At 71.8% G+C, this 56,988-nt stretch carries 51 protein-coding genes (2 of these 51 running past the window's edge); 18 read left to right on the top strand and 33 right to left on the bottom strand.

Annotated features, from left to right (window positions below; genetic code table 11):
- The 9 genes from ACFZA2_RS16070 to ACFZA2_RS16110 all read right to left on the bottom strand — a co-directional run.
- Positions 1–1,159: the 5' portion of an FGGY family carbohydrate kinase gene (locus ACFZA2_RS16070; protein ID WP_391406793.1), read on the bottom strand. Its footprint begins 218 nt before the window's first position; the window shows 1,159 of its 1,377 coding nt (coding positions 1–1,159); its start codon is at positions 1,157–1,159; the stop codon falls past the left edge of the window.
- Between the two features lie 26 nt (positions 1,160–1,185).
- On the bottom strand, positions 1,186–2,631 hold the full coding sequence (locus ACFZA2_RS16075) for an FGGY-family carbohydrate kinase (RefSeq protein ID WP_391406795.1): 1,446 nt from the start codon (positions 2,629–2,631) through the stop codon (positions 1,186–1,188).
- 34 nt (positions 2,632–2,665) lie between these two features.
- The gene (locus tag ACFZA2_RS16080; protein WP_391406797.1) at positions 2,666–4,102 is read right to left on the bottom strand and encodes an L-fuculokinase; all 1,437 of its coding nucleotides are present in this window, start codon (positions 4,100–4,102) and stop codon (positions 2,666–2,668) included.
- Between the two features lie 5 nt (positions 4,103–4,107).
- Positions 4,108–4,944 (bottom strand): class II fructose-bisphosphate aldolase, encoded by an 837-nt coding sequence (locus ACFZA2_RS16085; protein ID WP_391406798.1) that lies wholly within the window; start codon positions 4,942–4,944, stop codon positions 4,108–4,110.
- A 240-nt stretch (positions 4,945–5,184) separates the two neighbouring features.
- The gene (locus tag ACFZA2_RS16090; protein ID WP_391406799.1) at positions 5,185–5,334 is read right to left on the bottom strand and encodes a hypothetical protein; all 150 of its coding nucleotides are present in this window, start codon (positions 5,332–5,334) and stop codon (positions 5,185–5,187) included.
- A gap of 164 nt (positions 5,335–5,498) precedes the next feature.
- Entirely contained in the window at positions 5,499–6,893 is a 1,395-nt protein-coding gene (gene xylB / locus ACFZA2_RS16095) for a xylulokinase (RefSeq protein ID WP_391406801.1), read from the bottom strand.
- A gap of 143 nt (positions 6,894–7,036) precedes the next feature.
- Entirely contained in the window at positions 7,037–8,224 is a 1,188-nt protein-coding gene (gene xylA / locus ACFZA2_RS16100; protein ID WP_391406803.1) for a xylose isomerase, read from the bottom strand.
- A 102-nt stretch (positions 8,225–8,326) separates the two neighbouring features.
- Positions 8,327–9,223 (bottom strand): esterase/lipase family protein, encoded by an 897-nt coding sequence (locus ACFZA2_RS16105; RefSeq protein WP_391406805.1) that lies wholly within the window; start codon positions 9,221–9,223, stop codon positions 8,327–8,329.
- A 183-nt stretch (positions 9,224–9,406) separates the two neighbouring features.
- On the bottom strand, positions 9,407–9,892 hold the full coding sequence (locus ACFZA2_RS16110; RefSeq protein WP_363391037.1) for a glutathione peroxidase: 486 nt from the start codon (positions 9,890–9,892) through the stop codon (positions 9,407–9,409).
- Between the two features lie 208 nt (positions 9,893–10,100).
- Between ACFZA2_RS16110 and ACFZA2_RS16115 the strand changes: the two genes are divergently transcribed.
- Both ACFZA2_RS16115 and ACFZA2_RS16120 read left to right on the top strand, forming a co-directional pair.
- On the top strand, positions 10,101–11,261 hold the full coding sequence (locus ACFZA2_RS16115) for an ROK family protein (protein WP_391406810.1): 1,161 nt from the start codon (positions 10,101–10,103) through the stop codon (positions 11,259–11,261).
- A gap of 100 nt (positions 11,262–11,361) precedes the next feature.
- Positions 11,362–12,609, top strand: coding sequence for a D-arabinono-1,4-lactone oxidase (locus ACFZA2_RS16120; RefSeq protein WP_391406812.1), 1,248 nt, complete (start codon positions 11,362–11,364; stop codon positions 12,607–12,609).
- A 149-nt stretch (positions 12,610–12,758) separates the two neighbouring features.
- Here the strand turns inward: ACFZA2_RS16120 and ACFZA2_RS16125 are convergent, their stop codons facing one another.
- Positions 12,759–13,487 carry an SDR family oxidoreductase gene (locus ACFZA2_RS16125; protein ID WP_315995205.1) on the bottom strand — a complete coding sequence of 243 codons (729 nt, stop codon included), beginning with the start codon at positions 13,485–13,487 and terminating at the stop codon, positions 12,759–12,761.
- A 235-nt stretch (positions 13,488–13,722) separates the two neighbouring features.
- On the opposite strand from ACFZA2_RS16125, the gene ACFZA2_RS16130 reads away from it, so the two are divergent.
- The 5 genes from ACFZA2_RS16130 (at position 13,723) to ACFZA2_RS16150 (ending at position 19,010) form a co-directional block, all read left to right on the top strand.
- Complete coding sequence (locus ACFZA2_RS16130; RefSeq protein WP_391406815.1) at positions 13,723–14,421, top strand: nucleoside/nucleotide kinase family protein; 699 nt, start codon at positions 13,723–13,725, stop codon at positions 14,419–14,421.
- Positions 14,418–15,194 carry an ATP-binding cassette domain-containing protein gene (locus ACFZA2_RS16135; RefSeq protein ID WP_363578221.1) on the top strand — a complete coding sequence of 259 codons (777 nt, stop codon included), beginning with the start codon at positions 14,418–14,420 and terminating at the stop codon, positions 15,192–15,194. Before ACFZA2_RS16130 ends, ACFZA2_RS16135 begins: the two co-directional genes overlap by 4 nt.
- Entirely contained in the window at positions 15,191–16,276 is a 1,086-nt protein-coding gene (locus ACFZA2_RS16140) for an ABC transporter permease (protein WP_315995208.1), read from the top strand. The genes ACFZA2_RS16135 and ACFZA2_RS16140 overlap by 4 nt, the downstream gene beginning before the upstream one ends.
- Before the next feature lie 76 nt (positions 16,277–16,352).
- A complete protein-coding gene (locus ACFZA2_RS16145; RefSeq protein WP_391406818.1) occupies positions 16,353–17,342 on the top strand; it encodes an ABC transporter substrate-binding protein in 990 nt (329 codons plus the stop codon).
- Between the two features lie 204 nt (positions 17,343–17,546).
- A complete protein-coding gene (locus ACFZA2_RS16150; protein WP_391406820.1) occupies positions 17,547–19,010 on the top strand; it encodes a mannitol dehydrogenase family protein in 1,464 nt (487 codons plus the stop codon).
- A gap of 167 nt (positions 19,011–19,177) precedes the next feature.
- On the opposite strand, the gene ACFZA2_RS16155 is transcribed toward ACFZA2_RS16150, so the two are convergent.
- From ACFZA2_RS16155 to ACFZA2_RS16190, 8 genes are all read right to left on the bottom strand, one after another.
- A complete protein-coding gene (locus ACFZA2_RS16155; protein WP_391406821.1) occupies positions 19,178–20,305 on the bottom strand; it encodes an alpha/beta hydrolase family protein in 1,128 nt (375 codons plus the stop codon).
- Positions 20,302–21,225: a hypothetical protein gene (locus tag ACFZA2_RS16160; protein WP_391406823.1), complete on the bottom strand. Its 924-nt coding sequence runs from the start codon at positions 21,223–21,225 to the stop codon at positions 20,302–20,304. Before ACFZA2_RS16160 ends, ACFZA2_RS16155 begins: the two co-directional genes overlap by 4 nt.
- Positions 21,222–21,695: a hypothetical protein gene (locus tag ACFZA2_RS16165; RefSeq protein ID WP_391406824.1), complete on the bottom strand. Its 474-nt coding sequence runs from the start codon at positions 21,693–21,695 to the stop codon at positions 21,222–21,224. The genes ACFZA2_RS16160 and ACFZA2_RS16165 overlap by 4 nt, the downstream gene beginning before the upstream one ends.
- Before the next feature lie 23 nt (positions 21,696–21,718).
- Positions 21,719–22,315: a helix-turn-helix domain-containing protein gene (locus ACFZA2_RS16170; RefSeq protein WP_391406826.1), complete on the bottom strand. Its 597-nt coding sequence runs from the start codon at positions 22,313–22,315 to the stop codon at positions 21,719–21,721.
- Positions 22,316–22,591: 276 nt separating this feature from the next.
- Positions 22,592–24,244: an alpha-amylase family protein gene (locus ACFZA2_RS16175; RefSeq protein ID WP_391406828.1), complete on the bottom strand. Its 1,653-nt coding sequence runs from the start codon at positions 24,242–24,244 to the stop codon at positions 22,592–22,594.
- Between the two features lie 279 nt (positions 24,245–24,523).
- The gene (locus tag ACFZA2_RS16180; RefSeq protein ID WP_391406948.1) at positions 24,524–25,495 is read right to left on the bottom strand and encodes a LacI family DNA-binding transcriptional regulator; all 972 of its coding nucleotides are present in this window, start codon (positions 25,493–25,495) and stop codon (positions 24,524–24,526) included.
- Positions 25,496–25,774: 279 nt separating this feature from the next.
- The gene (locus ACFZA2_RS16185) at positions 25,775–26,662 is read right to left on the bottom strand and encodes a hypothetical protein (RefSeq protein WP_391406830.1); all 888 of its coding nucleotides are present in this window, start codon (positions 26,660–26,662) and stop codon (positions 25,775–25,777) included.
- A gap of 50 nt (positions 26,663–26,712) precedes the next feature.
- Positions 26,713–28,083: an FGGY family carbohydrate kinase gene (locus tag ACFZA2_RS16190; protein ID WP_391406832.1), complete on the bottom strand. Its 1,371-nt coding sequence runs from the start codon at positions 28,081–28,083 to the stop codon at positions 26,713–26,715.
- Between the two features lie 38 nt (positions 28,084–28,121).
- Here ACFZA2_RS16190 and ACFZA2_RS16195 point away from each other — a divergent pair, with 38 nt between their 5' ends.
- Positions 28,122–29,387, top strand: coding sequence for an HAD-IA family hydrolase (locus ACFZA2_RS16195; RefSeq protein WP_391406834.1), 1,266 nt, complete (start codon positions 28,122–28,124; stop codon positions 29,385–29,387).
- 72 nt (positions 29,388–29,459) lie between these two features.
- Positions 29,460–29,939: a GNAT family N-acetyltransferase gene (locus tag ACFZA2_RS16200; protein WP_391406835.1), complete on the top strand. Its 480-nt coding sequence runs from the start codon at positions 29,460–29,462 to the stop codon at positions 29,937–29,939.
- Positions 29,940–30,040: 101 nt separating this feature from the next.
- Here the strand turns inward: ACFZA2_RS16200 and ACFZA2_RS16205 are convergent, their stop codons facing one another.
- Complete coding sequence (locus tag ACFZA2_RS16205) at positions 30,041–30,730, bottom strand: DUF2848 domain-containing protein (protein WP_391406837.1); 690 nt, start codon at positions 30,728–30,730, stop codon at positions 30,041–30,043.
- Between the two features lie 129 nt (positions 30,731–30,859).
- Here ACFZA2_RS16205 and ACFZA2_RS16210 point away from each other — a divergent pair, with 129 nt between their 5' ends.
- Entirely contained in the window at positions 30,860–32,206 is a 1,347-nt protein-coding gene (locus ACFZA2_RS16210) for an MFS transporter (protein ID WP_315995221.1), read from the top strand.
- A gap of 63 nt (positions 32,207–32,269) precedes the next feature.
- Here ACFZA2_RS16210 and ACFZA2_RS16215 read toward each other — a convergent pair whose 3' ends face one another.
- A complete protein-coding gene (locus tag ACFZA2_RS16215) occupies positions 32,270–32,929 on the bottom strand; it encodes a GntR family transcriptional regulator (RefSeq protein WP_391406840.1) in 660 nt (219 codons plus the stop codon).
- Between the two features lie 45 nt (positions 32,930–32,974).
- On the opposite strand from ACFZA2_RS16215, the gene ACFZA2_RS16220 reads away from it, so the two are divergent.
- Positions 32,975–33,778, top strand: a complete 804-nt coding sequence (locus tag ACFZA2_RS16220; protein WP_391406842.1) for a carbon-nitrogen hydrolase family protein — start codon at positions 32,975–32,977, stop codon at positions 33,776–33,778.
- Between the two features lie 110 nt (positions 33,779–33,888).
- On the opposite strand, the gene ACFZA2_RS16225 is transcribed toward ACFZA2_RS16220, so the two are convergent.
- A complete protein-coding gene (locus ACFZA2_RS16225) occupies positions 33,889–34,779 on the bottom strand; it encodes an SDR family oxidoreductase (protein ID WP_391406844.1) in 891 nt (296 codons plus the stop codon).
- Positions 34,780–34,937: 158 nt separating this feature from the next.
- Positions 34,938–35,801, bottom strand: coding sequence for a bacteriorhodopsin (locus tag ACFZA2_RS16230; RefSeq protein ID WP_391406846.1), 864 nt, complete (start codon positions 35,799–35,801; stop codon positions 34,938–34,940).
- Positions 35,802–35,900: 99 nt separating this feature from the next.
- On the opposite strand from ACFZA2_RS16230, the gene ACFZA2_RS16235 reads away from it, so the two are divergent.
- Together ACFZA2_RS16235 and ACFZA2_RS16240 are read left to right on the top strand one after the other, a co-directional pair.
- Positions 35,901–36,353: a MarR family winged helix-turn-helix transcriptional regulator gene (locus tag ACFZA2_RS16235; protein ID WP_391406848.1), complete on the top strand. Its 453-nt coding sequence runs from the start codon at positions 35,901–35,903 to the stop codon at positions 36,351–36,353.
- A gap of 137 nt (positions 36,354–36,490) precedes the next feature.
- Complete coding sequence (locus ACFZA2_RS16240) at positions 36,491–37,156, top strand: LuxR C-terminal-related transcriptional regulator (RefSeq protein ID WP_391406850.1); 666 nt, start codon at positions 36,491–36,493, stop codon at positions 37,154–37,156.
- A 49-nt stretch (positions 37,157–37,205) separates the two neighbouring features.
- Here the strand turns inward: ACFZA2_RS16240 and ACFZA2_RS16245 are convergent, their stop codons facing one another.
- The 10 genes from ACFZA2_RS16245 to ACFZA2_RS16290 all read right to left on the bottom strand — a co-directional run bounded on the left by ACFZA2_RS16245 (position 37,206) and on the right by ACFZA2_RS16290 (position 49,928).
- Positions 37,206–40,004 carry an FAD-binding and (Fe-S)-binding domain-containing protein gene (locus ACFZA2_RS16245; protein ID WP_391406852.1) on the bottom strand — a complete coding sequence of 933 codons (2,799 nt, stop codon included), beginning with the start codon at positions 40,002–40,004 and terminating at the stop codon, positions 37,206–37,208.
- Positions 40,001–40,999, bottom strand: coding sequence for a 1-phosphofructokinase family hexose kinase (locus ACFZA2_RS16250; protein ID WP_391406854.1), 999 nt, complete (start codon positions 40,997–40,999; stop codon positions 40,001–40,003). Before ACFZA2_RS16250 ends, ACFZA2_RS16245 begins: the two co-directional genes overlap by 4 nt.
- Positions 40,996–41,838, bottom strand: a complete 843-nt coding sequence (locus ACFZA2_RS16255; RefSeq protein ID WP_391406856.1) for a class II fructose-bisphosphate aldolase — start codon at positions 41,836–41,838, stop codon at positions 40,996–40,998. Before ACFZA2_RS16255 ends, ACFZA2_RS16250 begins: the two co-directional genes overlap by 4 nt.
- Before the next feature lie 321 nt (positions 41,839–42,159).
- Complete coding sequence (locus tag ACFZA2_RS16260) at positions 42,160–43,149, bottom strand: ABC transporter substrate-binding protein (protein ID WP_391406858.1); 990 nt, start codon at positions 43,147–43,149, stop codon at positions 42,160–42,162.
- Between the two features lie 41 nt (positions 43,150–43,190).
- On the bottom strand, positions 43,191–44,273 hold the full coding sequence (locus ACFZA2_RS16265; protein ID WP_315995228.1) for an ABC transporter permease: 1,083 nt from the start codon (positions 44,271–44,273) through the stop codon (positions 43,191–43,193).
- Positions 44,270–45,049, bottom strand: coding sequence for an ATP-binding cassette domain-containing protein (locus ACFZA2_RS16270; RefSeq protein WP_391406861.1), 780 nt, complete (start codon positions 45,047–45,049; stop codon positions 44,270–44,272). Before ACFZA2_RS16270 ends, ACFZA2_RS16265 begins: the two co-directional genes overlap by 4 nt.
- Before the next feature lie 2 nt (positions 45,050–45,051).
- The gene (locus ACFZA2_RS16275) at positions 45,052–46,443 is read right to left on the bottom strand and encodes an L-fuculokinase (RefSeq protein WP_391406863.1); all 1,392 of its coding nucleotides are present in this window, start codon (positions 46,441–46,443) and stop codon (positions 45,052–45,054) included.
- A complete protein-coding gene (locus ACFZA2_RS16280; RefSeq protein WP_391406865.1) occupies positions 46,440–47,477 on the bottom strand; it encodes a hypothetical protein in 1,038 nt (345 codons plus the stop codon). Before ACFZA2_RS16280 ends, ACFZA2_RS16275 begins: the two co-directional genes overlap by 4 nt.
- The gene (locus ACFZA2_RS16285; protein ID WP_391406867.1) at positions 47,477–48,844 is read right to left on the bottom strand and encodes a substrate-binding domain-containing protein; all 1,368 of its coding nucleotides are present in this window, start codon (positions 48,842–48,844) and stop codon (positions 47,477–47,479) included. Before ACFZA2_RS16285 ends, ACFZA2_RS16280 begins: the two co-directional genes overlap by 1 nt.
- An 85-nt stretch (positions 48,845–48,929) precedes the next feature.
- Complete coding sequence (locus tag ACFZA2_RS16290; protein ID WP_391406869.1) at positions 48,930–49,928, bottom strand: aldose 1-epimerase family protein; 999 nt, start codon at positions 49,926–49,928, stop codon at positions 48,930–48,932.
- A 127-nt stretch (positions 49,929–50,055) separates the two neighbouring features.
- Between ACFZA2_RS16290 and ACFZA2_RS16295 the strand changes: the two genes are divergently transcribed.
- From ACFZA2_RS16295 to ACFZA2_RS16305, 3 genes are all read left to right on the top strand, one after another.
- A complete protein-coding gene (locus tag ACFZA2_RS16295; protein ID WP_363391112.1) occupies positions 50,056–50,895 on the top strand; it encodes an aldolase in 840 nt (279 codons plus the stop codon).
- Entirely contained in the window at positions 50,892–52,046 is a 1,155-nt protein-coding gene (locus tag ACFZA2_RS16300; protein ID WP_391406872.1) for a Gfo/Idh/MocA family protein, read from the top strand. Before ACFZA2_RS16295 ends, ACFZA2_RS16300 begins: the two co-directional genes overlap by 4 nt.
- A gap of 144 nt (positions 52,047–52,190) precedes the next feature.
- A complete protein-coding gene (locus ACFZA2_RS16305) occupies positions 52,191–53,186 on the top strand; it encodes a LacI family DNA-binding transcriptional regulator (RefSeq protein WP_391406874.1) in 996 nt (331 codons plus the stop codon).
- Between the two features lie 21 nt (positions 53,187–53,207).
- Here ACFZA2_RS16305 and ACFZA2_RS16310 read toward each other — a convergent pair whose 3' ends face one another.
- On the bottom strand, positions 53,208–54,548 hold the full coding sequence (locus ACFZA2_RS16310; RefSeq protein WP_391406876.1) for an O-antigen ligase family protein: 1,341 nt from the start codon (positions 54,546–54,548) through the stop codon (positions 53,208–53,210).
- A gap of 31 nt (positions 54,549–54,579) precedes the next feature.
- Here ACFZA2_RS16310 and ACFZA2_RS16315 point away from each other — a divergent pair, with 31 nt between their 5' ends.
- Positions 54,580–56,022 (top strand): oligosaccharide flippase family protein, encoded by a 1,443-nt coding sequence (locus ACFZA2_RS16315; RefSeq protein WP_391406878.1) that lies wholly within the window; start codon positions 54,580–54,582, stop codon positions 56,020–56,022.
- Between the two features lie 161 nt (positions 56,023–56,183).
- On the top strand, positions 56,184–56,988 hold the 5' portion of the coding sequence (locus ACFZA2_RS16320; protein ID WP_391406880.1) for a nucleotidyltransferase family protein. 383 nt of this gene lie beyond the right edge of the window; only the first 805 of its 1,188 coding nucleotides appear in the window; the start codon lies at positions 56,184–56,186; its stop codon lies beyond the right edge, outside the window.

Consider the following 56,988-nt stretch of genomic DNA (forward strand, 5'->3'; position numbering starts at 1 on the left):
CACGACGCACCGCGTCGACCGCGTCACGGCCGGCCACCGCGAGCGCCCCCAGGACGGCGGACGCGCGGAGCAGCGGATCCGCCGGCGCATCAGCCGCGTACGACGGCTGTCCCCCGCCCCTCTGCCCCGGCACGAACCAGCCCGACTCCCACAGCGGAAGGGGCTCGGCCCGTCCGATCAGCAGATGCCGGATCGAGCGGGCCACCTCGCCGTCGCGAGAGGCCCACTGCACATTGCGCGCCAGTTCCTCCACACGCAGCAGAGTGCTGCCGGCGGCCCGGATGCCGGGGGCGACATCCACATGGTCGTCACCCCGCACCCGCGACGAGGCCGACTGTGCGACAACCACCTCGGCCGTGCCCATCGAGTCGAGCACGGCGCCCGGGACCATCAGCTGCACGCCCCACCCCCCGATCGGGTGGTCGTGACCGCCTGCCACGGCGATCGCATCCGAGGCCACGACCCCCGCCGCGCGGAGCGCCGGTGACACGATCTCCCCGACCACGTCCCCGGTCGGGACGACGGGCGGAAGAAGACGCTCATCGCCGAGGGCCAGAGTCACACGGTCGCGGGCCCAGGCGCGCTCACCGCTGCGCCACGCGGCCGTGCGCGGCGCGAGAGTGTCGCTGAGGAAGGCGCGGCCCGTCCAGGCGACCGACGGGAGGTCGGTGAGGGCGATCCACGCGGCGGCGCGATCGGCACCCGCCTGAGCCCGCGCCCACCTCCACCCGACGAGCGAGCGCACCGGGTCGGTGTCGACGTCGAACGTCTCGTCGTCCACCAGCCCGGGGCGCAGCGCGTCGAACACGGCGTGGCGCCGCGGGTCGAACCACGCCAGCGCGGGCGTGAGCGGATGCAACCCGGCGTCGACGAGGACACCGTCCTCCCCGATGCCGGCGACGCACAGGGCGTGGATCACGCGGGTGTCGCCGCAGACCTCGACGACCATGTCCTCGATCGCGAGCACCAGGGCGGTCGCGTCGACGGCGAGGTCGGTTCCGGCGCGGCGGGTGGGACGGCTCGCGCGAGCGACGACCGCCCCGTCGGCGGTCACCGCCACGACCTTGGTGTTGGTGCTGCCGACGTCGATGCCCACCGCGACGGGAAGGCGTGCGCGCAGGGTCACCGTCGATTCCTCCCAGGGGTCGAGGGCGAGCACCCTCCCCTCGACCTTATTCGCGCGGCTCAGACGTGGGCGGGTGCGGGCGCCGACGCGACGTAGCCGAGGGAGACCTGCGCATCGCGGTGCTGTCGGAGGATCTGCGGCGCGGGGGGCGCCGCGGCGACCGCCGACATCTCGATCGGCCACGTCGGGAACGATCCGGTGAGCGCCGCCGCCGCCTGCATCGCGGCCCCCTTCGCGACGTACTCGTCCGCCGTGGGAACCGCGAGCGGGATGTCGACGAGCTCGGCCAGCACGCGCTGGACTCCGCGGTTCTTCGCCGCGCCGCCGATCACCAGCAGCCGCCGGGACCGCACGCCGCATGCTTCGAGCGCATCCAGCATCGCCACCTGACTCGCCACGGTCCCCTCGACGAACGCGCGCGCCATGTTCGCGCGCGTGAAGTTCGACAGACTGGCTCCCAGTACGGCCGCCCGCGCGTGCGGAAGGTCGGGCGTACGCTCACCCTCGAAGTACGGCAGCAGCGTCAGACCGCCCGCCCCCGGGGACGAGGCCAAGGCCAGGTCGGCGAGCTCATCGTGCGTGCAGCCCAGCAGCTCCGCGCCGACCTGCAGGTTCCGCGCCGCGTTGAGGGTCGCGACGATGGGGAGATGATCACCGGTGGCGTCGGCGTAGCTGCAGACGTAGCCCGCGTAGTCGTGGACCGGGGCGGACGTCCGCGCATAGACGACACCCGACGTGCCCAGACTGAGCACGGCGTCGCCCTCTTCGAGTCCGAGCGCGAGGGCTGCGGCGGCGTTGTCTCCACTGCCGACCCCGATCGGAAGGCCCGCGGGGATGCCGGGAAGTCCTGCGGCCGTGACCCCGGCCCGATCCAGGGGGCCGAGGATGACGGGCAGCACGACCGGGCGGCCGAACGCGTGCGCGAGGAGATCGAGGGTGTACTCCCCCGTCTCGCCCGACCAGTATCCGGTCCCCGACGCCTCCGATCTGTCCGTGACGAGGTTGTCGACCCCGCCCGTCCCCGGACCGAAACCGCGCAGTCGCCACGTGAGCCAGTCGTGCACGACGGCGATGGCTGCCGTTCGAGCCGCGGCATCCGGGAACTCGTCACGCAGCCAGCGCGCCTTGACCACCGTGTCCGAGAGCGTGAGGGGCAGACCCGTCCGCCGGATCCAGGTGTCGCGGCCGAGCTCGGCGTTCAGCGCCACCATGTGCGGGTGCGAGCCCACGTCGTTCCAGAGCGGGGAGGCGGCGACGGGCGTCCCGGTCTCGTCGAGGAAGATCGGCGTGTGCTGCTGACCGCTCACCGACACCGCGAGCACGTCGTCGAGCCCGCCGGCCGCGCGCACGGCCTCGAGGAGCGCGTCCCACCACACCTCCGGGTCGACGATCGTCTCGACCGGATGGGGAGCGGATCCCTCGCGGATGCAGACGCCCGTGTCGAGATCGCGCACGGTGACCTTGCAACTCTGCGTGGACGAGTCGATACCTGCGACGAGCCTCATCGCTGCGCCTTTCGTTCGGAGGACGCTGCCGCGATCACGCCGGCATCGCCTTGAGGTGTTCCCACCGGGCCGCGGTGGCCGCAGCCCACTGCCGCAGCCGCCGGTGGCGTTCCGCGTCGGGAGAGACGTCATGCGGGAGGGAGCTCTCCCACGGCCGTCGGATCCCGTGCGCCAGCGCCTGCGCTCCGCGGGAGACGACCTCGTCGACCCCGGCAGCGCTGACGGGGACCCCGAGCAGGTCGGCCTTGAGCTGCATCCAGAGGGGATTGGATGCCGCCGGCCCGATGACCTTCACGCGGTTCAGCTCGCGGTCGAACAGCGCCCACACGTCGGCGAACTGGCGGACGAGTCCGAGGAAGCAGCCGAACACCAGTTCGACCGCGGTCGTGTCGGTGCTCACTCCCGCGATGGCGCCCCGCGCCGCCGCGTCCTTGTCGGGTGGCGGACTGCCACGGAAGCGCGGCAGCACCAGGGGGATCCGATCGAGATCGAGCAGCCCGGAGAGGTACGCGACATGCGCCTGGTCGATGAGCGCCCGCGCATCCGACTCCTCGAGCGCGAGGAGCGTGCGCAGCGTCGCGAAGGCCGACCCGCCCGTCGGGATCGACGCGAACAGGGTGTAGAGGTCCCCGTCGCAGGCCAGACCGCCCGCGATCTTGGTCGCCGCGGTCGCGGCATCCGTTCGGGGTTCGTTCAGGAGCGTGAGGATCCCCTCCGTGGTCCCGGTGGAGTCCAGCATCTCGCCCGGCTGGAGATCGGCGCCGACACCCCCGACCATGTGGTCGTGACCGGCGACGTGGACCGTCACCTCGTCGAGGCCCCACGTGCGGGCGACGGCGGGGTCCATCGCGACGCCGTGAGACGCCGGTCGCAGGGGCGGGAAGACCGCCGGATCGACGCCGAAGAGGGCGCACACCTCGCGCGAGGGGCGCCGCTCGCGCAAGTCCAGCGCCATCGTGCGACTCGCGAGCGAGGGCTCGGACCAGCGGCGCCCGGTCAACAGCGCGGCGACGAACTCCGACACGTTGAGCCAGAGGGCGTCGGCGGTGTCGGAGTGGGCCAGCGCCCAGGCCACCTTCGACAGCGCGTAGTTCGCGTTGACGGGCAGGCCGGTGACGGCGTAGACGCGTTCCCGCTGGGTGGGGGTGATGTCACGCAACAGGGCGGCGCCGCGCTGGTCGTGCCAGAGGATCATGGGCGATCGCAGCGCCAGGTCGGGGCCGACGAGGCCCCCCGACTCTCCCACGCCCGTGAACGCGATGCGCTGCACCGAGCGACGCAGCGCCGGATCGAGGTCCGCCACGAAATCGCGCACGGCATCCCGCAGCGCCTCGACGTCGTAGACCTCGCCGATCCCGTCGCCGACGGTGGGGGTCGCGACGCGGCGAGAGACGAGCAGGGCGCCGTCGCCGTCGAACACGCAGAGCTTGACGCTCGTGGTGCCGATGTCGACCGTGATCGTGGGGGTCATGCGCGTCAGATCGAGGGGTTCAACGTGCGGATGCGCCGCTCGACGACGTCGGAGATCGCCGCGACGGCATCGAGCGAGACGCGGATCAGGGAGTTCTCGTTGGGGTTCGCGGCGTAGGCCTCGCCGAAGCTGCGGATCATGGCGTTACGCAGATCGCTCGCGACGTTCACCTTGACCACGCCGAAGTCCGCCAAGCGGCCGAGCTGCTCCTCGGGCAGACCCGAGCCGCCGTGGATCACGAGGGGAACGGAGCTCGCCGCGCGCACCCGCTCGAGCAGGTCGAAGTCGATACGGGCGTTCGGCGCATACCCGTGCACGTTGCCCACCGACACCGCGAGCATGTCGCAGCCGACGGCGGCGACGAAGTCGGGGACCTGCGCCGGATCCGTCGTGCTCGCGAACTCGGGTGCGACGTCGTCCTCCTTGCCGCCGATGCTGCCGAGTTCCGCTTCGAGCGCGATCGACGCGCCGCACATGCGGCGCGCCGTCGCCGAGGTGGCGGTGTTCTCGGCCAGCGGTTCCTCGGAGGCGTCGATCATGATCGACGTGAAATCGGCGGCCAGCGCCGCCTCGACGGCGTCGAGGGACTTGCCGTGGTCGAGGTGCAGGGCGACGGGGACCGTCGTGTCGGCCAGACGTCGCGCGACCATGTCGTACACGTACTCGTAGCCGGAGAGCTTCACGTTCGTGGGGGCCACCTGGATGAAGGTCGGCACCCCCACCCTCTCGACGGCGTCGATGATCCCCATCGTCGTCTCGATGTTGGTGGTGTTGAACGCCCCCGCCACGAGCCCGCGGGCCGTGCATTCGTGGATGACGTCGTGTCCGCTGACCAAAGGCATGGGCAGTCCCTCCGTAGTCGTGACGGAGGCGGGGCGATCGTGCGCACCGGGTGGATCCGTCCGCGAACTCTCTCGCGTGATCGTCAGCGTAGTGCGTAACGTACGGATCGTCCAGTCTGTACGTACAACTTCGACTACGCGTCTCCGGTAGGCGCGCGGCACAGCCGCGCCGACCGGACGGGCGCCTTCAGCCCGCGCGCTTCATCAGGGGCTCGAACCGTCGTCGGACGCCGCGCCCCCTCAGCCCGCCGCCGCCGGGACGTACCGCGGAACGCCGCCGATCTCGCCCGCGCGGGCCCAGGTCATCCCCTCGACTTCGACGAGGGGCTCCGCATCGTCGACGTCGATGTCGCGCTGGAAGGCCGGGGACTCGAGTCGGATGCGCACCATGCGGCGACGCTAGGGCGCCTCAGGCCGAGGCGGTGAGGGTCTTGACGCACGACACCGGGAGCGCTCCCGTGAAGAACCCGCCGACGCCCCCCTTACAAGGCGTCGACGGGTCCGGTCCTACTCTGACGTATTTCGGTCGCCCGAATCCACTGCGAATCACGCGATCAGCTCTCCTGCGCACGCAGGGCCGCCACCGCGTCGTAGCGCGCGCGGATCTGCGGGCGGTGGTCGGGCTCGACCGCCCGGGTCGTGGCCACCGTCCACTCGACCGGTCCACCCGCCCGCACGCCCGCGGCCTGGCGCGCCGCACCGAGCGCGACGTACTCCCCCGCCGCCGGCACGACGATCTCGGCGTCGAACACCTGCGCGGCGATGCGCGCCACCCCGTCGTTGGCCGCCGCCCCGCCGATCAGCAGCACGCGGCGCACCTCGACGCCCTGCGCCTGGATCGCCTCGAGACCCACGGCCAGGCCGCTGAGCATCCCCTCGACCGCCGCGCGCGCGAGCGTCGGACGGTTCGTGGATGCCAGGGTCAGGCCGGTCAGCGAGGCCTGCGCGTTCGGCAGGTTCGGGGTGCGCTCGCCCTCGAACCACGGCACGAGCACCACGCCGTCGGCCCCCGGCTCGGCCTGCAGCGCCAGAGCGCCGAGCTCGTCGTGCGTGACGCCGAGCAGGCCCGCGAACGCGTCGAGCACGCGCGCGGCATTGAGGGTCGCGACCAAGGGGAGGAACTTCCCGGTCGCGTCGGCGAAGCCGGCGACCGTCCCGGTGGTGTCGTGACTCGGGGCGTCGGATACGGCGAACACCGTGCCCGACGTGCCGAGCGACACGACGACGTCGCCCACCCCCGCGCCGAGGCCGAGGGCCGCGCCGGCATTGTCCCCCGCGCCGGGGCCCACGAGAGCCCCGCCCGGCAGCGTCCCGGCACTCTCCCACGGTCCCAGTACGCGCGGGCGCACCGCGTTGTGACCGAGGGCGCGCACGAAGAGGTCGTCGTCGTATCCGCCGGCGCCCCAGTACGCCGTGCCGGACGCGTCGGAGCGATCGGTGACCAGTTCTTCGAGCACCGCGTTGCCCGGACCGAACCCGCGAAGGCGCCAGGTGAGCCAGTCGTGCGGCAACGCGACCGCGGCCACGCGCGCAGCGTTGTCGGGCTCGGCATCCCGCAGCCAGCGCAGCTTCGTGCCGGTGAACGAGGCGACCGGCACCGCGCCCGCGCGCTCGGCGAACTCGGCCGCGCCGACCTCGTCGATGAGGTCGCGTGCGGCCGGGGCCGACCGCGTGTCGTTCCAGAGCAGGGCGTCGCGGATGACGGCCCCCTCGGCATCCAGCACGACCATGCCGTGCTGCTGCCCGGCGATCGAGACCGCGGCGATGTCGTCGAGCCCGCCCGCTCGGGCGATGGCGTCCTGCAGCGCGATCCACCACGCCTCGGGGTCGACCGAGGTTCCGGCGGGGTGCGATGCGCGCCCCTCACGCACCACACGCCCGGTCTCGGCGTCGACGACGACGACCTTGCACGACTGCGTCGACGAATCGACTCCCATGACGAGCGCCATGCTCACTCCCTCTGTTCGCGCCGCAGCGGTGCGGCATCCCGTTCAGTGTCCACGACACGCCGTGCCGCTCGGGGCGATGCGGCGTGTCGTGGACACTCGACGGAAAGGGGCCCGGATGCCGTGGCATCCGGGCCCCGCGGAGCTCAGCGCGCGCCGAGCAGGTGCTCGGTCGCGAGCTGCTGCAGGCGGACGAAGCCGAAGCCCTTGCCGCCGAGGTACGCGTCGGTGTCGAAGTCCTCGTAGGCCGAGCGGTCGGCGAGGAAATCGTCGTAGGTCTCGCCCTCGTTGAGAGTCGGCTGCGCGAGCTCGGCGACCTTCGCGGCCTCCAGGGCCTCCTGCACCTCGGGGTCGGCGCGGAAGGCCGCGGCGCGCTCCTTGAGCAGCAGGTAGGTGTTCATGTTGGCCGACACGGAGTCCCAGACACCGGTCTCATCCTCGGTGCGCGAGGGCTTGTAGTCGAAGTGACGCGGGCCGTCGTACGCCGGAACCCCGCCGGGGCCGCCGTTCTCGAGCAGGTCCACGAGGGCGAAGGCGTTGTGCAGGTCGCCGTGGCCGAACACGAGGTCCTGGTCGTACTTGATGCCGCGCTGACCGTTGAGGTCGATGTGGAAGAGCTTGCCGTGGTACAGCGCCTGGGCGATGCCGGCGGCGAAGTTCAGTCCCGCCATCTGCTCGTGGCCGACCTCGGGGTTCAGGCCCACGAGTTCGGGGCGCTCGAGCGAGTCGATGAACGCGATCGCGTGCCCGAGGGTCGGCAGCAGGATGTCGCCGCGGGGCTCGTTGGGCTTGGGCTCGATGGCGAAACGGATGTCGTAGCCCTTGTCGGTGACGTAGTCGCCGAGGAGATTCACGGCCTCGCGGTAGCGCTCGAGCGCCTGACGGATGTCCTTCGCGGAGTCGTACTCGGCACCCTCGCGGCCACCCCACATGACGAACGTCTTCGCCCCGAGCTCGGCGGCGAGGTCGAGGTTGCGCAGCACCTTTCGCAGCGCGAAACGACGCACCTGGCGGTCGTTCGAGGTGAAGCCGCCGTCCTTGAAGACGGGGGCCGAGAAGAGGTTGGTGGTGACCATGGGGGTAACGATGCCGGTGTCGCGCATCGCGCCCTTGAGGCGGTCGATCTGCTTCTGACGCTCGGCGTCGGTCGAGCCGAAGGCGAAGAGGTCGTCGTCGTGGAACGTCAGGCCGTAGGCGCCGAGCTCGGCGAGCTTCTCGACGACGTGCACGACGTCGAGGGGCTCACGCGTGGGGCCGCCGAACGGGTCGGTGCCGTTGTAGCCGACGGTCCAGAGTCCGAACGAGAACTTGTCATCGCGGGTGGGGGTGGGCATTCCTGCTCCTTCGCATGGAGACGCACGAGTGCGCGGTGACGCGCGCCGGGTTTGTTGGTGCTCACAACATATACCCCGGATGCCACGGCGTCCAGCCCCGCGTCAGTCGCCGAGCGCGGCATCCACCACCGCGAACACCGCGGGATCCCAGGTCAGGGCGCGCTCCCACGGCAGGCCGAAGGCCTCGGCGAAGAAGATGCTGTGCACGTGGTCGCCGAACGAATGGCGTTCGACCCTCGGCAGCACCGTCGCGGGCACCTCGTCGGCACGGCCGCTCGTGAGCGACACGAGGCCGTCGTGCGGCCACAGCTGCGCCGGCTCAGTCGCCGCCGAGAAGTAGCCCGCGCCGACCGCGGTGACCGGGATGCCGTCGAGCACCCCCGCCTGCGCGTCGTTCCAGCCGCGCAGGAACCGGCGCGACACCTCGGCCGCCGCCCCCTCGGAGTTGGCATCGGCGTACGGACGCGCCTCGGCGAAGATCTGTCGCGCGGCGGGGTCGCCGTGCGCATCGGCCTCCGAGAGCTCGCCGTCGAGCAGGTCGCCCAGCACCGAGCCGTCCCACGGGGTGCCGAGGGTCACCAGATGCTCGATGCGCGGGCCGCCGCCCCCGAGCTCGCGGATCGCGGCGCGCGAGAACAGCCCGCCCATCGAGTGACCGACGAGGTCGACGCTCCCGACCTCCCGCTCGTCCGCGAGCCACCGCAGGAAGGCGGCGAGCGCCGCCCCCGCGTCGTCGACACGACCGACCGCGTTGATCGTCACCCCGGCCGGCAGCACGACGGGTACGTCGTCGAAGCCCTGCCACCCGGCATCCTCCCGCACCTCCCCCGCACCGATGCGGGCGGGAGCGGTGAAGACCCGGATGCCGCGTGCCACGAAGTGCGCGCGCAGTGCGGTCATCGTGTTGCCCGCCGCGAGCCCCGCGGACGCGGCGCGCTCGGGGTCGGTGTACGGGGTGACGGCGGCTCCGCCGGAAACGAGGACGACGGCATCGGCCATGACGGCTCCTTCGAAGGTCGGGTTCCCGGTCAGGATAGGGGAGCCGTCGGGCGCCGTTTCCCCCGTCGAGTGTCCAGGACACGCCGTGTCGGCCGAGGCGCGACGGCGTGTTCCGGACACTCGACGAGGTGCGAGCGCGGGAGGGCGCGCCCGGCCCGGGCGGGCGCCGGCGCAGGGCGCGGGTCAGCGCGGGAGGGCGTCCTCGATCGCGGCGACGACCTCCGGCGCGTCGGGCAGGGTGCGCGGGCTGAACCGCGTCACCCGCCCGTCGGGGGCCACGACGAACTTCTCGAAGTTCCACGAGATGCGGCCGGTCTTGCCCTCGGCATCCGGGGTCGAGGTCAGCTCCTTGTACAGCGGGTGGGCGTTCCGGCCGTTGATCTTGACCTTCTCCGACATCGGGAAGGTGACGCCCCACGTGGCGGAGCAGTATTCGGCGATCTTGTCCTCATCGCCGAGCTCCTGAAGGAACTGGTTGCTGGGGAAGCCGATGACCGTGAACCCGCGGTCGGCGTACTTCTTGTGCAGCGCCTCGAGCGCCTCGTACTGCGGCGCGAGCCCGCACCGCGAGGCGACGTTGACCACGAGCGCCGCCTTGCCGTCGGTCAGGTCGCCGAAGGTCGTCTCGTCGCCGCGGATGGTCGTGATGGGGATGCCGGAGAGGTCCATGCGTCGATCCTGGCACCGCCCGCTTTGCCCGGGGTGGGAATGCGCGAGTCGCGACGTCGGGAGGTGGACGCTCTCGCCGGGGAGGCGCCGCGCTCCGCCGCTCGCCCCTCGGGAGGGCGTGCACACGGCGAGGTCGCGGCTCGCGGGCTCCCGGGACGGACGGGAAGAGTGCCACGGTCGGACGCCGACCGCATGGCACAGTGGTCGGATGGTCACCGAGGGCACCCGCGGCGACGGCATGCGCCGCGCCAACCTGTCGCTGGTGCTGCGCACGGTGCACCGCCAGGGTCCGCGTTCCCGGGCCGCCCTCACGGAGGCAACGGGCCTGAATCGCTCCACTATCGCCGACCTCGTGGGCGACCTGCAGCGATCGGGACTCGTCGTCGAGCGCGCATCCGACGCGCAGGGACGCGTCGGTCGTCCCTCCCCCATCGTCGCGCCCGACCCGCGGGTGGTCGCGATCGCCGTCAACCCCGAGGTCGACGCCCTCGACCTCGGCGCGGTCGCCCTCGACGGTACGATCGTGGCGCGCGAGCGACTCGAGCAGACCCAACTGCTCACCCCCGAACGCACCGCCGAGCTGGTCGGCGCGCACCTCGCACGGTGGCGGGGCGACGTCCTCACCGACGCCCGCATCGTCGGGGTCGGCGTCGCGGTCCCGGGTCCCGTGCGCGCCGCCGACGGCGTCGTGCGCGAGGCTCCGCACCTCGGCTGGATCGACGCCCCGCTGCCTTCTCTCATGACGGATGCCACGGGCCTGCCCGCCCACGTCGGCAACGACGCCGCCCTCGGCGCCCTCGCCGAGCACCTCTTCGGCGCCGCGCGCGGGGCGCACGACGTGGTCTACCTGAACGGCGGCGCGAGCGGGATCGGCGGCGCGGTGATCGTGGGCGGGGTGCCGCTGGGAGGCGCGGGAGGGTACGCCGGCGAGTTCGGGCAGAACCGTCCTGGCATCGTCGATCCCCGCGACCGCCGGGCGGTCGACGGCGTGCTCGAGGACGAGGTCAGTCGCGCGCTCCTGCTCGCGGCGGTCGGGCTCGACAGCGCCGACGAGGCGATGCTCTCCGCGGCTCTGGGCTCCGCCGACGATCCGGCCGTTCGCGCGGAGATCGCGCGGCAGCGACGGATCCTCGCGACCGCTCTCGCGAACGCGGCGAACGTGATGAACCCGGCGGTGATCGTGCTCGGCGGCTTCCTCGCGACCCTGGCCGAGCTCGATCTGGCGGGACTCGACGACGCCGTGCGCGCGCAGACCCTGCCCGCGTGCGCGGAGGGTCTGCGCCTGGCGGCCGCGGAACTCGGCGAGGACCGCCTGCTCGTGGGCGCGGCCGAGGCCGTCTTCGAGGCCGCCCTGTTCCCCGCCCGCTGAGGGCTCTGCACGGATCGAAACCCTTCCCGAAACCGTCCGCGCGGGCATCGATGTCGCGCGTCCGGGTCATGATGGGTGGGCGACGACGCGAGGAGACACGATGACCGAGACACGAGCCGCCGGAGCAACCTGGTCGGGCAATCACCACTATCGCGCCGCCGAGGTGCTGCTGCCCGCCGACGCGGGCGAGCTCGCCGAGGTCGTGGCATCCCGTCCGGCTCTGCGCGTGCAGGCGACGCGCCACACCTTCAACGACATCGCCGACGCCGACGGCGCCCTCGTGTCGCTCGAGCGGATGCCGACGCGCATCGACGTCACCGACGACCGCGTGCGCGTCGAGGGTCTCGTCACGTTCGCGCAGCTCGCCCCCGTGCTCGAGGCCGAGGGGCGCGCCCTGCACAACCTCGGATCGCTCCCCCACATCTCGGTCGCCGGGGCCGCCGCCACCGGAACGCACGGGTCGGGCATGGGCAACGGCAACCTCTCGAGCGCCGTCACGGCCCTCGAGATCGTGGATGCCGACGGCCGCCCGCACCACATCGACCGGGGCCACCCGTGGTTCGGGGCCGCGGCCCTGGGGCTCGGCGCCTTCGGCGTCGTCACGGCCGTCGAGCTGCGCACCGTCCCGTCGTACACGGTCGTGCAGCAGGCGTTCACGGGCGTCGCTTGGGACGACCTCGCGTCGGATCCCACGACGGTGTTCGGCGGTTCGCGCAGCGTGAGCGTGTTCACGACGTGGGGAGACCCGGCCGACGACCTCGTGTGGGCCAAGAGCGACACCGGGGCGCCGACGTGGGTCGGGGAACTCGGGGGCCGCGCGGTCGGGGACGACCTGCACCTCGGGCGCATCCGCACGCTCGACAACACCACCGAGCGCGGAACCCCGGGGCCGTGGCACACCCGTCTGCCGCACTTCCGCGCCGACGCACTGCCCAGCGACGGCGACGAGATCCAGTCCGAGTACTTCGTGCCGATCACGGCGGCCGCCGAGGCACTGGCGGCCGTGCGCGCGATCGCCCCCTCCTTCGACGCCCACCTGCTGGTGACCGAGCTGCGCACGGTGGCCGCCGACGGTCTCTGGCTCAGCCCGGCATTCGAGCGCGACGTGCTCGCGATCCACTTCACCTGGCGCAACGACACCGACGGCGTACTCGGGGTGCTGCCGCACATCGAGCGGGCCCTGGCGCCCTTCGACGTGCGTCCGCACTGGGGGAAGGCGTTCACCATGCCCGGCGAAGCGGTGCTGGCGACGCTGCCCCGAGCCGAGGACTTCCTCGCCGCGGCGCGCGAGGCGGACCCGCGCGGGGTCTTCCGCAACGCCTACCTGGAGCGCACGCTCGGCCTGTGACCACGGGCGCGGGCGAAGGTCCCTGAGCCCCGCGAAGGGACCGCAACCCCCGGAGGCTTCGACAGGCTCAGCCTCGCGCGACGCGACCTCCGCGCGCCGAGACCGCGAAGCGGCGCCGCCCACCGCGGCGCCGCTCCGTGGCATCCGGATCAGCGGCTGGAGTAGCCGCCGTCGATCGGGAGCGAGACGCCGGAGATCATGCCGGCCCCGTCGCTGAGCAGGAAGACGATCGGGGCGGCGATGTCGTCCTCGGTCGCCCACTTGTGCAGCGGCATGGCCTCGAGGAAGGGGCCCTCGATGTCGGGACGACCCCAGTACCAGGCCGACATCGGCGTCATGACGACCGTGGGATTCACGCTGTTGACCCGGATGCCGTAGCCGCCGAGTTCGAGGGCGGACACGCGCGTGATGTTGTCGAGGGCCGCCTTCGACGAACCGTACGAGATGTGTCCGGTGAGGGCGACGAGGCTGGCCTGGCTCGAGACGTTGACGATCGCGCCACCCTTGCCGACGCGGATCATCTCGCGCGAGGCGTACTTGGTCACCAGCAGCGAGCCGCGGGCGTTGATGCTCATGACCTTGTCGAACACGTCGATGTCGGTCTCCATGGGTGTCGCGATCTCGCCGCCCCACCCGCCGCAGTTCACGACGCCATAGAGGTCTCGGCCCTCGATCGCGGAGCGGATCTCGTCCTCGGATTCGAGGTCGAACACGACGGGCTCGGCTCCGGTCTCGGCGGCGATCGCCTCGACGCTGTCAGCCGTGCGGCCGGCGGCGAGCACGGTGGCGCCGGCGGCGACGAGGTGTCGCACGGTCGCCCCGCCGATACCGCCACCGGCTCCGGTGACGAGGATGGTGCGGTCGGTGAATTCGGTCATGGGAGGGCTCTTTCGCGGGTCCTGAGGGCGGGGACGACGGCGGTGTCGTCGCGGCCCATGATAACCACAGAATCCCGCGGATGACTTCGGTGTCATGACGAATTGATCACGGGTGTTGACACCGGTGTCACGGTGGGCTTACCGTAACCAACGTTCGACCGGTGGACAGCTCCACCGGACCGCTCCACCGGCGCAGCACTCCGACGTGCGGCGTCCCCGGAAGGACCACACCGCCGTGACCCGCACCTCGCAGAACGCCGCACCGATCGCCACCGCGACCGTGCACCTCGACGACCTCGTCGAGCGTGCCCGGCTGCTCGCGGCATCGGGCGAGCGCCGCGTGCTGGGACTCGCGGGAACCCCCGGCGCCGGCAAGTCCACCGTGAGCGACGCGCTGCTCGCCGCGCTCGGCTCCAACGCGGTGCTGGTCGGGATGGACGGATTCCATCTCGCGAACGAGGAGCTCATCCGCCTCGGTCGCCGCGATCGCAAGGGCGCCCCCGACACGTTCGACGTCGACGGCTACGTGGCCCTGCTCGACCGCATCCGCGCCGGGCACGAGGTCTACGCGCCGCGCTTCGATCGGGACCTCGAGGAGTCCATCGGCTCCGCGGTTCTGGTGCCCGCCGACGTTCCGCTCGTCATCACCGAGGGCAACTACCTGCTGCACGAGGGATTCGGGTGGGATGCCGTGGCATCCCGTCTCGACGAGGTCTGGTTCCTCGACATCGAACCCACCGCGCGCCGCGAGCGGCTCGTCGCCCGCCGCCTGTCCCACGGCCACCCCCATGACGATGCCGTCGCCTGGGTCCGCGACGTCGACGAGGCGAACGCCCTCGTCGTCGAGCGCGGCCGCCACCGCGCCGACCTCGTCGTCACCGTCTCCGACACCCCTGCCGGGGGCGCCGGCCACCACGAAGGAGCTTCCTCATGAGCACCACCACGGCTGTACCCGTGCTGCAGGCGCGCGGTCTGTCGCGCCAGTTCGGATCCGTCCGCGCCCTCAACAACGTCGACTTCGAGGTCTACCCCGGCGAGGTCACCGCCCTCATCGGCGACAACGGCGCCGGGAAGTCGACGCTCGTGAAGGCCCTGTCGGGCAACCTCGCCGTCGACGAGGGAGAGATCCGGTTCGACGGATCGCCGATCGACATGTCCAACCCCCAGGTCGCCTCGTCGCTCGGCATCGAGACGGTCTATCAGGACCTCGCGCTCGCGCCCCACCTCGACCCCGTGCAGAACATGTACCTCGGTCGCGAGATCCGTCGCCCGGGGCTGGCCGGTGCCCTCGGCTTCATGAAGACGAAGGACATGGCGAAGGCATCGCGCGCGGCGTTCGACGAGCTCGGCGCCACGGTGCGCAGCCTGACCTCGCCCGTCGGCGAGATGTCGGGCGGCCAGCGTCAGGCGATCGCGATCGCCCGCGCCGTCCACTGGGCCTCGCGCGTCGTGTTCCTCGACGAACCGACCGCGGCCCTCGGCGTGCGCCAGACGAAGAACGTGCTCGAGACGATCCGCCGCGTGCGCGACAAGGGCATCGCCGTGGTCTTCATCTCGCACTCGATGCCGCACGTCATCGACGTCTCCGACCGCATCCAGGTGCTGCGACTCGGGACCCGCGTCGCGAACATCCAGGCCGCGGACACCTCCATGGAAGAACTCGTCGGGCTCATGACCGGCGCCGTCACGAAGGACGACCAGAAGTGAGCGTCAAGACCCCTCCCACCGAGACCGTCGCGATCGGCACATTCGACGACAACCAGAAGGTGAACCCGGTGCGCCGGATCCTGCGTACGCAGGCCTTCCAGATCCTCCTCGTGCTGCTGGCGATCATCATCGTCTTCAGCATCATCGCGCCCGACTCGTTCGCGCAGTGGACCAACTTCCGTCTCATCATCCAGAACGCCTCGATCCTCGCGGTGCTCGCCGTCGGCATGACCTACGTCATCATCACCGCCGGCATCGACCTCTCGGTCGGGTCGGTCCTGGTCTTCTCCGGCGTCGTCGCGGCCATCGTCATGCGGGCGATGGGCGGCGAGGGCTGGGGCGTCGCGATCGTCGGCATCCTCGTCGCGATCCTCAGCGGCGTGTGCTGGGGGCTGCTGAATGGCTTCCTCATCGCGAAAGCGAAGATCCCGCCGCTCATCGTCACCCTGGGTTCCCTCGGCATGGCCCTCGGTCTCGCGCAGATCCTGACCGGCGGTGTCGACATCCGCGATGTGCCGACCGTGCTCACGGTCTCGATCGGCTACGGCAACGTCTTCGGCAGCGTCCCGATCATCAGCGTCATCGCCCTCGTGGTCGTCGCGATCGGTGCGATCGTGCTGCACTACACGCGCTTCGGCCTCTACACGCTGGCGGTCGGGTCGAGCGAGATCGCCGCCCGTCGCGTCGGCGTCAAGGTCGACGCGCAGCTGATCAAGATCTACACGATCTCCGGCGCCCTGGCCGGGCTCGGCGGCATCCTGTCGCTCTCCCAGTTCTCCACCACCGCGATCGCCGGGCAGTCGCAGACCAACCTCAACGTCATCGCGGCCGTCGTGATCGGTGGCACGTCGCTCTTCGGCGGCGTCGGCACCATCATGGGCACCGTCGTGGGTCTATTCATCCCAGCGGTGCTGCAGAACGGCTTCGTCATCACCGGTGTCCAGCCGTTCTGGCAGCAGGTCGCCGTCGGCGCGGTGCTGATCACGGCGGTGTACGTCGACCAGGTGCGCCGCACCGCCGCCACGCGCGGCAACTCGCAGGGCCTCTGGCGCAAGTTCCTCAGCGGAGGTCGGCGCGGCTGAGCCGCGGCGGCATCCATTCCCTCTCCACCCCTTACCCAACCCGACAGCAAGAACTCACAACAGAACGGTGATCACGATGAAGTGGAACAAGAAGGCGACCGCCCTGACGGTCTTCGGCATGGCCGCGACCCTGACTCTCGCGGGCTGCTCCGGTGGCACGGCCTCGGGCGGCGCGTCCGGCGGCTCCGACGGCGGCTACAAGATCGCGTTCGTGCAGGGCGTCGCCGGAGATGAGTTCTACATCTCCATGCAGTGCGGCATCGAAGCCGAAGCCAAGACCGAGGGCGCCACCGTCACCACTCAGGGGCCGGAGAAGTTCGACCCGACCCTGCAGAAGCCGATCGTCGACGCCGTCGTGGCGTCGAAGCCCGACGCGCTGCTGATCGCGCCGACCGACGTGTCGGCCATGCAGGCACCCATCGCGGCCGCCGAGGCCGCGGGCATCAAGGTCGTCCTCGTCGACACGACGCTCGAGGACCCCTCGGGAGCCGTGTCGCAGATCTCGAGCGACAACGAAGGCGGCGGAGCTGCCGCGTTCGAGGCGATCCAGAAGGCGAACCCCAACGGCGGCAAGGTGCTCGTCGTCTCCACCGACCCCGGCGTGTCCACGACCGACGCCCGCGCCCAGGGCTTCGAGGACGCCGTCGCGAAGGACAGCAAGTTCGAGTCGGTGGGTGTGCAGTACTCCCACAACGAGCCCTCGACCGCGGCCGAGATCGTCACCGCCGCGCTGCAGAAGGACCCCGACATCGTCGGCATCTTCGCCGCCAACCTGTTCGCCGCCGAAGGCTCCGCGACCGGTGTGCAGCAGGCCGGCAAGCAGGGCCAGGTCACCATCGTCGGCTTCGACGCCGGTCCCGCCCAGGTCAAGGCCCTCGAAGCCGGAACCGTCCAGGCGCTCGTCGCGCAGGAGCCCGCCACCATCGGCTCGGACGGCGTCAAGCAGGCCATCGCCGCGCTGAAGGGCGAGTCCACCGAGGAGAAGATCCAGACCGGCTTCACCATCCTCACCAAGGACAACATCAACGGCGACGGCAAGGACGCGGTCTACAAGTCCTCCTGCTGACCCACTCCCTCCTCGCGTGAGGGGTCAGAAATCGTCGCCGCGGCGCGCTCCAGGCGACAAAAATTGACCCCTCACGCGAGACGGACCGCCCCCGCCCGGAGGTTCGGCACGCTCAGCCACCGGACTCGCGCAACCCAGGTCCCTGAGCCCGTCGAAGGGACCGGGACCACCCGCCCCTCCCTCCCCAAACCACGGAAGCCCCGCATGACCGAACTCACCGCCGCCGCCCTCCCCTCCCTCGCGGCGGACGTCTCCGTTCCGACCTACGACAGGTCGGCCGTGCGCTCGCGCATCGTGCACGTCGGCGTCGGCGGGTTCCACCGCGCCCACGAGGCGATGTACCTCGACCGGCTCCTGGAGGCCGGACACGGCGACTGGGGATTGTGCGGGGTCGGGGTGCTGCCGTTCGACGCCGCGATGCGCGACGCCCTCGCCGCCCAGGATCGGCTCTACACGCTCGTCACCACCGCTCCCGACGGGTCGTCCGCGGCCCGCGTCGTCGGCTCGATCGTCGACTACCTCTTCGTCCCCGACGACCCCGAGGCGGTCGTCGCCAAGCTCGCCGATCCCGACACCGCGATCGTCTCGCTCACGATCACCGAGGGCGGCTACGGCATCGACGACGCCACCGGCGCCTACGCTCCGCGCGACGAACCCACCCTCGCCGACCTCGACGGGGCCCTGCCTCCGCGGAGCGTGATGGGCCTGCTGACCGAGGGGCTCCGCCGACGGAGGGATGCCGGCATCCCGGCCTTCACGGTCATGTCGTGCGACAACATCCAGGGCAACGGCCACGTCGCGCGCGCCTCCCTGCTCGGGTTCGCCGAGCGTCTCGACCCGGAACTCGCCGCCTGGATCGCGCAGAACGTGTCGTTCCCCACCTCCATGGTGGACCGGATCACCCCGGTCACCACCGACGAGACGCGCGCGTCCATCGCCGAGGAGTTCGGCGTCGACGACCGCTGGCCCGTGCGCTCGGAGTCGTTCGCCCAGTGGGTGCTCGAAGACGCCTTCCCCCTGGGGCGTCCGGCCTTCGACGAGGTCGGCGTACAGCTGGTCCAGGATGTCGAGCCGTACGAGCTCATGAAGCTGCGGCTGCTGAACGCGTCGCACCAGGCGATGAGCTACCTCGGCATCCTGTCGGGCGCGCACTACGTGCACGAGGTGTGCACCGACGAGCTGTTCGTCGCGTTCCTGCAGGGCTACATGCACGCCGAGGCGATTCCGACGCTGCGACCGGTGCCCGGGATCGACCTCGACGCCTACTGCGACGAGCTCATCGCGCGCTTCGGCAGCGAGGCCATCCGCGACACGCTCGCGCGTCAGGTCGTCGACGGCTCCGACCGGCTCCCGAAGTTCTTGTTGCCCGTCGTCCGAGAGCAGCTCGCCGCCGGGGGCCGGATCGACCACGCGGCCCTCGTGCTCGCGGGGTGGAGCGTGTTCCTCGAGGGGCGCACCGAATCGGGCGAGGAGACCCCCGCGGTCGACAGTCGGCTCGACGAGCTGCGGGCCATCGTGGCCGACGACCCGGCGGCGCTGCTCGACTACGCGCCCGTCTTCGGCGACCTCGGGCAGGACGCGCGGCTGCGCGAGGCCTATCTCGCCGCCCGCGCGCTGCTGGCCGAGCGCGGCGCGCGCGGTGCGATCGCGGCGGTCGTCGGCGCCTGAGTGCTGCAGCGGCCGCGACCCGGTCGAAGCCAGCGGACCGCCCCGCACCCCCCGGTCCCTTCGACACGCTCAGCGACCTCCGCCCACGCCCAGGTCACTGAGCCCGTCGAAGCCACCGGAATCCGCCGCACCCCGGGTCCCTTCGCAAGCTCAGGGACCTTCGCGGCTCAGCGGGCGCGGAGCCAGCGGGCGATCGCGTCGTGGAAGCGCTCGGGCTCCTGGTTGGCCTCGTTGCAGTGACCGGTGGCGTCGAAGGCGACCAGCTCGGCATCCGGATGCCGTTCGACGAACGCCACCGATCCCGAGAACGGCACGACCGGATCGACGCGGCTGTGCAGGATGATGGTCGGCACCCCCGGCCCGGGCCGGCCCTCGCCCACCCACGTGAGGGCGCGCGCGTCGACCGCCTCGACGAGGCCGAGGGCCCGCGCCCCGATGCGGCTCGCGAGCACGCGCATCGACGCGGCGGCGACCGTGCGGGGCAGGTGCGCGTTCGCGACGGCGTTGTCGACCACCCGGGGCCAGTCCAGCGCCGGCGCGACGAGGACGAGTCCGGCGATCGCCTCGCGGTGCGCCGAGTGCTCGAGCGCGAGCATCGCGATCGTGCCGCCCATCGACCAGGCCACGAGCACGATCTCCCGGGCACCGCGCGCGAGGGCGTACGCGATCGCGTCGTCGACGTCGCGCCACTCGCGCGTTCCCAGGGTCGAGGGCAGGGCGTCGGCGGGGGCGCACTCTTCGTCGCCGGCGTACGACACCACGAGCGCTATCCATCCGGCATCCACCGCCGCCGGCGCCGAGCGAAGCGCTCCGTTGCGACTGGAGCGCAGCCCGTGCACATGGATCGTCCAGCGGCCGTCGGCCGTGTCGGGGTCGCCGATCTCCCACGCCTCGGCGACGCCGCCGCGCCGCAGCGGCACGGAGACGTGCCGCGTGGGCCCGACGTCTTCGGGGGAACCGATGCTCTGCGAGGTCCAGGTCGCCACGGCGTCACCGTCGGCGAGTCCGTCGGGACGCGATGCGAGCTCGCGCACGACCCGGTCCTTCCCGACGCGCAGCGGTTCGCCGACGACCACGTGCCGACCGTCGTCGAGCCAGAGGCCGTAGGTGCCCGGCTCGCGGCTCTCGAGCGTGGCCGGCACGGTGACCGTGCCGCCCGCGAAAGTCACGGGTGCGGAGACCTTGGCGGCGCGCGGGGCGATGAGTCTTCGCGCGACGTAGCCGGCGAGCGCGGTGTGGGCGAGCGCCACGGTGGCGACGGCGATGCCCGTGCCGAGGGCGAGGGGGCGGATCATGGGCGGGCTCCCGTGGATCGGCGGGTGAGGTGGGCGTCGACGTCGTCGAGGAGCTCGCGCTCCTGAGCGCTCAACGGCGACGAGGTGGCGATGGCGTCGTCCTCGACGGCCACGCGCAGCGCGTGCAGGCGCGTGTCGACGAGGGGGTCGTCGGCGAGGCCCGGCAGGCCCGCGACACCGCGCCGCCGGGCCACGGCGCCGAGATCCTCCAGCAGCGCCTCGCCCCGCCGGCGGATGCGGCCGGTCACGCGCGAGGCGCGGAAGATGCCGAGGACGAAGGCGAGCACGCCGAGGTAGAAGAGCGGGTCGAAGAGCGCGCTCACGATCGGAACGGGGGCGAAGAAGCGCGCCAGGGTGAGATCCGCGATCTCGCTCACGCAGCCCAGCACGATCCCGATCGCCCCGGCCCGGAAGAACCAGCGCACGCCCGGGAGCGAGACGTGGGCCGAGACGCACAGCAGCACCCCGACCAGGGCGATGCCCGCCATGTGGACCACCCCGTAGACCCACGCGCCCGTCGAGGTGGCGACGGCGTCTTCGATGAAGCGGAACGACGTCGGCCCGCGCTCGGGCAGGGCGACGAAGAACACGACGGCGAACACCCCCGCGAGCAGCGCCGGGAAGCGCCAGCGCAGTGTCGAGACGCGCGCCGTCACGGGGGCGATCCCGGCCTGGATGCCGAGCCACAGCGCCACCATCGTGAGCACGCCCTGCACGAGCTTGAGGATGTTCGTGCCCCCGAGCAGGCCGTCGAGCACACCGAGCGGGATGACCGTGCCCTGGGTCAGCAGTGCGATGACGCCGACCAGGCCGGCGAGCCATGCGATGCGCGCCCGCGGCTGACGCCGAGCGGCGCGCGCACGGCCCACCACGAGCAGCAGCAGCGCGACGAGGGCCGCGTCGATGAGGAGAACGGTCACCACGACGACTCGGCCACCCGGGGGCTCGCGTACAGCAGGCGGGAGATGCGGTGGGCGACGTGCTCGGCGACGAGTTCGGCCTCGACTTCCGGCGTCGTCAGCGTCGGATCGTCGTACGGCGCGATCGAGGAGCGTTCGCGTGCGCCCCGCTCGTGGAGGGCGCCGGTGCAGTGCGCGTCGTCGAGCAGGTGGCCGAGCTCATGCGAGGCGGCGAACTGGCTGTACAGCGCCGCATCCGATGCGCGCACGTGGATGCTCGCCTCGCCCCTGTCGGCGAAGAAGGTGAGGTAGCCGGTGAGGGTCCCCCATCCGCTCGTGTCGGTCTCGCGAATCACTCGGAGACGGATGCCGACGGCTCGCTCGACCGCTCGCACCACGTCGTCGAACCCCATGTCGGCCGTCAATCGCGCGCGGGCGATCGCCCGATCGGCTCGCGCCCGCACTCTCGCCTGCATGTCCTCCGCAGCCACCGCTCTCCCCCCGTCGCGGTCGCTCATGTCGCCGGCGGCCTGCTTCGCAGCGACTGGGCGATGGCGCGCAGGGCGTCGGGCGACATCTCGCCGAGAGCCCGGAACTGGATGCTGCTGGCTCCGGCCTCGCGCATCGCGTCGCGCAGGTCGAGCTCGGCATCCGTTCGATCCGTCACCGCGGCATCGGTGTAGTCGGTGAGGTACTCGGTGGGCACGTCGCCCCAGTGGGTGATGAGCCGCAGGACCTCTTCGTCGAGCACGACGCTCGTCGCGCCCTCCGCGAGCAGCGCGCGCGCTCCGTCCGCGGCCTGCGGGTCGATGTCGTCGAGGTGCGCGAGCAGGTCGTCGGCGGTGGCGGTCTGCGCGGAGATGAGTCGTCGGACGCGGGATGCCAGGGGCCCGGCCGGCACGCGCATCTCGACCCGCGGCGCCGTGTCGGGGCTGGCGAGCTCCTCGGGCGTGACGTCGAGCGCCACCGCGAGGGCTTCCAGATCGTTGGTGTTGTACGGCAGCGACAGGCCGGCGCGCGACTGGTAGTAGCTCTTCGTCATTCCGGCGCGACTGAGCAGCTCACCGACGGTGAGCCCCTTGGCCCTCCGCAGGCGATCCACGTTCGCCACCACTCGACGGGAGTACCGGGAGGGTGGTCCGACTGCGCCGCGACCCACAGTCCGATCGTAGACGACCCTCCGGTTCACCCACGGTCGTATTTACGATCACCCGTCGGGTGCTAATTACGACGCGCTGTGCTTGTATGGATCAGACCGCGCGCGGGGCGGACGTGGGGGAACCCCTGCGCGCGAGCGATCGGGAGAGGCTTCCCGATCCGGTCGGTGACGGGCGCGGCACCATTGGGGGGTGCCGCGCCCGATCACTTCCGCCCGCCCCCGCGTGCGTCAGGCGATGCGCCGCTCCCCCGGCCGGATCACCCGCCACCACCGGTAGCCGTACCCGTCGAGCGACACGTCGAATCCGGATCCGTCGAGCGTCTCCGCCCCCGCCGCATCGTCGAGCAGGTTCACCACACGCCATTGCTCGGCATCCGCCCCCTCGATCTCGAGGCGGAACGTGCGCCCGTCGGGTGCGAAGTTGTGCGCCGCGACGAACAGGCCCAGCTCACTGGTGAGCGAGTGCGCGAGCACGCAGCTGTGGGGTTGATCCAGGATGCCGAACTCCCCCCATCCGATCTCGGGCGAGGCGCGATAGTGACGCACGAGGTTCTGCACGAACCTGAGCATCGAGTCGGGATCATGACGCTGCTGGGCGACGTTGACGTGCTGCGGCCCGAAGCCGCCCGGAACGATGTCGGCGATGAGGTCGTCGGCCGTCGAGAAGCCGGCGTCGGGGGCGCCCGTCCATTGCATCGGCGTGCGGACGGCGGCGCGACTGCCCTCGATCTCGGGGTTCTCCCCCATGCCGATCTCCTCGCCGTAGTACAGCACGGGCGCTCCCGGCAGCGAGAACATGAGGCTGTAGACCATGCGGATGCGGCGCGGATCGCCCTCGAGCATCGCCGGCAGCCGCCGCGTGATCCCCCGCCCGTGGATGCGCTGCCCCGGCTCCGGGGCGAAGGCGGTGAAGACCTCTTCGCGCTCGGCCTCCGACAGCTGATCGAGGGTGAGTTCGTCGTGGTTGCGCACGAAGTTGCCCCACTGGTTTCCCCGGGCGATCTCGGGCCGCGACTCCAGCGCCTCCCGCAGCGGCGCGGCGTCCTGACGCGCGAGGGCGAGGTAGAGCCGCTGATTGGCGACGAAGTCGAACTGCATCGTCAGCTCGTCGCCGTCGGCGTCGCCGAAGAAGCGCACCTGCTCGTCGTAGGGGAGGTTGACCTCGCCGAGCATCATGGCGTGACCGCTGCGGCGCGAGACGTAGCCCCGCAGCGCGCGGAGGAAGTCGTGCTCGGGGCCCTCGTCGCCGTCGATGAGGTGGGGCACGGCATCCACGCGGAAGCCGTCGATGCCGAGCTCGAGCCAGAAGCCGATGACCTTGGCGATCTCCTCGCGCACCTCCGGATGGTCGGTGGCGAGGTCGGGCTGGTGCCGGTAGAACGAGTGCTTGTAGTACTGCCCGGCGGTGTCGTCGAAGAACCACACCCCGTCCTCGACGTCGGGGAACATGCTCGCCGGAGCGTCGTCGGGCACCTCGTCGCGCCACTGGTAGAAGTGGCGGTAGCGGCTGTCGGGGCTCTGCCGCGCCTGCTGGAACCACGGATGCCGGTCGGAGGTGTGGTTCACGACGAGGTCGACGATCACCCGCATGCCGCGGTCGTGGGCGGTGCGCAGCACCTCGACCATGTCGCCGGGCGAGCCGTACCGCGGATCGACGCCGTAGTAGTCCTCGATGTCGTAGCCGTTGTCGCGCTGCGGCGAGGGGTAGAACGGCGCGAGCCACAGGCACGTCACCCCGAGTTCGGCGAGGTGGTCGAGCCGCTGCGCGAGGCCGCGCAGGTCGCCCACGCCGTCGCCGTCGGCATCCAGATAGGTCTTGACGTCGAGGTTGTAGAAGACGGCGGTCTTCCACCACAGGTCGCTGGTGTCGGTGAGCCTCACGACGTCACCTCCGTCCGAGCGGCGGTGCGGCGTTCGGAGCGCGGGAAGGTCGTCATCGGAGCCCTCTTCTCGGGAGCGGTGGCGTTCTCTGACTGCCTTTCCTATCGCGCCCGCCTGATCGTGGACGGGCTCTTGCCCCGGCCCGGCCATTGTGCGTCGACGCGTCCGCGTCATCCCTCGCACCCCGAACACGGGCCTCTGCGCCCGCCGAAGAAACCGGTGGCCGCGTGCCCCGGTGGCTTCGACGAGCTCAGCCGCCTCGAGCGAAAGCGGAGGGGGTCAGAGCGCGCAGGACTCCCGCTCGACGAGCGACACGTCGATCACCGTCAGCTCGTCGAGACCCAGGCCGGCATCGGGCTGCAACCGCGCGAACACCCGCTCGGCGGCGAGCGCACCGATGCGGCGCGGGTCCTGGTCGATCACCGTGACGGAGGGGGTGAGCGTGTCGGCCATGGGGAAGTCGCCGAAGCCGACGAACGGCAGCGGATCGCCGCGCAGCACGTGGGCGAGCGCCATCGACGACCGGGCGTTGGCGGAGAACAGGGCCGTGGGGGGTTCGTCGAGGCCGCGAAGATGCTCGAGAGCGGATGCCGCCGATGCGCGGTCGGAGACCTGCGAGGCGACGAGTCGCTCGTCGACGTCGACGCCCGCATCGCGCAGCGCCCGCCTCCAGCCCTCGACGCGCTTGGTCTCGGTCGAGAGGTGCACCATGTCGCCGACGTAGGCGATGCGGCGGTGCCCGTGCGAGAGCAGGTGGGTGGTGGCCAGGTGCGCGCCGGCTTCGTCGTTCTCGGTGAACGTGTCGGTGAGCAGTCCCGCCGGTGCACGGTCGACGAACACGATCGGCGTATGCCCGCGCCACCGCTCGAGCCACGAGTGGTCGGTGCCGACGGGGGCGATGACCAGTCCGGTGAGCTGGCGACCCAGCAGCGACTCGAGCGCGGGCCTCTCGTCGTCGGGGTTCTCGCCCAGGCTCGTGACGAGGGTCGACAGGCCATGGCGGCGCGCGGTGTCCTCGACCGCGCGGGCGATGGCGGCGAAGAACGGATCGACCACGTCGGGGACGGCGACCCCGATGACCGAGGCGCGTCCGGCCCGGAACGTCGTCGCCAGGGCATTGGGGACGTAGTTGAGCTCGCGCATCGCGGCCTCGACGAGGGCTCGCGTGTCGGGGAGCACGTGCGGATCGTCGTTGAAGACGCGCGACACGGTCTTCGTGCTCACCCCGGCGCGCTGAGCGACGTCGCGCATCGTGGTCACGAGGCACCTCCGGGGTTCGGGCGAGTGGGGGCTTCGACGTGCCACCCTATCCGCCGGACCGACCGCGCGCCCCGCACGGCGGCACGGACGACGGGCGCCGAACCCCCGCGCGCCGCGGGGGTGGGCGCCGCGCGACCGGCGTCGCGGATCGACCCGAGTGCCCGCCCGGCACGGCGGCATCCGTCTTCCGCGTGCACCCGCGGGGAGCCGGTCCGAGGGGAGTCGGACGCGACCGGACGACGCAACCGGTGCCGGGCGGACGGGCTCATGTCAGCGGCCGTCGACGGCGTCGGCGAGCTCGCGCAGGCGCGGCAGGGCGCGGCCCGAGAGCAGCTCCTCGCGGCGGTCGGCGTCGATCGAGAGGCTGTCCTTCCAGAGCGACCGGCCGGCCATCGCGCCCGAGGCGCCGTTGGCGACGGCCGTGCGCACCTGCTCGATGAACGTCTCGTGGTCCACGCCGGCCGACAGCACGGCCCACGGCACGCCCTGGGCGGCCTCGGTCACGCGCGCGCTCGCCTCGGCCGAGCCGGGGTACTGCAGCTTGAGGATCTTCGCGCCGCACGCGACGGCGAGGGCGGCTCCGTCGACGACGAGGTCGGCGAACTTCTCCGCGTACTCCTCGTCGCTCTCGCCCTCGAGCTGGTACGTGAGCAGCTCGACGATGAGCAGCAGGCCCTCCTCGTCGCACGCCTTCACCAGGTCGCGGATCTCCTGCGCGACGCGGGAGTCGGCATCCTGCTTGTCGGGACGCGTGTACCAGAGCATCTTGGCCACGTCGGCGCCCTGCTCGCGGATGGAGTGCGGCGTGGTGCCGGGTACGTATCGCGTGTATTTCAGACCGTCGACCGTCTCGGCACCCGAGGCGTCGAGACCGACGACGAGCGCGGTGTCACGGGCGAGCACGCCGTCGTCGACGATCTGCGGCAGCGCGACCTCGGGGTCGAGCAGGATCGCCGGCGCGTGGTTGGCGAGGTGGCGGACGAGGTCGGCCTTCACCTCGGCGAGCTCCTCGCGCGAGATCCCGTCGGAGCCGTTGGGGGCGTCCTTGATGGCGGCCTTCATGCCGTTGCGCTGGTCGGCGGCGACGATGAGCATGTGACCGTCGGGCGTGCTGATCGACTGCAGCGCGCGGCGCTCGATCGTGGTGAGTGCGTTCATGATCTCTCTTCTCTGGGGTTCTCGCGCGCGGGTGGGCGCGGGTGGTCTGTTCAGGAGGGGACGGATGCCGAGACGAGGCGCCGCGCCATGTCGGCGGCTCCCCACGCGACGTCCTGCTCGCGGGTGGACAGGGACGGATCGGGGAGCACCTCGGCGCGGGCGCGACGGACGGACGCCATGCCCGCCCACCCGCCGGTGAGGGTGGAGTGGGTGGCGGGAGCCACCTCGCGGTCCATCGCCGCGATGAGCGCGGCGACCTCGTCGTTGCTGTGCCGCAGCACCGCGCCGAAGATCTCGGCAGGGCTCGCCTCCGTGTGCAGCGTCAGCCGCAGCACGCCGTCGTCGTTGCGGGCGCCGGTGACCTCGATCGCCCCGGCCGGCAGCTCGCCCTCGTACGGGAGCGCCATGACCGCGTCGTCGAGCGCATCACGGCCCGCGCGGTCGCTGACCCCGGCGGCGTGCAGCGCGCGGCGCAGCAGGAGACCGGTCTTCACCCCGGCGACGAGCACGTGCTTGTCCGGGACGACGTGGCGGACCTCGTTGATGAGCGCGTCGGCCAGTCGTCGGCGCGCCGCGAAGCCGAGAGGCGCATCGAGCACCCTCAGCAGCACCTCGGCCGTGCCGAGCGAGACGTGGTAGCCGTCGGCATCCAGGGTGCCGTTGGCCTGAGCGGCGACGAGGTGGTCGTGTCCGGCGACGGTGAGCGCGGCCCCCGCGACGCGGGGTCCGAAGGCAGCGGATGCCGTGCCCCAGGCCGTCCCGCCTCCCCGGAGCGGCGGCAGAAGCGCATCGTCGACACCGAGCGCCTCGAGCATCGCCGGCCAGGCGGCGCCGGAATCCTGGTCGATGAGGCCGGTGCGCGAGGCGAGCGAGAGCTCGAGAGCCACATCTCCGCCGAGGGCGGCGACGACGAACTCGGGCAGGTCGAGCCAGCGCAGGCCCGTGAGGTCGGTGCCCTGGTCGCGCAGCCACGCGAGCTTCGCGACGCTCACCTGGGCGCCGAGCGGCAGGCCGGTGCGGCCGGCGAACTCGTCGCGCACCTCGGCGGGGAGGGCGGCGATCTGCTCCCATCCGCGCGGGTCGAACCACGCGAAACCGGGTGCTGCTGCGGCGCCGTCTCCGTCGATCAGGATGCCGGTCTCGCCCATTCCCGCGACGGCGAGCGAGGTCAGCGGAGCGGACGACACCGGAGCGAGCTCGGCGTCGACGAGGTCGATGAGCGCGCGGACGGTCGAGAGCAGGTCGGCGGCGTCGATGTCGGTCGTGCCGCCCGGGCCGACCCGCCACGGGGTGGGCACCTGGGCCCCCGCGATCTCGGTGCCGGCGTCGTCGATGACGAGCATCTTGATGCCCGTGCTGCCCAGGTCGATGCCGCCATGGAGGCGCGACTGCTCGGCATCCATGTCACCGGTGTCTTGCATGAGCGGCCGTCCTCTCCGGAACCTCTTCGAGTCCCGGAATGACGAGCATGACACCGGTGACTTGCTACGTCTATGGTGGAGGTATGCCGTCGTCGTGTCAAATACCCGAACCGCTCGCCGTCGTCGTCGCCGGTCCCGCCGGCAGCGGCAAGAGCACGCTCGGACGCGCCCTCGCCGCCGCGCTGCGCGCACCCCTCGTCGACCTCGACAGTGTGACCACCCCTCTGCTCGACGCCCTTCCCGCCGACGCCCTCGGCGGACACTGGCTCGCCTCCCCGCACGCCGGGGCCATCCGCGCCGGTCGCTACGCGGCACTGCGCGCAACGGCCGCCGATGCCCTCTCCACGGCGGGCCGCGTGGTCGTCGTCGCCCCCTTCACCGCGGAGCTCGCGGGCGGGGACGACTGGACGGCGCTGCGCGAGGCACTCCTGCCCCTCGAGCCCCTCGTCATCCACGTCGACGGTGACCCGGCGATCCTCGCGTCCCGCCGCGCCGCGCGGGGCGTCTCCCGCGACGCGCACCGCGTGGACGTCCCGCCGGTCGCACCCGCCGTCCCGGTGATCTCCGTCGACGCCGAGCTCACCACCGGGCAGCAGCTCGCCCGCGTCCTGCCCGCGCTCGGCATCCGCCGCCCCCTCGACGCGGGAGCCGCGATCTTCGCGCGCGAGTTCGACGCCGTGCTGTTCGACCTCGACGGAACCCTCGTCGACTCCACGGCATCCGTCGCCCGGTCCTGGCGGCGCTTCGCCGAGCACTACGACGTGTCGATGGAGGCCCTGCACGCCAACCACGGTCAGCCCGCGCGCACGCTCGTGAGCCTGCTGCTGCCCGCCGAGCGGCATGCCGAGGCGCTCGCGCACGTCACCGACCTCGAGGTGGCGGATGCCGCGGGTCTCGCCCCCATCCGCGGCGCCGCCGACTTCTTCGCCGCCGTACCGGCCGACCGCCGCGCCATCGTGACCTCGGGGTCCGTCCCCATCGCCACGGCCCGCCTGGCCGCGGCCGGGTTCGCCCACCCCGACGTTTTCGTCACGGTCGACGACGTCGTCAACGGCAAGCCCGACCCCGAACCCTTCCTCCTCGCGGCCGAGCGTCTCGGCGTCGACCCCTCGCGCTGCCTCGTCGTCGAGGACGCCCCGGCCGGCATCGCTGCGGCCCGCGCGGCCGGCTGCGCCGTGATGGCGCTGACCGGCACGACCGCCGACGAGGAGTTGGGCGCCGATCTGGTGGTGGACGGACTGGATGCCGTTCGGCTCGAGGTCACGGCATCCGGGGCGCTGCGGTTGCGAGGCTCCGTCGGCTGACCATCCGCGACCGGGATGCGGAGGATCCACCTCCCCGGAGGCGGGCGGCCCCGCGGGGCGATGATGGAGGGGATGACCCTCTCAAGCAGCCATGTCCTCCTCACCCGCATCACGCCGGCGATGGCACGACGGATCGTCGCGCGTGACGAGGAACCCGGAGACGACTGGCATCCGCACTATCCGTTCGTCGACGAGCTCGACCCGCTCGAAGCCCTCGCGGCGTCCGAGTCGAGCGCGTCACCGTTCACGATGTACGCCATCCGTGAGCCGGCGACGCGGCTCGCCGTCGGCGGCCTCGGCTTCTTCGGCCCACCCGACGCGAGCGGAACCGTCGAATTCGGCTGCGGCCTCATCCCCGCGGCACGAGGACGGGGGCTCGCGAGTGCCGCCGTCACCCTCGCCCTCGCGCACGCCCAGCACTGGGGCGCCCGCCGGGCGGTCGCCGACACCGAGACCGACAACGGCGCCTCGCGCCGCGTGCTGGAGAAGGCCGGGCTCCAAGAGACCGGGCGACGCGGCACCCTCGTGCTCTTCGCCCGCGACCTCCTCTGAAGGCGCGGGCGAGACGAGAGCCCGAGCGACGCCGAAAGCCCGGACCGTTCGGTCCGGGCCGTCGTCGCCCACGGCCGGTGGACCGCGGCGCGAACGCTCGCTCAGCCGATGGGCGTCGGCATCCGCTCGACGTCGTACCGGACGACGCTCGACTCCCCGGTGCTCTCGTCGAGCAGCTCGACCTCCCAGCGGTCGCTGAACTGGTCGACGCCCGCGACCATCGGGATCGTTCCCGAGATGAGGGCGACGCCCTCCTGGCGCTCGCCCCGCTCGGCCAGAACGTCGAGCCAGTACTGCGGCGAGAGCAGCTCGCCGACGCGGCCGTCCTGGATGAGGGTGCGCTCGGTGCCCACCCACGCCCGCAGGCGGAGGTCGTCGGCGCGATCGGCCAGAGACGACAGACGCCAGGCCCGGCGACCGAGCATGTCGGGACCGGCGTTCTTGCTCCAGGCGACGCCGTGCACCTCGAGGGCCCGATCGGTGTGGTCGCAGGCGACGGTGAGCAGCACGTCGTCCTCGCCGGGGCCGATGACGACGATGCCCCACTCGGCCTCGCCGGACGTGCGCTCGTGCTGCGCCTCGACCCGGTCGCCCTGCCGGGCCAGATACGACGAGACGGGGTACAGCGAGGGGGTGGTGGTGGGCGCCGGGACTCCCAGCTCGGCCAGTTCGTCGATGTGGTGCTTCACGGCCGCCTGGTCCCGACCGGCGTAGCCGGCGTTGTACACGTGCGTCACGTCGACGGAGACGAGGGTGCCCTCGCCGATGATCTCGAATTCCAGAGCGGTCACGTCGCCTCTTCCCATTGTTACGACGCGGGAAAATTTCCCCGTATCGGTTGCGTATACGTTTTGTATACAGGAAGTATGAGGGAAACGAAAACGCGGCGGTCCTCCTCGCCGACATCAGATGGGACTCTCATGACGAACGTTCGAAACGCTGTACCGGGCGGCCGGGAGCGCACGCGCTCGCTCGCCAAGGCGTACACCGCCAGCCTCACCGGCACCGCCCTGGAGTGGTACGACTTCGCCGTCTACTCCGCCGCCGCCGCCGTCGTGTTCCCGGCGCTCTTCTTTCCGGAGAACGACCCGCTCACGGGCGCGCTGCTGGCGTTCTCCACCTACGCCGTGGGGTATCTGTCGCGCCCGGTCGGCGGCATCGTGTTCGGCCGCCTCGGCGACAAGATCGGCCGCAAGAGGGTCCTCGTCATCACCCTTCTCCTGGTGGGCATCGCGACCTTCCTCATCGGCGTCCTCCCGACCTACGGCGCCATCGGCCCGCTCGCGGCCGTCATCCTCGTGCTGCTGCGCTTCGCCCAGGGCGTCGGCGTCGGCGGCGAATGGGGCGGGGCCGTCCTCCTCTCGAGCGAGTTCGGAACTCCTCGGCGCCGCGGCTTCTGGGCCTCCGCCGCCCAGGTCGGCCCGCCCGCCGGAAACCTGCTGGCCAACGGTGTGCTCGCCGTCCTGACCCTCGCCCTCTCCGACGAGCAGTTCCTCGCGTGGGGATGGCGCGTCGCCTTCCTCCTGTCCGCGGTGCTCGTCGCCTTCGGCCTGTGGATCCGCCTCGCCCTGGAGGACACCCCGATCTTCCGCGCCATCGAGCAGTCCGGCGACCGGCCCGAGGCCCCCATCAAGGACGTGTTCCGCCTCGAGGGCCGCGGACTCCTCGCCGCCATCCTGTGCCGCCTCGCACCCGACATCCTGTACGCGATGTTCACCGTCTTCACCCTGACCTACGGACTCACGCAGCTCGGCATGGAGCGTTCGCAGGTGCTCACGGCCACCCTCATCGGCTCCGCCTTCCAGCTGGCGCTCATCCCCCTCGCCGGGTGGATCAGCGACATGGTCAACCGCCGTCTGCTGTACGCGATCGCCGCCGTGGCGGCCGCAGGATGGCCGTTCGTGTTCTTCCTCATGATCGGCGGCGGCTCTCAGCCGCTGTTCATCCTGGGCGTCGTCGTCGGTCTCGCCATCCACTCGTTCATGTACGGACCGCAGGCCGCCTTCATCACCGAGCAGTTCAGCCCGCGCCTGCGCTACACCGGATCGTCCCTCGCCTACACGATCGCCGGCGTCTTCGGCGGCGCTCTGGCTCCCGTGATCTTCACGGCGCTGCTCAGCGCGACCGGCAGCTGGGTCGCCCCGGCGATCTACCTCGGCGTCGCGGCCGTGCTCACCATCGTCGGACTGCTGCTCGGCCGCAACCCGCAGCACGCCGAAGACGAGGAGTACCTCGACGTGCTGACCGGAGCACGGGCCACGTCGTGACGACCGACGGCATCCGGTCCCCTCGGTCGAAGCGCTGCCCGCGCCCCGGCCGAGGGCCGCGCCTCACGCCCCGGTCAGGATCGTCCGGAGCGTGATGCTCAGGTGGTCGTCGATGGCCTTCTCGGCGGCCGCCTGATCTCCCGTGCGCAGGGCCTCGACGATCGCGCCGTGCTCGTGCGTCACGGCGTTCCACCGCGAGGGGCCGATGCTCAGCGCGGAGATCCCGACCCGCACCTGCTTCTCGCGCAGAGCCGCGTAGGTGCGCGAGATCAGCGCGTTGCCGGCGGCGTCGACCAGGGTCTGGTGGAACTCCCGGTCGAGCTCGATGCACTCGCGGGCCTGCTCGAAGGTCAGGCGGTCGAGTCCCGCGGTCACCGCGTCCTGACGCCGCATGACCTCGGCGAGTGCGTCGTGCGGCGAGAGCCGCTGGGCCAGGGCGCGCTGGACGGCGAACCGCTCGATCAGCCCACGCATCTCCATCAGCTCGGCCGTCTCGCGCGGGGTGAGCGCGGCGACGCGGGCTCCGCGGCGGGGCTCGAGGTCGACCAGGCCCTCCGACGCCAGGATCAGCAGCGCTTCCCGCACCGGGGTGCGCGAGACCCCCACGGCGTCGGCCACGTCCTGCTCGTTGATGAAGCCCCCCTCGACCTGCGGGTCGGTCAGCAGCGAGCGGAGGTGTCCGAGAGCACGGTCTCGGCCCGAGGGGGGCGCGACAGAAGGCATACGACAGGTATACAACACGGGGATACCCGTACGAAGGAGACTCACATGCGCATCGCCCTGGCTCAGGTCGTCGCCGGTTCCGACCCCCTCGAGAACCTCTCGATCATCGCCCGCGAGGCCGCGCGCGCCGCCGAAGACGGCGCCGCACTCGTCGTCTTCCCCGAGGCGGTGATGTGCCGCTTCGCCGGCCCCGACCTCGCCGAAATCGCGCAACCGCTCGACGGCGCGTGGGCCGACGAGGTGCGCCGCATCGCCCGCGAGGCGGGTGTGACGATCGTCGTCGGCATGTTCACCCCGGCCGACACCCCCGGGCGGGTGCGCAACACGCTCCTCGTCGCCGGGGCGGCCGAGACCGCCTACGACAAGATCCATCTCTACGACGCGTTCGGCTATCGCGAATCGGATGCCGTCGAACCCGGCCTGCAGCCCGTGCTCTTCGATCTGGACGGCGTCCGCATCGGACTGGCCACCTGCTACGACGTCCGCTTCCCCGCCCTGTTCCGCGCTCTGGCCGACGACGGCGCCCACCTCGTGCTGGTGGCCGCCTCCTGGGGGTCGGGACCCGGCAAGCGCGAGCACTGGGAACTGCTCACCCGTGCCCGCGCCCTCGACACGACGACCGTGGTGGTCGCGGTCGGCCAGGCCGACCCCCGCACCACTGGACGCGACGACGGCGTCGGCGCGCCCACCGGCATCGGCTACAGCGCGGTGGTCACCGCCGACGGTGCGGACCTCGTCCGCCTCGGCGATGCCCCGCAGACCCGGGTCGTCGACGTGTCCGGGGCCCTGTCCGCGGTCGCCGAGGTGCGCGCGAAGATCCCGGTCCTCGCCAACGCCCGGCGGTTCTGACCCGGGACCTCCGAACGCGCGAGTCCCCTGACGCGTTCGGCGGCGGCCCGTCGACCTCGGCCGCCGCCGGCTCCACCCGACCGCACGAGCCGGCGCCGGTCGACGAGTCGTCAGTGGATGGGGGACCCTCCGTTGACGGCGATCGTCTCCCCGAGGACGTAGCTGGACTCCTGCGACGCGAGGAAGACGAAGGCCGGTGCCAGTTCGACGGGCTGCGCGGCGCGACCGATGGGGGTCTGCTCCCCGAAGCTCTCGATCTTCTCGTTCGGCACGTAGGCGGGCTGCAGAGGTGTCCACACCGGTCCGGGGGCGACGCCGTTCACCCGGATGCCGCGCTCGATGAGCTGCTGCGCGAGGGCGCGGGTCCAATTGGCGATACCGGCCTTGGACACGGCGTACTCCGCGAGCGAGGGAGAAGGGTCGAAGCCCTGCACGCTGGAGGTGGTGATGATCGTCGCTCCGGCGGGGAGATGCGGGGAAGCGGCCTTGGTGAGCCAGAACAGCGGGTAGATGTTCGCCTGCAGCACGTGGTCGAGCGTCTTCGTCTCGAAGTCGTCGATGCTGTCGACCGTGGGCATGGCCCCGGCGTTGATGACGAGCGCGTCCAGCCCGCCGAGACCCTCGACCGCCGATGCGACGACGGCGATGTTGGTCTGCTCGTCCTGCAGGTCGCCGGGAACGAGCACGGCGACCCGGCCCTCTGCACGGATGAGGGCGGCGACCTCCTCCGCCTGCTCCTGCTCCGCGTCGAGGTAGCTCAGGGCGACGTCCGCCCCCTCGCGCGCGAAGGCGATGGCGACGGCGCGTCCGATGCCGGAGTCGGCTCCTGTGATGAGCGCCTTTCGGCCGGGCAGGCGCCCCTTCCCGACGTAGGAGGTCTCACCGTGGTCGGGGGCCGGATCCATGGCATGGATGTCTCCCGGCGCGCTCTGCTGCTGGGCGGGGAACGGCGGGCGCGGGAACTGCGTCGTCGGGTCTTGGAGGGTGTACATGTCCGTCATCGTGACTCCTTCGGTGAACCGCCACCGTACGAATCCGCTCTTCCCGAGAGGGGGGCCTTGCTCGCCCCCTCGGGAGGCGGTAGTCCAGCGAACGACCTCCACGACACGAGCACCGCTGTCGGTTCGCTCGACGCGCCCGGGCGATCGCGCGGGGCCGTTCAGCCGCGGCGGCCGTCCTTGGTGCCCATGACGGGCTCGCCGTTGATCCAGATCGGACCGGCGTGCCCGGTGTCGACGCCGGCGGCGAGGTCCTCGGCGGTGCGGAGCTTGGCGACCTTGTGGATGAGCGCGCCGAAGCCGATCTTCGCGATGATGTCGGCGATGCTCAGGATGACCTGTGCGCTCGTGTACGACCCCGACGTGACGGTGAAGCCCTGGAAGGCGTACACCAGGGGATAGGCGAACCAGATGACGATCAGCAGCACGATGGCCAGGTTGAAGACGGGCAGGGCGGTCGAGCCGGCCATCTCCCGGCGCGCGTGCAGCAGAGCCATGACGAGCATGACGTAGAGACCGACCATGCAGAGGGCGCTGAGTGTTCCCCATAGCCACAGGGCACCGAGGTCCGTTCCGTCGTCGATGGCGACGCCGCCGATGAAGCCGGTGATGATCATGCCGAGGGCCAGCGCGATGCCGATCGCGCGGTAGCGCGTCGCCCGGGCACCGACGAGGGTGGAGACGGCCACGACCTCGACGACCAGCAGCGGAACGGTGACGGTCCAGTCGAAGTAGCGGGGCGCCCAGCTCAGGACGGCGTTGGAGGTGGCGACCCACCCGTCGGCGGTCTGCTCATAGCCGGCGTCGAACTTGAGCACGAGGACGACGTACGACAGGAACGCCACCAGCGCGACGCACATGCCGGCGATGACGGCGGGTCGGTAGCGGATCGACACCTCGTGCTGGGTGGTGAACTGGCGGAGCGCGAAGGCCGCCATCGCCAGGCCGGCGACGGACAGCGCGTAGAAGACGACGGCGTGTTCGCCGTTCGAGAGGGTCACTGCCCACAGGGCGTTGTCGTTCATGGACGTCCTTCTTCGAATCGTTGCCGGAAAGCAACTGTTAGTCGAGTTATAGATGGCTAGGGTGAAGAGACGACAGACCCCCCGACGAGAGTTCGCTTTGTGTACAATCACGACCCCGTCATCGACGCCGTCGCCGTCGGCACGCGCGCGATGCTCGGCCTCACCCTCCGGTCGCTCGGCCCGACGCTCGAGGTCGTGACGGTGCAGCAGTGGCGCGTGCTGGCCCTGCTCGACCGTCTGGGCGAACTACGCCTCGTGGACATCGGCGCGCAGTTGGAATCAGCTCCTCCGACGACCTCGAGGCTCGTCGAACGACTGGTGGCGAAGGGCCTTATCGATCGCCGCGTCAGCGAGCGTTCGAGGCGCGAGAACCTCATGCGTCTCACCCCGAATGGTCGACAGCTGGTCGGCGAGGCGAAGCAGCGCCGCCGCGACGCGATCGCCGAGCTGATGACCTCCTTCAGCGACGAGGAACGCGCCGCGATCGGCCGAGCGGCGGAACTCCTGACGTCGCGACTCGAGGATGAACTCCCGCAGTCTCAGATCCTTTGACGCACCCCCCGTCCGCCCTCGAGTCCGACACTTCCGAGCGCTTCCCCCGGGGAGCGCCACCGGCCTTTTTCCGGCAGCTCGAAGCCTGACAGCGCAAGGGGTGGAAAGAACCACCCCTAGGGGTGAAATATCGAGCCATGTCGCTGACCGGCCGTCGTCTCCGTGTCGCCCTCGTCAACGATTACGAGATCGTGGTGCGCGGGCTCGCCCGCATGCTGGAGCCCTTCTCTGACCGCGTCGACGTCGTGGAGCTCGACGCCCGAGAGCGCGTCGGGAGCGCCGTGGACGTCGCCCTGTACGACACGTTCGCGCAACCGCAGCCCGACGACGAGGACGTCTCGCGACTGGTGTCCAACCCGCTGAACCGTCACGTCGCGGTCTTCACCTGGAAGATGGATCAAGACCTCATCGACGCCGCCCTCGAGCGCGGTGCGACGGGGTATCTCCCCAAAAGTCTGAACGCCGCGCACCTGGTCGCCGACCTCGAGCGGGTGGCGGCCGGTGAGCGCGTCATCCACCCCGCGCGGGCCCGGGTCAGGAGCGCGCCGGGCATCAGCTGGCCCGGGCAGCATCTCGGCATCTCCGACCGCGAATCCGAGATCCTCGGACTCATCACCCAGGGCAGGAGCAACGCCGATATCGCCGTGCTGACGCATCTCAGCCCCAACACGGTCAAGACCCACATCCGCGCGCTCTACGCCAAGATCGGCGCCGAGAATCGCGTCGACGCCGTGTTGTGGGGCACCGAGAACGGCTTCCGCCCCGACCACCGGAGCGTGCTCCTGGCGCGCGGCCAGGACTGAGCGAGCCGGAGCGCCCGCGGCAGCGGACGGCCTCCGGACCGTGCGCGGTTCACCGCGTCGCCTCCTCCAACAGCTCCAGCACGTGCACGTACGACTCCCCCGTCGCCTTCGTCATCCCGAGCTCGCACGTGCGGTTGCACGAGGCGTGCGCGTCGGCCGCCCACCCGGCGACCTCGGCCGCCTCGGGAGCGGTCGCCGCCTCGGTCAGTTCGGGATGCAGCATCCCCCGGTCGCCCGCGTATGCGCAGCATCCCCAGGCGTCCGGCACGCGCACCTCCGACGCCACGGCCTCCCCCACCGCCCGCAGCGCCGGATCGATCCCCAACTGCGTCGACGAGCAGGTCGGATGCAGGGCCAGCAGCCGCGCCACCGGCGTCGGCGTGAGACGCGGAAGAAGAGCGGATGCCGCGAAGGCCACGGCATCCACGACCTCCACACCCTCGTCGCGCAGGGTCGCGGCGAAGCCCTCGGTGCAGCTGGACGCGTCGCAGACGACCGGGAGTGCTTCGTCGCGCGACGCCGCGCGCACCGCGGCGCGCACGCGGGAGGTCATCGTGGCGTGTCCCTTCGCGTAGCCCTTCGACGACCACGGCGTCCCGCAGCAGAGCGCGTCGATGCCATCCGGCACGACGGCTGAGACCCCCGCACGTTCCAGCAGGCGGGTGAACGCCGCGGTCGCACCGATGCCCTCGGCGGGCCCGAACATGCTGCCCACGCACGCGGGGAGGAACACCGCGACCGGCTCCACGCCGGTCGCCCCGACGACGGCCCCGAGCGATCGACGAGACGCCCCACCCGCGGGCAGCTCCGCCGCGTACCGGGGCACCGTGTCGGTCCCGAGCACCGCGCGAGCGGCATCCGTCACCGCGCGCACGGCGGGAGTGGGCAGGGCCGATGCGACGCTCAACGCCGCGGCCCCCGCGCGTGTCACCGCACCCCACCCGGTCGCCGCGGCGGACCAGCCCGCAGCGAGCACCGGGTTCGCCTCATCGCGGCGGAAGCGCTTCATGAGCGCCCCGGTGTTGATCTGCACGGGGCACGCCGTCTGGCACATGCCGTCGACGGCGCAGGTCTGCACGCCGTCGTAGTCGTAGTCCTTCTCGAGCTCCGCGACGAGGGCGCCGTCGCCGCGTTCGCGGGCGGCGGTCGAGGCGCGCCGCACGACGATGCGCTGCCGGGGGGTCAGCGTCAGCGACCGACTCGGGCACACCGGCTCGCAGTACCCGCATTCGACGCACCGGTCGGCCTCGGGCTCGATCGACACCGGGGTCTTGAGGTTCCGCATGTGCGCGGCCGGGTCGTCGTCGATGATGACGCCCGGATTCAGGATGCCGCCCGGGTCGAGCAGCCGCTTCAGTCGCACCATCACGTCGTACAGTTCGTCGCCGTACTGCCGCCGCACGTACGGCGCCATGGCGCGTCCCGTGCCGTGCTCGGCCTTGAGATTCCCGCCGGCGTCGAGGACGAGGTCGACCAACGCGTCGGTGAAACCCTCGAAGCGCCCGAGGGCCTGCGCGCCCTCGAAGCGGTCGGTGAGCATGAAGTGGATGTTGCCGTCCTTGGCGTGGCCGAAGATCACGCTGTCGCGGTAATCGAAGCGTTCGAACAGCTCCCGCAGACCCTGGCACGTGTCGGCGAGGCGCTCGACCGGCACCACGACGTCCTCGAGCAGGGCGGTCGTGCCGCTCGGCCGGGCACCCGCGACCGAGGCGTAGAGGCCCTTGCGGAACGTCCACGCGGCGGCGCGCTGCGCCGCGTCGCTCGAGAACACCGCGGGGCCACGCAGATCCTCCGCCGCGAGCACCGCGGCGCCCCGGGCGGCGAGCTCCCCGAGAGCGTCGACGTCGTCCGCGTGGTACTCGACCAGCAGCGCCGCCTGCGTCGTGGCCTCGAAGCCGTGGATGGCGGCGGGCGTGCCGGCCAGACGCTGTCCGACGCGGAGGGACGTGGCATCCATCAGCTCGAGCGTCGCCGCGCCCGTGGCCACCAGAGCCGGGAGCGAGCGGGTGGCCGCGTCGAGGGTCGGGAAGACGGCGAGGGTGGTCGCGATCGCCGAACGGATCGGCACCGTGCGGAAGGTCGCCTCCGCGACGAAGGCGAGCGTCCCCTCCGACCCGACGACGAGGTGCGCGAGCAGCGCCGCGGGGCTGTCGAAGTCGAGGAACGCGTTCAGGGCGTAGCCCATCGTGTTCTTCATCGCGAACTGCCGCTCGATGAGGGAGACGCTCGCGGGGTCCTCCACGACGCGCTCGCGCAGCCGCAGCAGGTCCTCGACGAGGGCGGGCTCGCGCTCGTGCAGCAGCCGGTCGGCATCCGGGTCGGCGGTGTCGACGACGGTCCCGGATGCCAGCACCAGCACGAGCGATTCGAGGGTGCGGTACGAGTTCTCCACCGTGCCGCACGCCATGCCGCTGGAGTTGTTCGCCACGACACCGCCGATCGTGCACGCGGCCTCGCTCGCGGGGTCGGGGCCGAGGCGACGCCCGTGGCGCGCGAGCCGCGCGTTGACCTGCCGCACCGTGGCGCCCGGTTGCGTGCGCACGCGGCGTCCGCCGTCGAGCACGTCGATGCGTCCGAACCCCCGGCGCACGTCGACGAGCAGTCCCGCCCCCGACGACTGGCCCGACAGGCTCGTGCCGCCCGAGCGGAAGGTCACCGGGGTGCGCGAGACGGAGGCGGCGCGCAGGATCGCGCCGACCTCCGCGGCGTCGGCCGCGACGACCACGGCATCCGGAGTGAGCAGGTAGTGCGACGCATCGTTCGCGTAGGCGACGCGGTCGATCGCGCGCGTGCGGATGCGCGAGGAATCGGCGACGGCCGCGGCGACCTCCGGGGCGAGCGGGGTCATGCCTCCCCCTCGGGGCTGAGCGCCCGTGTCAGATCCGGTTCGGTCTCCACGAGAGCCCGGATGCCGTGCGGCGGTCCCGCGACCAGCGTCGAGGCGTGCGCGACGGCGTGCGCTCCCCACTCGGCGGCCGACGCCACGGCGAGGACGAGGGCATCCGCTCCGGCGGCGACGGCCGCGGGTTCGCGGGTGACGCCGAGGAGGTAACCGGCGAGGGCGGCGTCTCCCGCCCCGGCGGTATTGGCGACGAAGGGGGCGTCGGCCCGCGCGAACACCGCGCGCTCCGCCGTCACGGCGATGAGTCCGTCGGCGCCGAGGCTCGCGAGCACCGTGCCCACGCCCCGCTCGACGATCTCGCGCGCGGCGGAGACGACGGCGCCGAGGCTCGTGAGGGGGCGACCGACCGCGGCCGCCAGCTCGTCGGCGTTGGGGGTCAGCAGGTCGATGCCGGCGGGGTCGGCGAGCAGTGCGTCGAGAGCCGTTCCGCTGGTGTCGACGGCGACGCGCGCGCCGTGCTCCCGGGCCACCGCGCGCACCGCGTCGAGATCGACCGGCACGCCGGCGCCCACGAGGTCGGGGAGGCTCCCCGAGATCACGAGCCACGGCTCCGGGCGCGCGGCGAGCTCCGCGCGCAGCGTCGCGACGGTGGCATCCCATGCCTCCGGTGACAGCGGCGGGGTGGGGGCGTTCACCTTGGTGGTGGCACCGTCGGCGTCGATGATCGAGGTGTTCACACGGGTCGCCCCGGGCACCTCGACGATCCGCAGCAGCGGAGCGGTGAGTCCGCAGCGCGCGAACCGCACGTCGTCGGCGCCCAGCACGACCACCGCCGCGGTGTCGGCACCCCCGGCGGCGAGGGCGGCCGAGACGTTCACGCCCTTGCCGCTCACCTCGCGCGTGTAGCTCTCGGCGCGCGTGAACGCTCCGCGCCGCAGCGCGCCGACGCGGTACGTGGCGTCGATCGCCCCGGCGGCGGTGAGGGTGACGACCCCGGTCACGCGCGGACCTCCGTCGCGACCCGGCCGGTGACGACGTCGAGCAGACGGTGCACCTCGGCCGCGACCGCGGAGCGCCCGGGGGCGAGCCAGCGGCGCGGGTCGATGGCATCCGGATCCCGATCGAGCTCCGCGCGCACGGCCGCCGTCAGCACGGTGTTCAGGTGGGTGCCGATGTTGATCTTGCGCATGCCCGCGCGCACGGCGCCGTCGATCCCGGCGTCGGCGACTCCGCTGGAGCCGTGCAGCACAAGGGGCACGGGCACGGCCGCGGCGAGCTCGGCGATGAGCGTTTCGTCGAGCCGGGCGCTGCGCTCGCGCATGGCGTGCTCGCTGCCCACGGCGACGGCGAGGGCGTCGACGCCCGTGGCCTCGACGAAGCGCACCGCCTCGGCGACGTCGGTGCGCACGCCCGGCGCGTGGGCGCCCTTGCCGCCGATCTCCCCCAGCTCGGCTTCGATCCAGGCTCCCGCGTCGTGGACGCGGGCGGCGACGGCGGCGGTGCGCTCGAGATTCTCGGCATCCGTCAGGTGGGCGGCGTCGAACATCACCGAGCGGATGCCGACGGCCAGCGCCTCGTCGACGAGCGGCTCGTCGGTCGCGTGGTCGAGGTGCACCACGACGTCGACCCGCGCGGCCTCGGCCAGGCGCAACGCGGCGCCGGCGGCCGGGGCGAGACCCCCGTGGAACGCGATGGCGTTCTGCGACAGCTGGAGGATCACACCGGTGCCGGCCGCTTCGGCGCCGGTGACGATGGCCTCGGCGACCTCGAGGGTGATGAAGTTGAAGGCCCCGACCGCGCGGTGCGCGGCGAGGAGGGCGGGCATGTCTGCCAGGGGCACGGCGGTGTCTCTTTCAGGGGCGGGTTGTCGTCCGGATAGGTGCCTGAGCGTGTCGAACGCTTCGGGCGGGTGGGGCCCCGCGTCGTGCGTCGGGCCCTGGATCGGTGGGGTGTGACGTGGGGTCCCGTGGTCGGTGGGCGTCTGGCGTTGGGTGCCGGGTCGGTGCGCCCGTGGCGTGGGGTCGCGGGGTCGGTGGGCTGTGGCTTCGATTGCCTGACTTTGTCGCCGGGGTCGGACCGAGGCGGCGAGTGGGGCAACTGAAGCGGTGGGGGGGTGGATGCCGGGACCTCACGCGACGGCGAGGTCCCGGCATCCGGGGTGTCAGCAGGACGACTTGTAGACCGCGTCCTTGCCGTCGCCGTCGATGTTGTCCTTCGTGAGGATGGTGAAGCCGGTCTGGATCTTCTCCTCCGTCGACTCGCCCTTCAGCGCGGCGATGGCCTGCTTGACGCCGTCCGAGCCGATGGTGGCGGGCTCCTGCGCGACGAGCGCCTGCACCGTGCCGGCCTGCAGGGCCTTGACCTGCGCGGGGCCCGCGTCGAAGCCCACGATCGTGACGGCGCCCTGCTTGCCCGCCTGCTGCACGCCGGTGGCCGAGCCCTCGGCGGCGAACAGGTTGGCGGCGAAGATGCCGACGATGTCGGGGTCCTTCTGCAGCGCGGCGGTGACGATCTCGGCCGCGGTCGAGGGCTCGTTGTGCGAGTACTGCACGCCGACGGACTCGAACTTCGAGTCCTCGGCGACGGCGTCCTCGAAGCCCTTCGCGCGCGCGTCGGTGGTGGAGATGCCGGGATCGACCGACACGACGAGCACCTTGCCGCCGTTGGGGTTGGCATCCTGGATCGCCTTGAACGCGGCAGCCCCGCCGCCTTCGTTGTCGCTCGAGATCTGCGACACGGCACCCGAGGGGTCCTCGAGCGTCGTGTCGACGAGCACGACTTTGATGCCCGCGGCCTCCGCCGCGGCGATGGGCGCCTGCATCGCGGACACGTCGGTGGGGGCGATCAGCAGCGCGTCAGGCTTGGAGGCGACCACGGCGTCGACGATCGGCTTCTGCAGGGTCGGGTCGAACTTCTCCGGACCCTGGGTCGTGACGGTGGCGCCTTCTTTGGCGGCTTCGTCCTGGATGCCGCACTGCATGGAGATGTAGAACTCATCTCCGGCGACGCCCTGCACGAACGCGATCTTGTAGCCGCCGTCCGCGCCGCCCGAGGCGGATCCCGACGACGAGCCGCCGGAGCACCCGGCGAGGACGAGGGTGGCTGCGGCGCCGAGGGTGGCGAACGCGAGAACCTTCTTGTTCCACTGCATTGTGATGACCGTTCTCTCTTGGGGGTGTCGGATGCCGGGCTTCAGCCCCGGCGTCCTCCGCTGACGAACTTCCGCCAGAGGCTCTGGGTGTTGCCGCGGGTCGCGGCGGTGCGGCGCACCTGGTCGACGTAGACGGCGGTGATGAGCACCGCGCCGACGGCGACCTGCTGCCAGAAGGGCTGCACACCGGTGATGACGAAGCCGTTCTGCAGCACGGCCGGGATGAAGAGGCCGACCACCGTGCCGAAGATCGTGCCGACGCCGCCGAAGAGCGATGTGCCGCCGATGACCACGGCCGCGATGACGTTGAGGTTGGTCTGCGACTGCCCCGCGATCGCCGTGGTCGAGAACTGCGACAGGGCCAGGATGCCGGCGAGCCCGGCGAGCGCCCCCGACAGCGTGTAGACCGAGATGAGGTGGCGGTCGACCTTGACGCCGACGCGACGAGCGGCGAGTTCGCTCGAGCCGACGGCGTAGGTGTAGAGGCCGAATTTGGTGAAGTGCAGCACCACGGCGCCGATGACGACGACCACGAGAGCGATGACGCTGATAATCGGCAGCGACCCGAAGACGTTGCCGTAGCCGATCGACACCGTCAGCACGGTCGGCACATCGCGGATGTCGACACCGCCGGTGAGGATCTGCGCGAGACCGAGGGCCATGCCGAGCGAGCCGAGGGTGACGATGAGCGGCGGGATCTTCGCTTTCGCGATGAGGAAGCCGTTCAGCAGCCCCCAGCACACGCCGCTGAGGATCGACACGAGGATGCCGATGGTGGCCACTCCCCAGCCCTCGCCGCCGAGCGCGCGCATCGTCAGGGCCGAGACGACGCCCGAGAACACCAGGACCGAGCCGATCGAGAGGTCGATACCCGAGGTGATGATGATGTACGTCATGCCGACGCCGAGCACCGCGAGGATCGAGGCGTTCTGGATGATCAGGCGGAAGTTCGACCACTGTGCGAACGAGTCCGGCGCGAGCGCGCTGAAGATCAGCACGATGACGATGAGGATGAGCAGGATCTGGAAGGCCTGCGCCTTCAGCAGTCCGACGAAGAAGTTGGGCTTGGTGTCTTCGAACGTGCCGATGGCCACCGTCTCGGTGGGAGGGGTCGTGGTGCTCACTTCTGGTCGTCCTTCGTGACGGCGCCGGTCATGAGCCCGACGAGTTCTTCCATGGAGGTGTCCTTCGCGGAGACGTTGGCGACGCGCGTGCCCAGACGCAGCACCTGCACGCGGTCGCAGACCTCCATGACGTGCGGCATGGAGTGCGAGATGAGCACGACGGCGATGCCCTTGTCGCGCACACGGCGGATCGTCTCGAGCACGTTCTTCGTCTGACGCACGCCGAGGGCTGCCGTCGGTTCGTCGAGGAAGACGAGGCGACCGGCCCAGTGCACCGCGCGGGCGATCGCGATCGCCTGACGCTGGCCGCCCGACATCTCGCCGACGGGCGAGGTGAGCGAGCGCACCGTGGCGCCGAGCTCGTCGAACGCCGCGCGGGAGGCGACGGCCATCTCCTTGGTCTTCATGAACCCGAGCGCGCCTGCGAGCCCCGGGCGACGGATCTCGCGGCCCAGGTACATGTTCTGCACCGGGTCGAGATGCGGGGCGAGCGCGAGGTCCTGGTAGACCGTCTCGATGCCGAGCGACGAGGCGACCTGGGGATTCGACATCTCGATCGGCTTGCCGTCGAAGAGGATCTCGCCCTCGTCGACGGCGAGATTGCCCGACAGGGCCTTCACGAGCGTCGACTTCCCCGCGCCGTTGTCACCGATGAGGGCGGTGACCTCGCCGGGGTAGACCTCGAAGTCGACATTGCTGAGGGCGCGGACATGACCGAACTGACGCGACAGACCGCGTGCCTGGAGCACGGGGACCGCCGTGGTGACTGACGACATCGTCAGCTCCTTTCCGTGGTGAGAAGAGGGGAGGAGAGGAACGTCTCGGCGACGTCCTCGAAAGAGCGGGGGTCGACGGCGAACGCGGCGAAGAGCGCGGCGCCGTACGCGGTGCCCTCGTCGTGGGTGGACACCGTGACCGCGGGCAGCAGCGCCGAGCGCGAGCGCACGACGGATGCCATCGACGACCAGCCGCCGGTGAGCACCGTGGACGTGGGCGGGGCCACCTCGCGGTCCATCACGGCCATGCATTCGGCGAGCATGTCGTTGCCGTGGCGCAGCGACGCCGCGAACAGCTCGGCGGGACTGAGCCCGTCGCTCTGCGCGACGATCTTCAGCACGCCGTCGTCGTTGCGGGCGCCCGAGACGGCGAGTCCGGTATCCGAGACGGTGCCGGCGACGGGCAGCGCCATGGTCTCGTCGTCGATGCGCGCACGGCCCACGGCATCCGTGATCCCGAGCAACTGCAGCACGCGGCGCATGAGCAGACCCGACTTGGTCCCGGCCAGCAGCACGTACTTGCCGGGGATGACGTGGCGGACGCAGTTGATTCCGGCGCGCGCGAGGCGCTCGCGGGCGTCGAATGCGAGGGTGTCGTCGAGCACGCGCACGAGGGCTTCGGCGGTGCCCATCGAGTCGTACAACTGCCCCGTGTGCGTGGCGCCGACGGCGACCGCCGAGACGAGGTGGTCGTGCCCCGCGACGGTGAGGGCCGCGCCCTGGAAGCCCGCAGGCAGCAGCGGGTCGGTGATCGTCCCCACCGCTTCGCCCGCACTGACGAGAGTCCCGAGGATCGCCTCGTCGACCCCGAGCACATCCAGCGCCGCCTGCCAAGGGGTGCTGTCGTCCTGGTCGATGAGCCCGGTGCGCGACACGAGCGAGTACTCGGCCACACGCGGTCCGCCCAGGGCGTGCACGACGTACTCGGGCACGTTCAGGAAGGTCGTCCCCCGCAGCTCCACTCCCTCGTCGCGCAGGTGGAGGAGTTTCGAGAGGGATGCCAGGGGCCCGACGGGCAGTCCGGTACGCCCGAGGAACTCGGCGCGGAACGCGTCGGGCGTCGCCATGATCTGCGCAGCCCCGCGCGGGTCGAACCACGCCATGATCGGCGCGAGCGCGGTGCCGTCGGCATCGAGCAGCACTCCCGCCTCGGCCATTCCCGACACTCCGAGCGCCAGGATGCGGTATCCGCCCTCCAGCCGCGCGTCCGCCTCGGCGGCGAGGTCGCGCACGACCGCGATGGCCTGCGCGGCGGTCATCTCGGCTCGACCGTGGTCGAGGTTCGTCCAGGGCGACCGGCGGCTCACCACGAGCACCTGGCGTCCGTCGGGGGTGGCCACCAGCAACTTGGTGCTGGTCGAGCCCATGTCGACGCCGACGACGTAGTCGGTCATCGCACCCCACCCCCGCGCAGGGTTCCGGGCCACCCGGAGCCAGGGGCGGCGACGAGCACCTCGGCCTCGCCGGTCAGACGCCACGCCCCGAAGGCGTGGGGCACGGCGTAGACCTGGCCGCGCTCGACATCGACCGACGCCGTATCCGACACGAGCGCCCCCGACCCCTCGCGCACGAGCACGACGGCGAAACCGGCCTCGCGCGCCGCGGTCTCTCCCGCGGCGTCGAGGAGGCGGAAGTACGGGTCGGCGACCGCGGGGAGCAGCGAGCGGAAGTCCGCCCCCGCCGGGGTCGTCCCGGCGGTGCTGGTCAGGGCGTCGAGGGCAGCGGCATCCAGCTTCTCGGTCGACACCGAGGGCATGACGGCGTCGAAGCCGAGGTCGAGGTGCGACTCGTCGCGGGTCGAGGTCGTGACCGACCACTCCAGCAGAATCGAGAAGTCGGTGGGTTCCTGCACTTCGGCGACGAAGATGCCGCCGTCGATCGCGTGCACGGTGCCGGCGGGCACGAGCACGCCCATCCCCGGTCGCACGACGAGGCGGTTCATGCGCGAGAGCATCCACTCGCTGTCCTGCGCGTCGCGGCGGCGGTCGAGTTCGTCGCGGTCGACGGACTGGTTCCAGCCGACGTGCACGGCGCAGTCGTCCTCGGTCTCGAGCACGTACCAGGCCTCGGTCTTGCCGTAGGGGCAGTCGAGGTGGGCGGCGGAGAAGTCGCGGCCCGGGTGCACGTGGACGGGGAGGCGCTGACGCGCGTCGAGGAGCTTGACCAGGATGCCGAGATCCGCGGCATCCCGTCCTCCGCGCGCCCCCACCCACGCGGCGCGATCCCCCGCCACGAGGTCGCGCAGGAGATCGCCGTCGGCGGTGACGGCGAGGCCGACCTCGTCGGATCCGAAGCGCGAGACGGTCGAGCCGAGCCACTCCTCGGGCTGTCGGTCGGTCTGGGGGACGATGCCGCGGAGGGCGGCGATGCGATCGCCGCCGCGGTAGAAGTGCTGCACGGGGTTGGGCGGCAGGAGGACGGGCTTCATCACGGGGCTCCGATGGGGGCTGCGGCCGACACGTCGGCGTCGCCGGCCGGCTGGGGGTGGACGAGGGCGAGGGCCGTCGCCGCGAGGGCGGCGGCGGGCTCGGAGAGAACGGGGAGGGGGACGGCGTCGGGCGAGGGATCCCCCGCGACCACGCCGGCGGCGTCAGCGGATGCGCCCTGGCCCGTCGAGCGCACGGCGACCTCAGCCGCGGTCCCTGAGCCCGTCGAAGGGCCCGTCGAGGCAGCACCGACGCCGGCCCCCGAGCGCACCGCAACGCCGGCGTCGGCCCCTGAGCCTGACGAAGGGTCCGCCGCGGCCCCCGCCGGCGGTACGACCTCGCCCGACCCCCGCGGCACGAGCCGCGTCGGCACGACGATGCGCACCGGCCCCTCGTCGGGTCGTTCGGCGCGCTCGCGCAGCCGCCGGAACGCGGCGGCACCGAGCAGGCGGGGGTCGTGATCGACGTACGTGATGCCGGGCTCGAGCACCTCGGCGAGCGTGAAGTCGCCGAACGAGACGAGCGCCGGCATGCGCAGCCCCCGCGCCCGGATGGCGCGGACGGTTCCGATGGCCGCCAGGCTGGTCGCGCACAGCAGCGCGGTGGGAGCGTCGTCGCGCTCGAGCAGGAGCGCGGCCTCCGCCGCATCGCCCGAACCGAACCGCTCGTGCGTCACCACGAGCGAGGGGTCGAAGGTCAGTCCCGCCGCCTCGAGCGCCGACCGGTAGCCGGCGAGCCGGTCGCTCACCGTGGGGTACGACACGTCCTCGCGCATGAAGGCCACGCGACGATGGCCGCGCGCGATCAGGGCGGTGGTGGCCTCGACGGCCGCACCGACGTCGTCGATGACGACCGCGTCGATTCCCTCCCGCGCCCGGTCGACGGTCACGACGGGGAAGCGCGCGCCGAGACCGGCGAGCGTCTCCGCCTCCACCTCGACGGGGGCGACGATGAGTCCGGCCAGACGGTGACCGGTCAGGCGGTCGAGCTGCGTGCGCTCGCGCGCCGCGTCGTATCCGGTGCTGGCGAAGATGACGCTCAGTCCCTCGGCGACCGCGAGCTCCTCGACGACGCTCACGAAGGCGGCGAAGAACGGGTCGGAGATGGCGTCGATCAGGATGCCGACGGTGTCGGCCGCACGCCGCTTGAGCTCCCGGGCGCTCCGGTCGGGAACGAAGCCCAATTCCCGCACCGTCTGCCGCACGCGGTCGCGGGTCTGCGGCAGCACGCCCGGCTCGTCGTTGATGACGCGCGAGACGGTCTTGGGGCTGACGCCCGCCGCGGTGGCGACGTCGATGAGACGAGCGCGGGGGCGGGGCGCCGGGGCCTCGCCGACCGTGGTCGCGGCCACCGTCTCGTCGTGCGTCATCGCATCTCCGACATCGTTGTCATTCGGGGCGAAGCCCAGGGCCGGGCTTCGATGGAGTCATCCTGCGACGACGTGGACAACGTTGTCAAGTCTCGGATCGGTCACGGATGACATCGATGTCAAGACCCAGCTCCCACGAGGCGCCCGGCGCGAGGGCGCGCAGCAGCCCCGCGGCACGCGCGTCGGCACGACCGAGGATCGTCGCCGTCGTGGCGGGTTCGACCCCCAGTACCAGGCCGTCGTCCTGCGCCACCCGCCACTGGAACATCGCCGGCAATGAGGCGGTGTCGAAACCGACGCGGATGCCGAGCCCCGACGACGCGACGACCTCCGCACTCACCCGCCGGTCCGCCGGCAGCTCGTGTCGGAACACCTGCTCCGGATAATCGCGCGCCGGTGCCGGGAACTCCGCCCAGGTCGCCGCCCCGGCCTCCGCGGCCGCGTCGCGCGGGAGAACGCGCCCCGCCGGAGACCGCAACAGCGTCCCCTCGTCCACGAGGGGCCAACCGAGGTTCACGTGGTAGAGCACCATCGGCTCGACGGGACCCGCCCCGCGGTTGACGATCTCGTCCCGCAGCTCGATCCGCGCCTCGCCGAGCGGCACGCGCACGCGGCGACGCAGCTCCAGGTGCGCGCCGAGCACGGTGGCCTCCACCACGGTCGCCTCGACGACCACGGCATCCGCGCCGACTTCCGCTCGCCGGACGGATGCCGACAGCCCGCTGTAGCGACCGTGCTGCGGGTGGTCGCCCTCGGCGTCCGACGACGGCGGCCCGAACGAGAGCAGGCCGCACGTCGTGACGAGCCCTCCCCCGAACGACGCGCCGAAGCCGCTCGCGCCCGGCCGCGGCCACCCCGTGGGAGACACCCACGCGAGCGGGACGCCGCGATACCGCACCTGCCCGATGTCGAGGCCGCGGTCGGGCAGCAGCTCGATGTCGACGTCTCCGGCGACGACCCGGAGGCGCCGGGTCCCGGCATCCGGTCCGTCGGTGCGCAGCGACTGCTCCACCGACGCGACTTGCGCCGCCGAGCCCGCGCGCCGGAGCGCCTCGTCGATCGATCGTCCGTACAGCTCACCCATGAGCTCCGCCTTCCTCGCCGTGCTGCGCCTCACGGTAGCAGCGATTGACAACGTTGTCTTGCCCCCGCATACTGACCGTCGAGCGCAGAGCCGCGCCCCGACCCGACGTCTCGGAGACCCACACCCCATGTCGAAACCCCGCCTCAACCGCCTCTTCAACGCGCGCTCCGGTCGCGCGTTCGACGTCGCCGTCGACCACGGCGCGTTCCACGAACCCTCGTTCCTCACCGGCATCGAAGACATGGCGAAGACCGTCGCCACCCTCGTCGACGCCGGCCCCGATGCGGTGCAGCTCACCCTCGGCCAGGCCCCGCTGCTGCAGTCCGTCCCCGGCAAGCAGAAGCCCGGGCTCGTGCTGCGCACCGACATCGCGAACGTCTACAACGATCCGCTCGAGGCGCCGCTGCACAGCATCCACGTGCCCGATGCGATCGAGGTCGCCGTGCGCCTCGACGCCGTGGCCGTGTGCGTCAACCTGCTCGACCTGCCCGGGGAGCCCCAGGTGCGCGAACAGTGCATCCGCTCGATCCTGGCGCTGCGCACCGACGCCGAGAAGTACGGGATGCCGCTGATGATCGAGCCCCTCGTGATGCAGACCAAGCCCGGCAGCGGCGGATACGGCGTCGACGGCGACACCGCCAAGGTCGTCACGCTCGTCCGTCAGGCGCGCGAACTCGGCGCCGACCTCATCAAGGCCGACCCCACCGACGACATCGGCGACTACCACCGCGTCATCCAGGCCGCCGGCGACACCCCCGTGCTCGTGCGCGGCGGCGGGCGCGTCGACGACCGTACGCTGCTCGAGCGCACGCAGGCGGTCCTCGAGCAGGGCGCCCGCGGCATCGTCTACGGCCGCAACGTCATCCAGCACCGCGACCCGGCGGGCATCACCGCCGCCCTCATGGCCGTCGTGCACGAGAACGCTTCGGTCGACGAGGCGCTCGCCCTGATCGGCGGTGCGGCATGACCGGCAGGAAGATCGGCGTCGGCATCATCGGCGGCGGCCTCATGGGGCGTGAGATCGCCGCGGCGCTCCGCCGCTGGCCCGCCCTCATCGACCACCCGGCAGAGCCCGAGCTCGTCGCGGTGTGCGACATCAACCCCGCGGCGCTCGAGTTCTTCGAACGCATCGACAGCGTGCAGCTGACGACGACCGACCACCACGAGCTGCTCGCCGACCCGCGCGTCGACGTCGTCTACATCGCCGTCCGGCACGACCTGCATGAGCGTCTCTACGTCGACACCGTGCGCGCGGGCAAGGCACTGCTGGCCGAGAAGCCGTTCGGCATCGATCAGGCCGCGGCCGACGCCGTCGTCGCGGCCATCGCCGAGACCCCGGAGTCCTTCGTCCGCGTGTCGAGCGAGATGCCGTTCTTCCCCGGCGCGCAGTGGGCCGTCGACTACGTGCGGTCCGGCGCCCTCGGCCGCATCGTCGAGGCGAAATGCACCTTCCTGCACTCCAGCGACATCGACGTGAACAAGCCCCTGAACTGGAAGCGGCAGAAGCAGTTCTGCGGCGACGCGGGAGTGCTCAACGACCTGGGCATGCACACGTGGCACGTTCCGCTGCGCCTGGGATGGACGCCCGAGAAAGTCGTCGGCATCCTGCAGGACATCGTCACCGAGCGCCCCGGTCCCGACGGCTCGCCGCAGCCCTGCGACACGTGGGACAACGCCGTCATCCACTCCTGGGCCCGCCACGAGGGCGCACCCTTCCCCCTCACGACCGAGACCAAGCGCATCGCGCCGGGCCAGAAGAACACCTGGGAGTTCGAAGCCATCGGCATGTCCGGCGGCGTCCGCTTCAGCACGAAGAACCCGAAGCAGGTCGAGGTGTTCGCCTTCGTCGACGTGCCCGGCGTCGGCCGGGAGCAGAGCTGGCAGAGCGTCGACGCCGGCAGCCAGTCGGTGTGGCCCACGGTGACGGGTCCGAACTTCGAGTCCGGATTCTCGGATGCCATCCTGCAGATGTGGGCGGCCTTCCTCGCCGAGTACGTGGGCGAGCTCGGCGACGGGTTCGGCTGCGTCCGCCCCGAAGAGGCGGCGCTCACCCACCGCCTGTTCGCCGCGGCGATCGCCTCGCACGAGACCGGCACGCTGGTGGCCCCCACCGCCTGACCCCCTCGAGTGTCCACGACACGCCGCCTCCCTCCCCGCGACGCGGCGCGTCGTGGACACTCGACAGTCGGTCGCCTCCGTGTCGGCGGCCGGGATCCCTATGCTCGGAGGATGCCGTCCGACGGCATCCACCCGAGGAGACGCATGCGAAAGACCGGCCGGCCGACGATGGTCGACGTCGCGGCAGAGGCGGGCGTCAGCTTCAAGACGGTCTCGCGGGTCATCAACGGCCAGCCCAACGTCGACCCCGCGATGGCGGAGCGCGTCCTCGCCGCGGTCGACCGCCTCGGCTACCACCGCAACGCCCTCGCCGCCAGTCTGCGCTCCGGCGACCGCGACACGGTCGGCTTCATCGCCGCCGATCTGTCGAACACGTTCTACATGTCGGTCGCCGCCGCCGTCTCGTCGGTCGCCTCCCGCGAGCGCATGCACCTGGTGATGGCATCCAGCGAAGAGGATGCCGCAACCGAGCGCACCCTCGCTCTCGACCTCTGCCAGCGCCAGGTCGGCGGTCTCATCGTGGTGCCGACGGCCGATGACCACTCCTACCTGCAGCGCGAGGTCGAGCTCGGCACCCCGGTCGTGTTCCTCGACCGCCCGGGCAGCGGCATCCCCGCCGATGCGATCCTCCTCGACAACCGCGGGGGTGCGCGCGCCGCGGTCGCCGAGCTGCTCGAGGCCGGGCACCAGCGCATCGCCGTTTTCCTCGACGCGCGGAGCATCTTCACGATGGCCGAGCGGTGGGCCGGCGTCGAAGAAGCCTTCGCCGCCGCCGGGCGCGCGGCCGACCCCGCTCTCGTCGTCGACGGCCTCCACACCCCGGCCGTCGCGCGCGACGCCATGCTCCGCTTGCTCGACTCCGACGCCCCGCCGACCGCCGTGTTCTGCGCCAACAACCGCGTCACGATCGGTGTCCTCGAGGCGATCCTCCCCCGTGGCGCCGACATCGCCCTCGCGGGCTTCGACGACTTCGAGCTGTCCCATCTGCTTCCGCGCCGCATCCGCATCGTCGACTACGACGTCTCCGGCCTCGGGCGCCTCGCCGCCGAGACCCTGCTCGCGCGTCGCAACGCCCCGGCGACCGGCTCGCACACGCATCTCGTGCCGACGCACCTGGTCGACCGGGGCGGCGTCCGCTGACAGCCGCGCGCGTGCCCCGCCTCAGCGGGCGCGCCGGCGGAGAGCGGCGCGCGTGAGCGGGGCGGCCGGGGCGTCTGCGGCAGCGGACCGGGCCAACGCCTCCTCCTCCCGTTCGATCCAGGGCCGGCCCGCCACGACGACGAGCGGGACCAGCACGGATGCCGACAGCGGACTCCACCCGACGAGCTCCATCGGCGTCTCCGTCGCCCCGATCACGAGCAGGCCGATGACGAAGGCGATGCCGACCGCGCGTTCCCGGGCCGACGGATGCCGCAGCGCCGAGACGAACGCGGCGAGGATCAGCACGCCGCCGGTGAGGGCGATCACCGCCCCGCCCTGCACGAGCGTCGTCAACGCCAGGTTGTGGGCATGGCTCGCGGCACTGGAGAGCACGTTGCGCAGGAGCGGGTAGTTGTCGGCGAACCAGTGCGCGCCGAGCCCGAACATCCCGTGACCACCGAGCTGCTCGCGGTCGAAGATCCAGATCGCGCCGCGGTAGGTGTAGGCGTCGGGATCGGTCTCGGTGAAGGGCAGCCAGAAGACCGCGAACACCGAGGTGAGGAAGCCGACGACGGCGACGGGGAGGAAAGCCGCCCGGGGAAGCAGTCGAGCGAGCAGCATGACGGCCAGGACCGCCCCCGCCCCGGCGAGCGCGGTCCGCGACGACGACAGCACGAGCGCGGCGCAGATCACCGACACGAGCAATAACCGCACGAGGAGACGGCGGGCGAGGAACGCGCACGGCAGGGAGAGCGCCAGGAACATGCCGAAGGTGTTCGAGTGCGAGAAGATCCCGGCGAGCAGGGGTGCGCCCGTCAGCGACTTGTCGAAGGTGCCGATGCCGCCGGAGACGAGCACCTTCGACGGGACGAAGATGAACGCGAGGATCGACGCGCCAGCCACGACGGCGCCGACGTAGCCGAGGATCGCCAGGTCGGGCATTTTCACCCGCACACTCACCAACAGAGCCCCCACCGCCGAGGTGATGAGCAGACCCAGCGTCGGTGACCGGCCGTGGACGAACTCGTTCGCCGCGAGCATCAGACCGGGCGCGATCGCCAGCAGCAGCGGCGGCCCCTCGACCCTCCAGAAGAGCAAGACGATGAAGGTCGCGACGATAGCGATCGCCGGGACGACGACGGCGCCCAGGTCGTCGAGGGTCGCCGCCAGGGCGACCGTGGAGGTCTTCCCCTCCACGTAGTGCTGTCGGTCGCTCAGGAGGGTCTCCACGATCGGCGAGGCGAGGGAGTACAGCCCCACCACGATCACCATCAGGCGGCGCGCACGGAGGGAGTCGGCTAACCCCCGCTTCGAGAAGTCGGCGCCCCCGGGAACGACTCGGGGCGTGGTTAGCGTGCTCACGGCCGCCACCGTATTGCGCAAGGAGCCCCGCGTGACCACCACCGACGTCGTCGCACCCCGGAGGAAAGGGGCGTTCCTGCTACTCGGGGCGCAGTGGGGCCGGTACCTCTCGCAGGTGCTCGGGATCGTCGTCCTCGCGCGGCTCGTCGGCCCGAGCGATTTCGGCATCGTGGCCCTCGGCGCCTCGGTGGCGGGGCTCGCGGCCGTCCTCGGGGACTTCGGTCTCAGCATGGCGGCGTTGCGCGCTCCCTCCCTCACCGACCGACAGCGCACGAACCTGTTCTGGATGAACACCGGCATCGGCGCCGCGGCCGCGGGCCTGGTCGCCGGGGTCGCCCCGGCCTTCGCCGCCGTGTTCGATGACGGTCGGCTGGTCGTCGTGCTCCTCCTGCTCGCACCCGCGTTCCTCCTGCGCTCCGCGAGCGCGCAGCTCCGCGTGGAGCTGAACCGGTCGGGTCGACTCGAAAGGCTCGCCGGGTCCGAACTCGCGGGCGACCTGTCGGGGCTCGTGGGCGCCGTCGTCCTGGCTCTGCTGGGCGGGGGCTACCTCGCCCTCGCCCTGCAGGGAACGCTGGCCGCCGCGGTCACCCTGGCGGTGGCATTCGCGTGCACGAGGTGGCGGCCGGGTCTCCCCCGCCGCGGAGCGGATATGCGCGGGCTCCTCGCCTTCGGCGGGAACACCTTCGTCGTGCACGCCCTGAACTACGCCTCCACCAACGTGGGCACGCTGATGATCGCGCGGTCCGCCTCCGACCAGGTGATCGGCTTCTACAACCGGGCGACACAGCTCGTGAACCTCCCGATCGACCAAGTGATCACCCCTCTCACGCGCGTCGTCATCCCTCACCTCGCGGGTGCGACCTCGGCATCCGATCTGGGCACCCGACTCGCGAAGTTCCAGGTCGTGCTCTGCTATCCCGCCTTCGCTTACGTGAGCCTGTTCGTCGCCGCGGCCTCTCCCGCCCTCGAGGTGGTTCTCGGGCCCGAGTGGACGCCGGCCGCGGCCTTCGTCCCGGTGCTGGCCGTCGGCGCGCTGTTCCAGACCCTCGGCTATCCCCAGTACTGGGCGTTCGTGTCCACCGGTCGATCCGCCCTGCTCCTGGCCTCCGAGGCGGCGGGGCGCCTCGCCATGATCGCCCTGGCGATCGGGCTCGCGCCCCTCGGTCCCCTCGCGGTGGCGACGGCGGTCGCGGCCGGGCAGTTCCTGTTGTGGATCGCGGCGGCCGTCGTCTTCTTGCCGCGCACGGGGGTGCCGTCGTGGCCGCTGGTTCGCGCCGGACTGCGACCCATCGCGATCTTCGCCACGGCACTGGCGGCCTCGGTCCTGTTCGATCAGCTGTTCGCGGCCTCCCTCGTCGCCCTCGCCCGCCTCTGCGCCATCGTCGGCGTCTGGGGCGTCGTCGTGACAGCGCTGATCCTGCTCGCCGGCCGTCGTGACCTGCGCGTCATCGCCGGGAGCCTCAGACGTCCGTGAAGGCTCCGCGCGTCACGAGACCGCGGGTGAGGTGCGTCGCAAGACGGGACCACGGGGCAGATGATCCCCCTCCCGGACGACTGCTCCTGGGGCGCATGCCCGCCTCGGCCCCTCCCTGAAGACGCCACAGTGGGGGTTTCCCTTCCTCGCTCCGGAGCAGCATGACGTCCACCGCCTCGCCCGTCATCGCCTGGACGGCGATCGCCGCCGGCGTGCTGGACGTCCGCGCGTCGCCGGCCTTCGGCGCAGAGGCCGAGATCCTCATCCTCCCCGCGCTGCCCGCCGAGGCGTTCTGCCTCACCTCGATCGGAGCGGCGCTGTGGCGACGTCTCGTCGAAGACGGGCCGTTGGCCCCCCACCACGTCTCTTCCGCGGAAAGAGCCCTCCTGGAAGAGATGGAGGAGCACGCGATCGTCGCCCGCGACCCGGGGCATCGCGCCCGCGTGCACCGGATCGACCGGGCGACGCTGTCGTCGCCCTTCCACGAGCTGGTCCACGCGCTGGTGGCTCACGTCGCGGGCGAGCGCGGCATCCGGTGCGTGTTCATCAAGGGGCCGACGCTGCACCGGCAAGGACTGCGGACCCGGGAGCACTCCGGCGACGTCGACCTGTGGTGCGCGCCCGACCGATGGGATGATCTCGCCGACGCGCTGCAGGCGTGGGGATGGGAGCGGGAGCCCCACCCGTGGAGGGGCGCCCAGGCCCACCACACCATCACGATGAAGCCGACGAGTTGGGGCTGCGAGATCGACGTCCACCGCCGCATGCCGGGCCTCACCCTCGATGACGCCGACGCCTTCGCGCTCTTGATGAGGGATGCCGTCGCCGTGCGATTCGCGGGGGCCGAGGTGCTCGTGCCCCGCGCCGACGCGCACGCGGTGCTGGCGGCGCTGCACGCCGTCCGCCCGGAGATCGGCCGCCCCCGGCCCGCGGGCGCCCATGCCGTCGCCGTCGATCTGCTGACCC

The sequence above is a fragment of the Microbacterium sp. NPDC007973 genome (assembly GCF_042958465.1).
GTDB classification, from domain to species: Bacteria; Actinomycetota; Actinomycetes; order Actinomycetales; family Microbacteriaceae; genus Microbacterium; species Microbacterium galbum.

Bases quoted from the DNA above. Each gene is read 5' to 3' on its own strand.
- ACFZA2_RS16290 (WP_391406869.1), bottom strand. From the start codon at position 49,928: ATGGGTGAGCTGTACGGACGATCGATCGACGAGGCGCTCCGGCGCGCG.
- ACFZA2_RS16295 (WP_363391112.1), top strand. From the start codon at position 50,056: ATGTCGAAACCCCGCCTCAACCGCCTCTTCAACGCGCGCTCCGGTCGC.
- ACFZA2_RS16300 (WP_391406872.1), top strand. From the start codon at position 50,892: ATGACCGGCAGGAAGATCGGCGTCGGCATCATCGGCGGCGGCCTCATG.
- ACFZA2_RS16180 (WP_391406948.1), bottom strand. From the start codon at position 25,495: ATGCGCGACGTCGCTCAGCGCGCCGGGGTGAGCACGAAGACCGTGTCG.
- ACFZA2_RS16075 (WP_391406795.1), bottom strand. From the start codon at position 2,631: ATGAGGCTCGTCGCAGGTATCGACTCGTCCACGCAGAGTTGCAAGGTC.
- ACFZA2_RS16215 (WP_391406840.1), bottom strand. From the start codon at position 32,929: ATGCCTTCTGTCGCGCCCCCCTCGGGCCGAGACCGTGCTCTCGGACAC.
- ACFZA2_RS16305 (WP_391406874.1), top strand. From the start codon at position 52,191: ATGCGAAAGACCGGCCGGCCGACGATGGTCGACGTCGCGGCAGAGGCG.
- ACFZA2_RS16285 (WP_391406867.1), bottom strand. From the start codon at position 48,844: ATGACGCACGACGAGACGGTGGCCGCGACCACGGTCGGCGAGGCCCCG.
- ACFZA2_RS16240 (WP_391406850.1), top strand. From the start codon at position 36,491: ATGTCGCTGACCGGCCGTCGTCTCCGTGTCGCCCTCGTCAACGATTAC.
- ACFZA2_RS16110 (WP_363391037.1), bottom strand. From the start codon at position 9,892: ATGGACCTCTCCGGCATCCCCATCACGACCATCCGCGGCGACGAGACG.
- ACFZA2_RS16105 (WP_391406805.1), bottom strand. From the start codon at position 9,223: ATGGCCGATGCCGTCGTCCTCGTTTCCGGCGGAGCCGCCGTCACCCCG.
- ACFZA2_RS16210 (WP_315995221.1), top strand. From the start codon at position 30,860: ATGACGAACGTTCGAAACGCTGTACCGGGCGGCCGGGAGCGCACGCGC.
- ACFZA2_RS16155 (WP_391406821.1), bottom strand. From the start codon at position 20,305: ATGATCCGCCCCCTCGCCCTCGGCACGGGCATCGCCGTCGCCACCGTG.
- ACFZA2_RS16115 (WP_391406810.1), top strand. From the start codon at position 10,101: ATGGTCACCGAGGGCACCCGCGGCGACGGCATGCGCCGCGCCAACCTG.
- ACFZA2_RS16145 (WP_391406818.1), top strand. From the start codon at position 16,353: ATGAAGTGGAACAAGAAGGCGACCGCCCTGACGGTCTTCGGCATGGCC.
- ACFZA2_RS16120 (WP_391406812.1), top strand. From the start codon at position 11,362: ATGACCGAGACACGAGCCGCCGGAGCAACCTGGTCGGGCAATCACCAC.
- ACFZA2_RS16260 (WP_391406858.1), bottom strand. From the start codon at position 43,149: ATGCAGTGGAACAAGAAGGTTCTCGCGTTCGCCACCCTCGGCGCCGCA.
- ACFZA2_RS16200 (WP_391406835.1), top strand. From the start codon at position 29,460: ATGACCCTCTCAAGCAGCCATGTCCTCCTCACCCGCATCACGCCGGCG.
- ACFZA2_RS16085 (WP_391406798.1), bottom strand. From the start codon at position 4,944: ATGCCTTTGGTCAGCGGACACGACGTCATCCACGAATGCACGGCCCGC.
- ACFZA2_RS16245 (WP_391406852.1), bottom strand. From the start codon at position 40,004: ATGACCCCGCTCGCCCCGGAGGTCGCCGCGGCCGTCGCCGATTCCTCG.
- ACFZA2_RS16185 (WP_391406830.1), bottom strand. From the start codon at position 26,662: ATGAACGCACTCACCACGATCGAGCGCCGCGCGCTGCAGTCGATCAGC.
- ACFZA2_RS16195 (WP_391406834.1), top strand. From the start codon at position 28,122: ATGACGAGCATGACACCGGTGACTTGCTACGTCTATGGTGGAGGTATG.
- xylA (WP_391406803.1), bottom strand. From the start codon at position 8,224: ATGCCCACCCCCACCCGCGATGACAAGTTCTCGTTCGGACTCTGGACC.
- ACFZA2_RS16150 (WP_391406820.1), top strand. From the start codon at position 17,547: ATGACCGAACTCACCGCCGCCGCCCTCCCCTCCCTCGCGGCGGACGTC.
- ACFZA2_RS16135 (WP_363578221.1), top strand. From the start codon at position 14,418: ATGAGCACCACCACGGCTGTACCCGTGCTGCAGGCGCGCGGTCTGTCG.
- ACFZA2_RS16275 (WP_391406863.1), bottom strand. From the start codon at position 46,443: ATGACCGACTACGTCGTCGGCGTCGACATGGGCTCGACCAGCACCAAG.
- ACFZA2_RS16225 (WP_391406844.1), bottom strand. From the start codon at position 34,779: ATGACGGACATGTACACCCTCCAAGACCCGACGACGCAGTTCCCGCGC.
- ACFZA2_RS16220 (WP_391406842.1), top strand. From the start codon at position 32,975: ATGCGCATCGCCCTGGCTCAGGTCGTCGCCGGTTCCGACCCCCTCGAG.
- ACFZA2_RS16125 (WP_315995205.1), bottom strand. From the start codon at position 13,487: ATGACCGAATTCACCGACCGCACCATCCTCGTCACCGGAGCCGGTGGC.
- ACFZA2_RS16270 (WP_391406861.1), bottom strand. From the start codon at position 45,049: ATGTCGTCAGTCACCACGGCGGTCCCCGTGCTCCAGGCACGCGGTCTG.
- xylB (WP_391406801.1), bottom strand. From the start codon at position 6,893: ATGGCGCTCGTCATGGGAGTCGATTCGTCGACGCAGTCGTGCAAGGTC.
- ACFZA2_RS16280 (WP_391406865.1), bottom strand. From the start codon at position 47,477: ATGAAGCCCGTCCTCCTGCCGCCCAACCCCGTGCAGCACTTCTACCGC.
- ACFZA2_RS16090 (WP_391406799.1), bottom strand. From the start codon at position 5,334: ATGGTGCGCATCCGACTCGAGTCCCCGGCCTTCCAGCGCGACATCGAC.
- ACFZA2_RS16230 (WP_391406846.1), bottom strand. From the start codon at position 35,801: ATGAACGACAACGCCCTGTGGGCAGTGACCCTCTCGAACGGCGAACAC.
- ACFZA2_RS16080 (WP_391406797.1), bottom strand. From the start codon at position 4,102: ATGACCCCCACGATCACGGTCGACATCGGCACCACGAGCGTCAAGCTC.
- ACFZA2_RS16190 (WP_391406832.1), bottom strand. From the start codon at position 28,083: ATGCAAGACACCGGTGACATGGATGCCGAGCAGTCGCGCCTCCATGGC.